This window comes from Paeniglutamicibacter sp., from assembly GCF_046714615.1.
In the GTDB taxonomy this organism is placed as follows: domain Bacteria; phylum Actinomycetota; class Actinomycetes; order Actinomycetales; family Micrococcaceae; genus Paeniglutamicibacter.
Genome location: NZ_JBKKAP010000188.1, coordinates 1 through 51,951, shown reverse-complemented (window position 1 = coordinate 51,951; position 51,951 = coordinate 1). Strand labels below are relative to the sequence as shown.

Genomic DNA, 51,951 nt, shown 5'->3' with positions numbered 1-51,951 from the left:
GCCGCGCCCAACGCGTCAGCGTCTCGCGCTCCCCATCCGTCAATTCCAGCGGTACCTTCGGCCTCCCGGTGCTTCCCATGACACCATTTTACAATTAGGAAGCGAATTTCTGGCGCAGGACACTAGGTGGATATTGCGGGCAAGGGACTGAGATCGGAAATGAACTTCGTCCCTTCCACCGGGTCGAGATCCAGGAAGCGGATGTCGAGCAGGCCGAGGGCACCCAGTGCCGTCCGCAGCTTCCCCTGGAAGACGGGCTGGTGCGTTCCCACTCCGCCGCCGATGATGACAGGTCCCCGGGTTTCCAGCAGGGCCGAGAGGTCCCCGAGCATCCGGCACACGTGCGCCACCGCCTCCTCAACGATCAGCGCGCTGTCGGGGTCCCCGGCCGCGAGGGCCTCGAAGACCAGCGGGGACTGCTGGGCCCAGTAGCGGCGGTCGGTGTCACCGTGGAACAGCGCAATCAGTTCGTCCGGCGATTCCACGTTGTTGGCAGCGAGCACGCGGCGGCCCAGCTCGCCCGGTTCCTGTCCCCGGTTGAACTCGCGCAGCGTGTGGCGCACCGCCTCGCGCCCCATCCAGTAGCCGCTGGCTTCGTCTCCCAGCAGGTACCCCCATCCCCCGGCCCGGCCTTCCCTGCCTTCGGCATTGACACCCCAGGCCGCCGAACCGGTTCCCAGGATGACAGCCAGGCCGGTGGAGGCCCGGCCCGCGGCCAGGATCAGCCGGGTGTCGTGGACCACGAGGATCTCGGCGCCCGGGGCATGGACGGCGATCATGGCCCGCAGGGACTCGGCGTCCGCCTCGGTGTCGATGCCGCCGGCACCTGCAACGACCCGGTCGATGTGCCCGGCCCCGAGTGCGGCGAACACCTCGGCGATGTTCGCCTTGGCCATCTGGGCACTGACGTTCTGCACGTTGGCGCTGCCGCTCTTGGCCTCGGCAAGCTGCACATCACCGCTCCAGCGCATGGCGTGCGTCTTGGTTCCGCCGATGTCCAGGCCCACCAGGGCCAGCGGTCTCTGCCGGGGATTGCTCATGAGGATTCCTGTCGTGCGTGATGCTAGCGCATCGCCTTGGTGATGATCTCTGCCCATTTCCAGGGCTTCTCGGTGCCGCCGGGCTGGGAGGTGAAGTACTCCCACCCCATGACCCCGCCGAACCCCGGGTACTTGTTGCTCAGCTCGTTGACCGTCTTGGCCAACGTGTCCACCTCCACGAACCCCCTGCACAGGCTCGGATCGGTGATCGTTCCGGCAACAACCTTGTCTGCCGGGTACACGCCGTACTCCATGATGGCGTCGTAGCCCGCGGTCGTTTCCAGGGTGCCCCAGCCGCAGTAGAACTGGGTGTTGAACCACTCGATGTCCGCCCCGCGTGCGGCGTACAGCTCATCGTAGTTGAACCCGGAGATGCTGGTCCCTCCCTTCAGGGCGGTGGCCACCGGGGCCAGGGTGATGATGAAGTCCTCGCCGAAGTCGGCCTTCAGCTGGTCGATGAGGTTGATGACCCCGGGAAGCGACATGTCTTCCTCGACGTCAAGGTCCAGGCCATCCAGCCCGTAGGTTTCCACCAGGTCGCGCAGGTGCGGGTAGTACGTGTCGAAGGTGTCCAGGTCCAGGCGGTCGAAGGTGCCGCGGGCGGCGCCTCCCAGCATGCCGATGACATCGACGCCGTGATCCTGCATGGTTCCGAGCTCGTCCCACATCGTGTCGAACTTGGCGTCGGCCGGAAGGTCGTCGTTCAGCCGGATCTCCCCGGGCGTCTCGTTGACGTGGATGGCCCCGACGATCAGGTCGGTCAGGCCGGTCTGGCGCTGGACCATCGGCAGCGGGGAAACGTACGCACCCTCGTGGTACTGCGTCTGGTAGTACAGGACCGTGCGGCGGTTTTCGGTGCCTTCGGCCGGTGCCGACTGCTGCGTGGCTGCTGCGGGGGCTTGGGCCGCTTGCCCGGCGTTGGCGGCCAGCGGGGCGGCCAGGGCCAGGGTTCCGGCGAGCAGTGCGGTGGAGGCGATGGCGGTGATCCGCCCGAGGCTTTGCTTCGGTGACATTTGTGGTCTAACTCCTTTGGTTGGAAAACGGGACCGCCACTTTGTGTGGCGGTCCCGGTTTGGAACGGAGAGCTACTTGCCTAGCCCTTGACTCCGCCTTCCTCGACGCCCTTGAAGAAGTGGCGCTGGAGGAGGGCAAAGACAATGGCGATCGGGATGAAGGCGATCATCGCACCGGCGGCAATGAGCCGCTGGTCGGTGGCGAAGGTTCCGGCCAGGTATTGCAGCCCGATGGTCAGGGTGAAGTTTTCCGGGGTGGTCAGCACGATCAGCGGCCACAGGAAGTCGTCCCACGCGCCGATGAAGGAGAAGATCGCCACCACGGCGATGGTTCCCTTCACCGAGGGGACGCCGATGTGCCACAACCGCTGCCAGGCGTTGGCGCCGTCGATGACCCCGGCCTGGTCCAGTTCCTCGGGCATGACGCGGAAGGCGTTGTACATCAGCAGCACGTTCAGCGGAGCGACCATGCCCGGCAGGGCCACACCCATCAGCGTGTCGGCCAAGCCGAGCTCGCTGACCAGCAGGAACTGGGAAACGATGGTTGCCTCGCCGGGCAGGATCAGCGAAGCCAGCAACAGGCCGAGCACGATCTTGGAGCCGCGGAACTTCAGGCGGGCCAGGGCGTAGCCGGCCAGCGTGGCGAAGACGATGTTGCCGGTGACGCCCACCGCGGCGACGAACAGGGAGTTTCCGATGAAGGAGAAGATCGGCACGGCCATGAAGGCCCGGATGTAGTTGTCGATCGTGGGGTTGGCCGGGAAGAACGAGGGGACATCGGTGTAGATGTCCTCGTCGGGGCCCTTGAGCGAGGTGGAGAACTCCCACAGGAACGGTCCGACGCAGATCAGCAGGACGACGACCAGCAGGACGTAGCGCATCCACTTCTCGGTCGGGGACATGGTCCCGATGCTGCTGAATCCGCGCCGGGGCTTGCGCCCCGGCTTCTTGCTTACGGGGGTGTCCGTGGCGGCCGGTGCGTTCCGGGTTTCTTCGAGGGTGCTGTTGGGGGCGCTCATTACTCGTTCACCTTCTTGTTGATTTTGCCCAGGATGAGCAACGGCACGAGGGTCACGGCAAAGAGCAGGAGGCTCAGGGCCGAGGCGTAGCCCAGGTCGCCGGCGAAGCCGCGGGCGTACTGCTGGATCAACATGACGATCGACATCGACTCGCCGCCGGGTCCTCCGGAGCCGCCGGTGAGGATGTAAAGCTCGGAGAAGACGCGCAGTGCCGATACACAGACCAACACGGCGATCAGGGCCATGGTGTTGCGCACCCCGGGAACCGTGACGGACCAGAATCGGCGGATCGGTCCGGCTCCGTCCATGGCGGCTGCCTCGTGCAGGTCCTTGCTGACGTTGGCCAGGGCTGCCAGGTAGATGATCATGTAGTAGCCAAGTCCCTTCCACACCGTCAGGCTGATGGCGCTGAAGATGACAAGCCAGCGGTCGGTCAGGAACGGGATGGGCTCGGTGATGATGCCCAGGGCCTGGGCCAGGTTGTTGACCATGCCCTGCTCGTCCAGCAGCCAGGTCCAGATCAGCGCCACGACAACGGCCGAGGCGATCACCGGGGTGTAGAAGGCCGTGCGGAAGAAGGCAATGCCCTTCATCTTCTTTTCCAGCAGCATGGCGATCAGCAGCGGCAGGATGGTCAGCAGGGGCAGGCAGACGAGCATGAAGACCAGGCTGTTGAGCAGCGCATTCATCAGCTGCGGGTCACGGAACATGTATGAGAAGTTGCTGAGCCCAACAAATTCCACATCCCCGCCGAGCGGCTTGGCGTTGGTGAACGCCAGAATAATGGTGTTGATGGACGGCCAGAAACTGAATACTCCGAGCCAAACCAATGCGGGGGCGACGAACAGCCAGGGGCTGATCCAGCTTTTAGTCTTCATGGTGTGCAGACTTTCTTATAGGGCAAGTGCTTCCGATGGCGGGCCCCGGGGTGCGGGCCCGCCATCGGGTGGACGCTGCTACTTCTGGCGTTCGAGCATTTCGTTGAGGCGTTTGACTGCCTTGTCCAGTGCTTCCTGGCTGGGGATGTCGCCGCGGATGGCCAGGGCGATCTGCTGTCCGGCGTAGTCGCTCATGGCGCTGTTCACCTCGTAGGGCTGCATGTTCTTCGCCGTCTCAAGTGCCTTGAAGGCAATGACCTTGGCATCGCTGGCGGCGGTTCCGTTGCTCTTGGAGAAGAACGGGTCCTTGGCCGATTCGATGGTGGAGGGGAAGACATTGACCAGGTGGGCAAACGCTGCCTGATTCTCGGCGTTGGTCATCCACTTCGCCAGCGCCACGGCGGTGGCCTGGTTCTTGGAGTTGGCGGAGACCGCCAGGCCCTGCGCGTAGAGCGGGGAGATGTCCAGGGCCGGGCTGGCAACAACCGAACCCTTCAGGCTGGGGTTGTCACGCTCAAAGTCCGGGATGGACGTGGCACCGCCGGTGGTCCAGGCGACTTCGCCCTTGGTGAAGAGCAAGGAGTTGCCCAGGTAGTCACTGGAGAGAACCGAGGAGGGCATCAGGCCCTTCTTGAAGGCCTGGGCGTACTGGTCGACCAGCGCCGCGGCTTCAGGGGTGTTGAACTCGAACTTGGTTCCGTCAGCGCTCAGGATCGGGGTACCGGACAGGGCCAGGTCGCCGAGGCCCGGCTTGCGGCTGAGCAGGTATTCCTTGGGGCAGGCCTCGTGCATGACCTCTGCCTGCTCGAAAAGCTCGGCGGTCGTCGCCGGAACCTTGGCCGGGTCCAGTCCGCACTTTTCGAACTTGTCGGTGTTCCAATAGTTCACATCGGTGTTCAGGTACCACGGGAAGGCGTAGGTGCCCTCGGAACCGCGGAACTGGTAGGCCGCCAGGGATCCGGGGACGTAGGTCTGTTCAAGGGTCGGATCGACCGTGGAGACGTCCAGCAGCATCTTCTGTCCGACAAGTGGCAACGTGAAGTCCGGCGGAAGGTTGACCACGTCGGGCATGGTGCCGGAAGCGGCCTGGGTGAGCACCTTGTCGGAATAGCCGTCGCCCGGCTGGTCAATGAGCTTGACCTTGGTTCCGGGATATTCCTTCTCGAATGCCGCGACCGTCTCGTTGAGGTAGTCGGTGAATTTCGGCGTCAGCGACCAGGTCTGGAGGCTGACTTCGCCGGTGATTTCGCCACCGCCGGTCTGTACCGGTGCGGCCTGCCCGCCGCCACCCGTGCAGGCGGTCAGGGCCAGCAATGCCGCGGATGTGGCCAGGGCCAGCGATATGCGTCGTCGCATGAGGGGGATCTCCTATTTAAACACGTCAGGCGACTGGCAAATGGCCAAGGACACCTAGAACACCTACGGTGGAATACTTCGTGGTAAATCGGTATAGCTCTTGAGTAAAGTTTCCACACCACACAGAGACTGTCAAGGCTTAATCCACACGCAATTCTATGGTTGGATAAGCAAACAAGCTAAAAAACCACTAAAACTCGGGGCCCACCGCTACTAATCGGTGAGAATGATTTTCGAAGGACGCGACAAACATGGCTAGACAGCGCACCACCATCAGCGATATCGCCCGCCAAGCCGGCGTTTCGAGTGGGGCCGTGTCATTTGCCCTGAACGGGCGACCCGGCGTCAGCGAGGAAACCCGCGCCCGGATCCTGCGCATCGCCGATGAGATGCAATGGCGTCCGAACAATGCAGCGCGCGCCCTTCGCGATGCCCGCAGCGACGTCGTAGGGTTCGTTATCGCCCGCCCCGCCCGGACCCTGGGCGTCGAACCGTTCTTCGCGCAATTGATTTCCGGCATCCAGGCCGGCCTCTCGCAGTCGGAGATCGCCCTGCACATGCTGATCGTCGAGGACACCGAGGCGGAAATCCGCACCTACAAGCACTGGTGGAACGAACACCGCGTCGATGGCTGGATCCTGATTGACCTCCAGGAGAACGACCCTCGAATTCCCGTGCTGGAGGCCCAGCAGATGCCTGCGATCCTGCTTGGGGGGCCCACCGAACACCGCAGCATCCCGGCCGTGTGGACCGATGACCGGGAGGCCATGATGACGATCATGTCGTACCTGGCCACCCTGGGCCATCGCCGGATCGCCCACGTTGCGGGCATTCCCGGCTTCCTGCACACCCAGCGCCGCATGGCCGCGGTGCAGGATTCGATCGAGGAATTCGGCCTGGAATCAGCCGTTTCCTACCCCACCGACTTCAGCGATTCACAGGGTGCCTCGATCACCCGGCGGATCCTGTCCCAGCGCAAGGACCGGCCCACGGCCATCGTCTACGACAGCGATGTCATGGCCGTCGCGGGTTCCGGGGTGACTCGGGAAATGGGCGTTTCCGTGCCGGAGGACGTCTCGATTGTCGCCTTTGACGACTCGGCGCTCACCAGCCTGGTCTACCCGGGAATCACGTCCCTGACCCGCGACACCTTCGCCCTCGGGGAGCAGGTGGCCCGCACGTTGCTGGAGATCATTTCCGGCAAGGACATGCCGCTGGACATTGCGGCGACCGCCCCCACGCTAACGGTTCGGGGCAGCACCGCCGGGCCCAACCGGCGCGACGGGTAAGGCTCCCTTTACAGATTCCTGATGGCCCGTGTACGGTTCTTACTAAATCGTATAAGTTTTTGGGTGGGGCATGACCATGCCCGGTGACGTGCCGCCGCTGCCGCTCCACCCTTGGAACCCGCGATGTCTCCACTTGACCGTCCTTCACCCAGAACAGGGCACCCATTGCGCAACAGGATTCTCCAGGATTTTTCTGCCGACACCCCGGCCATGCAGCGTGGCGGGGCTCCGCTACGCTTCGGCGTGAACTACACCCCCACCCGCGGCTGGTTCCACCACTGGCTCGACTTCGACATCGACCAGGTCTCCCGCGACCTGGACAGCATCGCGGAACTGGGCGTCGACCACATCCGCGCCTTTGCCCTGTGGCCGGTCTTCCAGCCCAACCGCAGCCTCATCCGCCCGCAGGCGCTGGCGGACCTGGCCTCCGTCGTCGACGCGGCCGCGGAACGCGGATTGGATGTCAGCGTCGACGGGCTGCAGGGCCATCTCTCCTCCTTTGACTACGTTCCTGCCTGGGCGCAGACCTGGCACCAGCAAAACCTCTTCACCTCGGAACTCGTGATCGAGGGGCAATCCGCCTACCTGGAAGCCATCGCTTCCACCCTGGCCGGTCGCCCCAACTTCCTGGGCATGAGCATCGGCAACGAGTTCAGCCAGTTCGCCTCGCCGCTGCACCCCGGACGCAACGAACTCACCGTGGCCCAGGCCGACACCTGGATCACCACCATGCTCGCGGCCTGCGAGGCTGGAGCCCCGGGACTGGAACACCACCACTCCGAATACGACATGTGCTGGTTCGGCGGGGACCACAGCTTCACCCCGGCCCTGGCCGCGCGCCGCGGCCACTCCACCACGGTGCATTCGTGGATCTTCAACGGCACCTCCAAGCTCTACGGTGGCATGAGCGAACAATCCCTGCGCCTGGCCGAGTACCTCATCGAGCTGGGCCGAGGCTGGTCGGATGACCCGAAACGCCCCATCTGGCTACAGGAAATCGGTGCGCCGGCGCCGCACGTCTTGGCCGAGGACGCCCCTGCGTTCCTCGAGGGATCGCTGAGGTACGCACTGGACACCGAGAACCTCTGGGGCGTTACCTGGTGGTCCTCCCACGACGTGGACACCGCGCTGGCGGACTTCCCGTCCCTGGAATACTCGCTGGGCCTGATCGGCAACGACCGCGGCGTCAAGCCGCAGGGGCACGCCTTTGCGGCCATGGCGGCGCAGGCGCGCATCGCGCCAGCTCCCGCGCGGCGCAGCACCGCCCTGGTGCTGGATGTCGGCGACGAGACCCTGGCCCCGGGACGTGCGACCTGCGAGCCCGGCGGGGCCTTCTTCGAGGCATGGATGGCCCTTGCCATGGATGGGGCACGCCCGTCGGTTATTCTTGCATCACAAGCAAGCGACGCCGCTTTCCTGGCGGCCCGCGGGATCACCACCGTGTTGAATCCCCGGGATGTCTCAGCCGGCAGCACCATCTGACCTGCGGCCCGTCGGGCCGTGCGACCCCCCAGCCTTCTTTTCACAACAGATCTATCCCCCTCCGGGCCGCGGTCCGGCGAAAGGCATTCATGCATGACGACATTCCCTTGACCCTCGGACGCGTCAAGCGGGTCCTCGAGGAACGCATCCGCCCGGCCATCCACCCCGTTTCCCTGCCGATGTCCGTGACGTGGAACGAACTGCCCGGCGAGCCGATCGCCCCGGCCGAGGCCATGGGCCTTGAATACACCGACTATTCGGTCGGTACCATTTGGGGCGCCGCCTGGGGCACCACCTGGTTCCGCCTGCGCGGCACCATCCCGGCCGACTGGGCCGGCAAGCGCGTGGAGGTCCTGGTCGATCTGGGCTTTGACAAGAACATGCCAGGCTTCCAGTGCGAGGGCCTGGTCTACGGCGCCGACGGCATCACGGTGAAGTCGATCAACCCGCGCAACCAGTGGATCCCGGCCGCAGACACCGCCGAAGGCGGCGAGGCGATCGATTACTTCATCGAGGCCGCCGCGAACCCGGTGCTGCTGGACTACCACCCGTTCCTGCCCACCACCGAGGGCGACATCCAGACCTCCTCCTCGCGCAAGCTCTACACCACCCGCCGCATGGACCTGGCGGTCTTCGAGCCCGAGGTCCACGAACTCTCGCTGGACCTCGAGGTCCTGCTCGAGCTCCAGGCCGAGCTGCCCGAGGGCCCGCGCCGCATGCGCATCCTGCAGGCCATGGACAACGCCCTGGACGTGCTGGACCTGCAGCGCATCACCGAGACCGCACCGGCGGCCCGCGCCGAACTCGTCGAGGTGCTGTCCAAGCGTGCCGACGAATCCGCGCACCGCATCTCCGCCGTGGGCCACGCCCACATCGATTCCGCCTGGCTCTGGCCGGTGCGCGAGACCATCCGCAAGGTCTCCCGCACCTCCTCCTCCATGGTCGAGCTGCTCGGCGTTGACGAGGACTTCCTCTACGGCATGTCCAGCGCCCAGCAATACGCCTGGATGAAGGAAAACCGCCCCGAGGTCTATGCCCGCGTCAAGGAGGCTGTGGCCTCCGGCCGCTTCCTGCCGCTGGGCGGCATGTGGGTCGAATCCGACACCGTGATGCCCTCGGGCGAATCCCTGGTCCGCCAGTTCTACTACGGCCAGAAGTTCTTCCGCGAGGAATTCGGCGTCACCTGCGCCGGGGTCTGGCTGCCCGACTCCTTCGGCTACTCCCCCGCGCTGCCGCAGCTGATGCGTCGTGCCGGCTTCGAATGGTTCTTCACGCAGAAGATTTCCTGGAACCAGCAGAACAAGTTCCCGCACCACACCTTCAACTGGGAGGGCATCGACGGCTCGCGCGTCTTCAGCCACTTCCCGTCGATGGACACCTACAACTCGCAGCTTTCGGGCGAAGAGGTGGCCCGCGCCTCGCGCCAGTTCCGCGAGTCCCGGCACGCCACCGGCTCCATCGCACCGGTGGGCTGGGGCGACGGCGGCGGCGGCACCACCCGCGAGATGACCGGTAAGGCGCGCCGCCTGGCCGATCTCGAGGGCAGCGCCAAAGTGAAGTGGGAACACCCTGACGAGTTCTTCAAGCGCGCTAAGACCGAGCTGGAGAACCCTCCGGTGTGGGTCGGCGAACTCTACCTGGAGCTGCACCGCGCCACGCTGACTTCCCAGCACCAGACCAAGCAGGGCAACCGCCGCACCGAGCACCTGCTGGTGGAGGCCGAGCTCTGGGCCGCCACGGCCGCGGTGTACACCGGCTTCGAGTACCCGCACGAGGAAATCGACGAGCTGTGGCAGCAGGTGCTGCTGCACCAGTTCCACGACATCCTGCCGGGCACCTCCATCGCCTGGGTGCACCGCGAAGTGGTCGTCCAGTACGCCCGGGTCACCGCCGCGGCCGAGGCCATCATCGCAGCGGCCCAGGCGCTGCTGGTCGGCGAGGGCACCACCCCGATCACGCTGAACGCCGCGCCGTTCACCCGTTCGGGCCTGCGCACCGGTTCAGCTGCCGCCGTGGCCGAGCTGGCCCCGGCCACCGACAAGGTCACCGCCACCGAATCGCCCGACGGCATCGTGCTGTCCAACGCCTTGGTCACGATCACCATCTCGGCCGAGGGCCTGGTCACCTCGGCACTGGATCACGCCACCGGGCGCGAGGCCATTGCCGACGGCGCCGAGGCCAACCTGTTGCAGCTGCACCAGGACTTCCCGAACATGTGGGATGCCTGGGACGTGGACAAGTACTACCGCAACCAGGTCACCGACCTGCGCGAACTGGACTCGCTCACGCTGTCCACCGATGAGGACGGCACCGCCCGCGTTCTCATCGAGCGCAGTTTCTCCGCCTCCGCGGTGCGCCAGGAACTGACCCTGGCCCCCGGCTCGAAGGTGCTTCACATCGAGCAGACCACCGATTGGCACGAGACCGAGAAGTTCCTGAAGGTCGCGTTCCCGCTGGACATCCGTGCCGAGCACGCGATTGCCGAGACCCAGTTCGGTTACCACAAGCGCGTGACGCACGTGAACACCAGCTGGGAGGCGGCGAAGTTCGAGACCTCGATGCACCGCTTTGTGCTGGCCGAGGAGCCGGGCTTCGGCGCCGCGCTGATCAACGATTCCATCTACGGTTTCGATGTCACCCGCGACTCCACCGAGGCCGGCGTGATGACCAACATGCGCCTGTCGCTGCTGCGCGCCCCGCGCTTCCCGGATCCGGAAACCGACCAGGGCATCCAGACGCACCGCTACGGCCTGGTCATCGGCGCTGACATCGCCGCGGCCACCGAGGCCGGTGCGCTGCTGAACAGCGACGCCCGCACCATCACCGGCGCCAACGGGTTCGACCCGCTGGTCACCGTCGAGGGCGAGGGCATCGTGTTGTCCAACGTCAAGCTGGCCGGGGACAAGAGCGGCGATCTTGTCGTGCGCGTCTACGAGTCCCTGGGCCGCCGCGCCAAGGGCACCGTGAACGTGCACCGTCCGGTGGAAGGTGCCGCGGCGATCTCCCTGCTGGAGGATCCCCTCGAGGGTGAAGGCGGCATTGCCGAGCTCACCGACGGCGCGGTGGCCCTTGCGTTGACCGCCTTCGAGGTGCGCACCCTGCGCTTCAAGTTCAAGGCCTAATAGCCAGGAAATAGCAACGGGCGCGTTGTCTTGCAGACCAAGAGGCCTGCAAGACAACGCGCCCTTCCCTTTAAGGGCGTTCTGGCAAGTTATGCCGTGCGAGGGTGGGGCTGTGCGCCTCAACCAGCAGTCCGCCGATTGATGGCAGATCTAGCCGACCCCGCCATTGTGCCCACCTGGCTCGATGAGAGCCCCAAACGACAGGTTCAGGCTGTCGCAACAGTCAGGGTCTCGTGTCACCGCCATCGGGGCGGACTCGATGGCGGTGCGTATGAAGTTGCCTCGATTTCCGGGCTTCTGCAATGCATGGAATGTCAGGGGCCGCTGCTCGGCGGGTAAACTTCGCATGATGATGGACTTGGAGAAGAATTGATCGGGAGCACACCCAAGACGTCCCCACTGGATTTGCAACTGAGCGCATTGCACGACACGTTTCTGGCTGAGCGTCCCCCGGGCGCCGACGAAGATGTGCACATGCTCGCAGCAATTGTGGATCACGTCATTGAACGGTGCAGCAAGCCGGGAGACTTGGTGTTCGACCCCTTCGCGGGGTTCGGCACGACCATCGAGCGGGCGGTCGCGCTGGGGCGGGAAGCACTCGGCATTGAGCTGCTGCCCGAGCGCGCGGAGTACCTTCAGCAACGGGTGCCCGGCGCGCGCATTGTCGAGGGCGACGCACGGGAGCTGTTAAGGATCATCCGCCGCATGACCCCGCCCCAACCCGACGCAAGCATCGACCTCATTCTCACCTCCCCGCCATACATGACCGCGGAAAACCACGAGGCCGACCCGCTCACCGCCTACGAGGAAGACAACGGAGACTACGGCCGTTACCTGGCCGAGCTCGGCCTCGTCGCTGCCCAGTGTGCGCGCGCGATTGTGCCCGGTGGCTTCGTGGTGTGGAACCTGGCCGACATCCACCACATGGGCCAGACCACTCCCTTGATCCGCGATTGCGCGCGCGTGCTCGAGCAGCACCTCACCTATGTGGGAGTCACCGGGATCGTGTGGGATCGATACCCCCACGATCTGGTGTCCGACGCGTTGCTCGTGTTTCAGCGGCCTTCTGTTGCGCGGCCCGTGTAGTCGAGCCCGGCTTTCCCCTGTGCCGAGCCAGAGCGACGGCCGGCCATGATCGAGGCGCGTTCCGGAGGCGGTGGCTAGGCTTCCGTAGCGAAGAACTCCAGCTGCCTCAGGGTCATCGCGTCGCTTGCAGTGAACCGCAAACCGGTCACCTGACCGGATGACTGGCCAAGATCCGCTGCAAGCCGGAACACGCGGGTCTGACCTGCCCAGCTGAATTCCTCGGCGGTGCGCCGCTCGGTGGCGATGGGCTTCCCGTCGACGCCGAACAGGTCGATGCGCCAGCCGAGGCTGCCCGGGACCGCTGCGGTGAGCGTGTACAAGTCCACGGCAGCGCCGGCAACGAAATCGATCTGAACGCCGTCCCCCGCCCCCAGCGCCACGGGTGTTGCCCCGGCGTCGTCAATCAGGGTGCCGGCTCCGGGCACGCCGGATACAACGCGCGCACCGGCCGTGGCATCGCGCAACAGCGAGCTGAACCCGTGCAGGGCGGAGGCCGAGGCCGGACGTGTTTCCGCCGCCCAGCCCGTGGGCTCCGCGGAAAGCGTGAACTCCAGGTGCGCGCCGGAAGCCAGCAGGGAGTGCGGGACCGAGATCTCGTTCCATTCCTGGCCGTTGATGCGCAGCGATTCGATGTAGCTGCCGTGCGCCTGGGGATTGGTGACCTCGATGGTGATCGCTTCTCCCCCTGTGGGGCGCAGCACCGCACGCTCAACCGACGGAGGGACCAACACGTAGCTGCCGGAGGCCGGCGCCAGCGGGTAGAGACCGAGGGTGGCGAAGATGTACCAGCCGCTCATTTCCCCGTTGTCCTCATCGCCCGGGTAGCCCTGGCCGATGTCCGAGCCGACGAAGAGCCGGGAAATGGCCTCACGCACGATCCGGTGCGCGTCGTCGTGCCTCCCTGCGAACATGTACATGAACGGGATGTGGTGGGCGGGCTGGTTGGACAGACCCAGCATCCCCATGCGCACGTCGCGGGCCTCGGTCATCTCGTGGATGGCGAACCCGTAGGACCCCGATTTGGCTTCCTCCCCGGTCTCGGGGGTGGCGAAGAACGTGTCCAGGGCACGCCCCAGGCCCGCTTCGCCGCCGTGGAGCTCGGCCAGCCCTGCCCCGTCGTGCGGGACCGTGAAGGCGGTGCCCCAGGCATTGGTCTCGGTGTAGTCGTGGCCCCATTCCGCGGGGTCGAATCCGGCTTCCACGCGCCAGGCCCCGTCGGGGTTCCTGCCGATGAAGAAGCCGCGCTCGGTGTCGAATACTTCCTGGTAGGTCAGGGAGCGGCGGGCGAAGTACTCGTGTTCGGCCCCGTACCGTGCGGAGGCCGCCGAGCCCGCGGGTGCCTTGGCGGCCAGCAGCGCTGCCATCTGGGCCAGGGCCCAGTCGTTGATGGCGTTGTCCAGCGTCCAGGACATGCCCTCGCCGGTGGCGGTGTCGATGTAGCCGCGGAAAATGCCGGGGTGGATGCCCTTGCGGCCGACCTTCTTGTTCGCGGCCGGCACCGTCGCGTTCTTCACCGCCGAGGCGTAGGCCTCTTCCAGGTTCAGTCCTGGCACGTTCTTGACCAGCAGGTCGGCGAAGACGGTGTCGCTGGTGGTGCCGGTCATGCAGTCCTCGGCGCTCGGGGCGCTCCAGCGCGGGGTCCAGCCGCCGTCGTGGAAGTGCTGGACGAAGCCCTGGGCCAGCTCGCCTGCCTCGGCCGGGGTGAGCAGTCCCAGCAGCGGCCAGGCCGTGCGGTAGGTATCCCAGAAGCCGTTGGTGGCCGAGAGCTCCCCGTCCATGATCTCGGCCCCCGGTTCCTCGCGGACCGGTTCGGTGAGCACTTCCCCGTAGGGCGAGCGGTAGCGCTTGGTGCCATCGGCTCCGGTTTCCCCTGCCCGGTTCGGGTAGAGGAAAAGCCGGTACAGACCCGAGTACAGCGAGGTCAGCTGGTCGGCGCTGGCGCCTGCAACCTCGAGGGTGGAAAGCTTGTCCTCCCACTGCGCGCGGCAGGACTGAAGCATGGCGTCAAAGCCGCCGGCGGCCCTGAGGTTGGCCGCGGCCTGGGCGTAGTCGACGGTCGAGATTCCCAGCAGCACATCCACGCGCCCGTGCGCATCCGGGGTTGCCCCCACGTAGCCGCGCAGCCGGCCGTCGACCAACTGCAGGTGGTTCCCGGCGGACCGGGGAATGCGCACATGCAGGTAGTGCGGGGGCGTGTTTTCGCGATCATCCAGGTGTGCCTCGAGGACCAGGTCTTCGCCCTCGGTTCGCGTGCGCATTTCGGTGACCGTGCCGTGGTGGTCGACGATGATGGAGGCGGTGTCGCCGGGGAAGGTGAAGCGCATGCCCAGTGCGAAGGCCGCGGCGGTCAGCTCGGCGCTGACCCCGCCCTCGAGGTCGACGGCGTAGCGGTGCGGGCCGGCCTGCTCCGCGTCGTGGGTGAATCCCAGGGTGCGGGCCTCGCGGGAGACTTCGGGGACCGCCCGGGGGCTCGGCATGATCTGGAAGACGCCGCGGTCCCCCATCCACGGGCTGGGGATGTGGGACGTCGCGAAGGCCTGGATGGTGGGCTTGTTGTCGGTTGCCCGGTTGTCGGCATGGTAGGCATAGGGCCAGTTGCCGCGCGCGGCGTTGGTCATCGGCAGGCCGAAGACCCCGCCGTGCGGAACGGCGACCAGCGGGGCGTTGTTGCCGCGGGAGAAGCGGTCCGAGGACTGGGTCCCGCGCGTGGTCACCACGGCGTCCAGCGCGGTGGCCGGCGCCGGGGCGGAGGCCCGGATGTCGATATCGTCGAAGAAGACGCGGATGTCGGTGCGCTCGGATCCCCGGATGACCGCCAGGACCCGGGCCACCTGCTTGCCGATCGCCGCGTCCAGCCCCACCGCGCGGCGGTTCCACTGGTCGACCCACATGGCCTTGGCCGCGGCCTGGGCATCGGGGCCGATCCCGGCACCGTACTGGTCTGTGGCCGCCAGCTCGCTGAGGCGGGTTCCGTCGGTGAACTCGATGTCGATGGCGGCCGCCGTGGCGTCCCAGCGCTGGGGCACGGGTCCCGCGCCCTCGGGGAAGAGAACCCACTGGAGTTCCTCCCCGGCCCGGATCACCCGGCCCTCCAGGGCGCCGGGTACCACCAGCAGACGGGTACCTGCCCCCTGCTCCACGTCCGTCCTGAAGGCCTCGAGCGAGGTGAAGCCGACCCCGTTCCTCGCTGCGACGGCAGTGCCGGGGCCCCCGAGGCGCTGAAGTTCGGTCAATACTCTCATCTGGGGTCCGTTCCCTTGTTTCCACCGCGAAGGCGACCAGCTGCGGAGCCTGTTGCGCGGACATTGCCTCGTCCCGACACGGCTTCACACGAAACTGATAAATCGATTTACCTACCCCCTCGTTCCGTACTCGCCGGGTCGGCGCAACCCCCTGCGGCCATGCATCTGCCCGGCCGCGCACCCCACCGATCCGGAACGGCCGGCCCACTCGGCTCAGCGGCCGATGCCCGGCCCCGGCGGCCAGAAGGGAAAGGCAGGGGATGCGGCCAGGACCATGCCCATGAAGACGCTGTAGGGATCCGCGCCATAGGAACCGAAGGGCGGGCACGGCGTGAAGCCGTGGCGCCGATACAGCCTGCGCGCGGGGGCAAAGAAGTCGTCGCTTCCCGTTTCCAGATACAGCCGCCCGTAGCCGCGGACGCGCGTCTCGTCCATGATTCGTCCCAGCAAGCGGGCGGCGATGCCTCGACCCCGCGCCGGCCGGGCGGTGCGCATCGACTTGATCTCCCCGTGCAAGGGGTCCAGCTCTTTCAGGGCGCCGCAGGCGAGCAAGGTCCCGCCGTCCCGCGCGGTCAAGAACGTGATCTCTGGCGCGGAGAGGGCGCTGTGGTCAAGGGCGTGGACGCTGTCCCTCGGGGAGGCGGCGAACATGTCCGCCAGGTGCTCGTCCAGCAGCCGCCGGACATCCGGGGCCGTCGGGTCGTCAAGGGCAAGGGTGGTCACGGGAGCATCCTATCCATGGGCGATAGTCTGGGGCCATGCCAATTCTTCCCCGGGAACGCGACCCGCGGCTGGTCACCTTCCGCCGCGGGGGCACGCTGAGCGATGAACACCACCGGCTGCTTGCCTGCTGGGCCCTGGAGTGCGCCGAGCACGTGTTGCCGCTCTTCGAGGACCGTCATCCGGGCGATACCCGGCCCCGGCACGCCATCGAGGTCGGCAGGGGCTGGATCCGCGGCGAGGTGCCGATGCGCGAGGCACACCGGGAGGCCTTCACGGCCAATGCCGCGGCACGCGGGATGCCAGATCCGGTGAAGTTCGCGGCGCTTGCGGCAGGCCAGGCCGTTGCCGTGGCCCACGTGGCAGCCCACGACCTGGGCGCCGCAGCCTACGCCATCAGGGCCGCAGGGGCGGCCGTCGATGGCCGGGACGCCGCAACGGCCCGTGCGGCGGAACGACAGTGGCAGCGCGCGCAGCTGCCCGCAGCGGTCCGTGAACTCGTGCTCGAGGACCAGAAGCTCCGCAACAGCATTTGCTGGAACGTCTTTACCGACTGACCTAACCGGTAGACATCGCTGTCTATGCCGGGCGGGCCTCCTGTTTTCGCAAAAGCGGGTGCTACTTCGAGGCCAGATCGGCCAGCGTGGCGATGAGCAGGCGGCGCTCGACGACCTTGATGCGCTCGTGCAGCGACTCCTCGGTGTCGTCGTCTTCAATGGCCACGGCTTCCTGGCGCAGGATCGGGCCGGTGTCCACGCCGGCGTCGGCGATGTGCACGGTGCAGCCGGTGACCTTGACCCCGTAGGCCATTGCGTCCCGAACGCCGTGGGCGCCCGGGAAGGAGGGCAGCAGGGCCGGGTGCGTGTTGATGTAGGTGCCGTCGAAGGCGTTGATGAATTCCGGACCGACGATGCGCATGAAGCCCGAGGAGACCACGTAGTCGGGCTCGTAGGACAGGCACTTTTCGGTCAGCGCGTGGTTCCAGTCCGCGCGCTGGTCGAAGTCCTTGAAGTTCACCACGAAGGTCTCGATGCCGGCCGCGGCGGAGCGCTCGACCCCGAAGGTGCCGTGCTTGTCGGCGCCCACGGCGGCGATCTGAACGTTTTTCAGCGACCCGTCGGCGACTGCGTCGATGACGGACTGGAGGTTGGACCCGGTGCCGGAGACAAGAACTACGATGCGCATGGGTACAAGTTTAGTGGGAGCTTCACTCGCCCTTGGCCAGCGGCAGGACCTCGGCACCGGGCAGGGAGGCCAGCACGGCGCCGGAACAAAGGATCTTGGAGCCGCGGATCCCGCTGCCGATGATCAGGTGCTCTGCCTCGGCCACCGCGGAATCGATAAGCAGCGGCCAGGATGCGGGCAGGCCGATCGGGGTGATTCCGCCGTATTCCATCCCGGTGAGTTCCACGGCCGTGTCCATGGGCGCGAAGGAAACCTTCTTGGCCCCCAATGCCTTGCGCACCGCGGAGTTCACATCCAGCTTCTGGCTGCCCAGCACCAGGGCGGCGGCCAGCCAGGTCTTCTCCCCGCGCTGGGCCTGGACGATGACGCAATTGGCCCCCTGCTCCGGGTCGATCCCGTATTGTTCGCAGAACGCCGCGGTGTCCGCCAGCTGAGGGTCGATCTCGCTGGCCAGCACCGACTCCGGCGCCAGGTGATCCAGCGCGGCGTGCACGGGCGCGGCAACCAGCTCCGGGTTCGAGCGGGCGGGGGCGAAGTCGAGCAGTCCAAATTCCATGGACACCACCCTACGGGCCCGGCGCCAGTTCCTCGGACAACTCCAGCGAGCTGGCGATGAGTTGCGCCGTGTAGGGGTGCGCGGGGTTGTTGTAGATCTGCTCGGTGTCCCCGGATTCGACGATGCGCCCGTCCTTCATCACGATGACCCGCTCGCAGAGGTGGCGCACCACCGAGAGGTCGTGCGAGACCAGCAGCAGCGTCAGCGCGTACTCGTCGACCAAATCCGCGATCAGGTTCAGCACCTGGGCGCGCACCGAGACATCCAGCGCGGAGACCGGCTCGTCGGCCACCAGGATCCGCGGGCGGTTCACCAGGGCGCGGGCGATGGAGATGCGCTGGCGCTGGCCGCCGGAGAACTGGTGCGGGTAGCGGTGGGCGGATTCCGCCTCCAGGCCCACGAGCCCGAGCATCCGGTGCACCTCGGCCAGCCGCCCGGCCGCGTCCAGCTTCCGCCCCGGCACCAGCAGCGGTTCGGCGATGATGTCGGCGACCTTCATCCGCGGGTCCAGCGAGCCCATCGGGTCCTGGAAGACGATCTGCAGCGCGCTGCGCAGCGGCGCCAGGTCGGCCTCGCGCGCCCCGGCAATCGAGGTGCCCGCGACGGTGGCCTGCCCGGTGGTGGGTTGGTCCAGCCCGGCGAGGATGCGCAGCAGCGTGGACTTGCCGGAGCCCGACTCCCCCACGATGCCCACCCGGTCCCCGGGTGCCACGGTGAAGCTGACATCGGCCAGGGCGTTGACGACGGGCCTCGGACCGAAGGCGGTGGTGCGGGCACGGTGGTAGGTGCGGCCCAGGTTCGTCGCGGTGATCAGCGCGGGCCCGGCGGCGGGGCGCGGGTTCTGAGGGGTTTCCTGCGGGGTTTGCGGCGGCGCCGCGCGCAGCGCCGGGGGCACGTAGCTTGCCGCGGTGTCAACGGTGAATAGGCGTCCGCGCCCGTCGGTGGCCGACAGGTCGCTGGCGGCCAGCAGCGCCCGGGTGTAGGGGTGTTCGGGGGCGGAGAAGATCCTATCGATCTCACCGGACTCGACCAGGCGCCCCTTGTTGAGCACCAGCACGCGGGTGCACACGTTCGCCACCACCGCCAGGTCGTGGGTGATGAACAGCAGCCCGGTGCCGCGCCCGGAAACCTGGGTCGAGATGAGCTCCAGCACCTGGGACTGCACCGTGACATCCAGCGCCGTGGTCGGCTCGTCGGCCAGCAACAGCTGCGGGTCGTTCGCCAGCGCCATGGCGACCATGACGCGTTGGCGCTGCCCGCCCGAGAGCTGGTGCGGGTAGGCGCCGGCGGCCTGGGCCGGATCGGGGATCTTCACCGAGGCCAGCAGCTCGACGGCGCGCCGGCGGGCGGCGGCGCGGGAGGGCACGGTGCGGTGCTGGAGCATCACCTCGGCGACCTGCGCGCCGATTTTCATCAGCGGGTTCAGCGCCGAAAGCGGCTCCTGGAAGACCATCGAGATCTCGTCCCCGCGCAGCGACTGCATCGACCTGTCGCTCGCGGTGAGCAGGTTGGGCCCGAAGCCGCGCAGGTGCGCGCTGCCGGAGACGGTGAGCTCATCGGGCAGCAGGCCCAGCAGCGCGGTGGCGGTCAGCGACTTGCCCGACCCGGATTCACCGATCAGCCCGATGCGCTCCCCCGCGGCCATGGAGAAGGAGAGCCCGGAAACCAGCGGCCTGGGCCCGGCGGAAATGTCCAGGTCCGTGACCTCCAGCAGGTTCCCGGTGCCCTCGTCGGCCGGGTCGATCCGTTCACTCATGACTTGCCCCGTGCCAGCTTGGGATCCAGCGCATCGCGCAGCCCGTCCCCGAGCAGGTTGAAGCCCATCACGGCCAGCGCGATCGCGGCCCCCGGCCACAGCGCCATGAGCGGGAAGGTGCCCCAGTATTGCTGGGACTCCTGCAGCATCCGCCCCCAGGAGGGCACCGGCGGGGGCGTGCCCAGGCCCAGGAAGGACAGCGCGGCCTCGGCCAGCACCGCCAGGGCGAAGGTCACCGAGCATTGGATCAGCAGCATCCCGGTGATGTTGGGCAGCACGTGGCGGGCGGCGATGCGCAACGGGCCCTGGGCGGCGGCGCGGGCGGCGAGCACGTATTCGGCGTTCATCACCTGCAGGGTCCCGGCGCGGGCCACGCGCGCGAAGCCGGGCACCGAGGCCAGGCCGATGGCGGCCATCGCCGAGGCAGTGGAGGCGCCGTAGATCGCGGCGAACATGATCGCCAACAGCAGCGCCGGGAAGGCCAGCAGGATGTCGGAGGCACGCATGGTGATTTCCTCCACGGCCCCGCGCCGCATGCCCGCCCAGATGCCCAGCGGGGTGCCGATGAGCACCGCGATGCCCACCGAGACCACGCCGACCAGCAGCGTGATCCGCGCCCCCACCAGGAGGCGGGAGAGCAGGTCGCGGCCCAGGTTGTCGGTGCCCAGCCAGTGCTGAAGGCTCGGGCCCTGCAGCCGCACCGGCGGGTTGGCCTGCAGCGGGTCAAAGGGCGTGAAGAACAGGGAGAGCAGCGCGGTGGCGGCAACCAGCGCCACGATCCCGGCGCCAATCAGCAGGGCGCCGGTGGGCTTCGGCTTCATGGCTCCTGGCCTCGTGTTGCTCATCGGACGGCGGCGCGAATGCGCGGGTCAAGGACGGTGTAGAGCACATCCACCAGCAGGTTGACGATCAGCGTGATGGCCACAAGAACCATGACCACCGACTGGACGGTGAGCAGGTCGCGGTTGCCCACCGCGGAAAGCAGCATCGATCCCAGCCCCGGGACCACGAAGACCCGCTCGATGACCACCGCGCCGATGATCAGGGCGGAGAACTGCACGCCGGTGACGGTCAGCACCGGGATCGCCGCGTTGCGCAGCCCGTGCCGTCCCAGCGCACGCAGCGGGGACAGGCCCTTGGCCCGGGCGGTGCGCAGGTAGTCCTCGTGCATCACCTCGAGCACCGCGGAGCGGACATAGCGCACCAGGATCGCGGACTGCACCCCGGCAAGCGCCATGACCGGCAGCACCAGCCGGGAGAGGAACCCGGCGAAGTCCCGGCCCGGGGCCACCCACCCGTTGGCCGGCAACCAGCCCAGGCGCAACGCAAAGAAGGAGACCAGCACGATGCCCAGCAGGAAACCCGGGATCGCGATGCCCAGCTGGCTCAGCGCGGAGATCAGCGCGCCGGAGGGCTTGTTGTGCCGCACCGCGGCAATGGTGCCGGCGGGGATCGCGATCGCCAACGCGAGCGCCATGGCCGCGCCCACCAGGATCAGGGAGACCTGCACCTTGTCGGCAACCAACGGGGAGATGTCGGTGCGGGTCACGTAGGACACGCCGAAGTCCCCGCGCCAGAGACCGGAGAACCAGTCCCAGTACTGCACGGGAAGCGGCCTGTCGGTGCCGAATTGGCGGGCCAGGCCGGCCACGACCTCGGGGGTCGCATTTTCCCCGGCGGCGATCACCGCCGGGTCCCCGGGCAGCACGCGCATCAGCGCGAAGACCAGAATCGTGGCTGCCAGCAGGGACAGCAGAAAGCGGGCCAGGTTCCCCGCAATGCGCACCAGCATCCGTTCCGCCCCCTGGGCCTAGGACCAGGCGATGGTGGAGAGGTTCAGCGCCTCGGTGACCGAGTTGGCGCCCAGGCCGGTGATCCCCGCCTTGGCCACCGAGATGTTCGGGAAGATGAACAGCGTGTCCACCGGCGCGTCATCCACGATGGTGCGCACCACGTTCTTCATGCCGGCCACGTAGTTCGCCGTATCCGCGGCATCCGCGGCGGCGGCCTCGGCCTTGATCCTGGAGTTGTCGTAGCCGATGTAGTAGTCCGGGTTGTTGAACATGGTCAGCACGTCGCGGGCCTCAACGGCCAGGACCACCGACATCTGGTAGTCGTGGCGGTTGAACACCGTATCCAGCCAGACCGCGGGGAACTCGGCGCTCTGGATGCGCGCATCGATCCCCACGTCGCGCAGCTGCGACTGGACGATCTCGGAGACGGCGGTGGCGTACGGGCGGGTGGGAACCGTGAAATTGATCTTCAGGTCCTGGGCCCCGGCCTCCTTCAGCAGGGCGCGCGCCTTGGCCGGGTCGAAGGGGTAGGCCTCGTTGAGGTCCTCGTAGTACGGGTCGGTGGGCGGCACCGGCCCGCCGACCAGGGCGCCCAGTCCGTTCCAGGCTGTGTCGCGCACCGACTTGCGGTCGATGGCGTAAAGCACCGCCTGGCGCACGCGCTTGTCGTTGAAGGGCTTGGCCTCGTTGTTCATCGACAGGATGATCTCGCCGTTGGAAGTGCCCTCGATGACCTGGTAGTCCGGGTTCGACTCGAAGGAGGAGAGCAGCTCGGGGGCCTGCATGTTGTAGATGACATCCACGTCCCCGGAGGACAGGGCGTTGGTGGTCGCGATCGCATCGGCGAAGTAGCGCAGGGTCACGTTGGGGATGCCCGGGGCTGCGCCCCGGTAGTCGGGGCGGGCGGCGAGGTTGATCGACTCCCCGCGGGCCCAGGACTCGAGCGCGTAGGGCCCGGTGCCCACCGGGGTGTTGGCCAGGTCGGCCACGCCGGAGGGGTCGAACATGGCACCCACCAGCGTGGTCATCGAATACAGCCACGCCTGCGAGGGCCGGGAGAGGTTCACCGTGACCGAGGTCGGGGAATTGACCACGACGTCCTTGACCACGTCCATCTTGGACTTCAGCCCGTTGAGCCAGGCGTCGGACTTGACCCGCTCGATGGAGAACTTTACGTCGGAGGCGTCGAAGGCGGCCCCGTTGGAGAACGTGGCGCCCTGAACCAGGGTGAAGGTGTAGGACTTGTTGTCGGCGCCGGTTTCCCAGCCGGTGGCCAGCAGCGGCTGGATCGCGCCGGTCTGGTCAACCGTCACCAACCCCTCGTACACGTTGGACATCATGGCCTGCGGGATCGCGGCCCCGGCGGTGGTGGTGAAGTCCAGGTTCACCGGTTCGCCGGTCAGCGCGACGACGAGCCTGCCCGGGTCCGTGGGACCGGTGCCGGAGCCGGCGTTGCAGGCGGAAAGCAGCAGGGTCGCGCCGAGCGCGGCGGCGAGCAGCGCGCCGGTTTTGCTGCGTCGGCTCTTTGGCGTTGCCTGCATCGTTGAATCAGTCCTTCGGTACCTGGGCGGGGGCGGGCCGTGGCGGGCGCAAAAGCACCCGTGACTAACCATTATCGTACGCAAGTGCACCGGGCGGCGACCTCATCCATGTAACGAACGCGGCTTCGGGTCTAGTGTGGGTGATATGGCCAGCAACACCCGCAGGGAGGCACCGGATGCGGCGCGCCCGCTGCTGCGCTGGGTGGGTGCCACCATCGCCGCCATGGCCTGCACGCTGGCGGGCTGGTACCTGCCGCTGCCGTTCAGGCTGGCGGCCCTGCCCTTCGCCGTGGCCGGATTCATCCTGGGCGCACTGACCTCCCTGAGGGCGTTCGGCAACCCGGCCGCCGGCGTGCTGAAGCTTGCGGCGCCCGTGGCGACGGCGGCCTGCGGGCTCATTGCCGTGCTGCTGGCCGGTCAGCTGGTGTTCCTCGGGCCCTCGCTGCAATACCAGCAATGCCGCACCGATGCGCTGACCCTGCGCTCCGAGGCCGCCTGCACCCAGGATTTCAGAAATCAGTTGGACCCGACGAACCAAGGAGCTTCCCGTGAATGAGCAGCCAACCCCCGACACCAAGGACTGGACGATCGTGCTCCGTGAGGTGTGCGGCGAATGCGGGATCGATGTGCGGGCGCTGAGCCCAGGGCAGGTAGCGGTGCTGCTGCGCGAATCCGTCCCGCTCTTCACCAAGGCGCTGGCGGCGCCCGATGCCCTGGTGCGCAAGGACCCCAAGGTGTGGAGCACCCATGAGTATTGCGCGCACGTGGGCGAAATGCTCCAGGTGATGAACGCCAGGCTGGCCCTGATGCTGGAGGTCGACGCCCCGACGTTCCCGGACTGGGACCAGGACGAGGCGGCGGTGCGCGGTGACTACGCGGCGATCCCCTCGGCCGAGGTGGCCCGGAGGCTGGACGAGTCAGCGTCCCTGTTCGCCGCGGCGCTTCAGTCGCTGGGCGATGAGCAGGCCCCGCGGATGGGGACCCGGTCCAACGGCGCGCTGTTTACCACCGCCACGCTGGCCCAATACGCCTGGCACGACGCGGCGCACCACCTGCACCACGACCTGGGCGTCGGCCGGCCGCTCTAGCCGTCGAGCACCGGGTCGTGCTCGAGCAGCGGGGACACCAGGTACCCGATCGCGGTGCCCAGGGCCACCTGCGCCGCCAGCAGCACGGCTGTCAGCAGCACGTCGGGCCCCACCTCGGTGAACCGCCCGATGCCGAGCGACCCTCCGGCCAGCCAGGAGCCGACCAGGGACAGGGCGCCGGCAAAGGTGCCGATGAACACGCCCAGGGCCACGGTGGACAGGCCCAGGGACAGCCAACGGGAGTGGATGCGCAGGGACACCCAGTCGTCCAGGTGGTTCTCCCCCACCCGCAGGAAATACCAGCCGGCCATGAACCCGGCAAACACCGGCAGCGCCATGAACATCCAGGCGTAGGACAGGTCCCCGGAGGGAAGGGCGGCGAGCACCGGGACCGCAGGCAGTGGGCCCACGGTGGTTTCCAGCGTGGACAGCGTGCTGCCCACGCCCAGGGTGATGCCGCCGCCGGTGATCCAGGCCAGGGTCCACAGCGCCAGGTTGGGCATGATCCCCAGCTGGCCCAGGGTCAGCACCGCCGAGCCGATGGAACCGGGGCGCAGCTGCGCGTAGACATTGGAGACATCCACCCAGTGCACCGCCAGGTTGATGGCCAGCAGCAGCGAGGACAGCGCGAAGGTGAGCAGGTAGGCCAGCGTGCCGCCGCAGAGCACCGCCCACACGTAGGACCCGGCCCAGCGCGAGTGCTGGGAGGTCTTGGAGATCCAGGCCGCGGCGTCGAAGCCGATCAGCCGCACCCAGGACCCGGCCTCGCGGCGGGCCCCGATGATCACGCCCGCCCCGGCGGGGATCAGCGGGATGAAGGTGGCCGCCAGCAACGAGACGCTGGCCTCCTCGTTGTTCACCAGGAACCCGGTGAACAGCCCGCAGAGCAGGTAGATGCCCAGGGCACCAAGGATGCCCTGCCACAACGAGTCGGTGTAGGAGGCCCGGGCAATGCGCCGCCCGGCCCGCCAGCACAGCAGGAACGGGATCAGCGTCAGCCCCAGAGGGATGAAGTCCAGCACGGACGAGCCCTGCGAGGGGTCCGTCCCGGTGCCCACCTGCAAGAGGTGCAGCGGGACCGCATGGATCAGCAGCCAGATCTGGCCGCCCATCTGCAGCACCGACTCGATGCCGCGGTTGGCGAAGCCGCCGCTGAACCACACGGCGAACCACGGGATGACCACCAGGAAGGCCGAGAACAGGGCGGCCTGCATGAACTCGAAGGCACCTTGCAGGAATAGCGGCATGGGCCAGCCGGTGCTCAGCCGCTGGCGCGCCGCGTTTAGTGCAGCCGCGGCGGGCGGCTGCTTTTTCTTCTCACTCATTGCTTCCAATCGTGCCACCGAAGTGGCCCGGGGCCCCTGATTGACGCGGTGATCGGGCCCGGCGTTACAGGGCGCGCAACCCGCTGACCAAGGCGGTGATGGCACCGAAGAAGGCGAAGCACAGCACGAAGAAGCGGGCGTGCCTGTCGGAGACCACGCGCTGGACCTGCTCGCCAATGAGCACGCCTGCCCCGATGAACACGGCGACCCCGATCCAGGCCCACACCGGAAGCGCCGGCAGGGCATCGGGGGTGGTGATGAACTTCATTCCGATGGTGACGGCCCCGGTCACCACGAAGAAGGGCTGCAGGGTGGCGGCGAAGGGGCGTTGCGGCCAGCGGGCCAGCACCGCGTAGGCGCTCACCGCCGGTCCCCCGACCCCCGCCAGCGAGTTGGTGAGCCCGGAGAGGAACCCTGCACTGACCTTGGGGATCTGGCCGGAAACGGTGACGTTGGCGCGCACCAGGATCAGCGAAAGCAACAGCGCGGCCAGCACCACGGCGCCGACCACAATCGACAGCGGAGCGGAGGGCAGGCCTCCGGCCAGCAGCGCGCCGGCCACGGACCCGAAGACGCTGAAGGAGCACAGCCAGCGGAACATCGACCAGTCGATGTCCTTCCACACCCGCGGCATGATGATCGCAGAGGAGACCACCCCGCAGATGTTCACCAGGAACACCCCCTGGTGCGCGCCCAGGGCGATGACCAGGAACGGGGCAACAAGCATCGCGAACCCGAGTCCCGCCACGCGCTGCGCGATGGCACCGATGACGACCATGCCAAGCACGAGAAGAATGAGGGAAAGGTCCATTCAAGCGAGCCTATCTCTAATTGGCCCCCCGCCGGCGACACCGCGTGCCCGAGGCGTCACCGACAAGGAAACCAAAATGTCGGATCGGAGATTTGAAAATGTTTCGATTGGGCTAACCCGCAAGAACCCGGGATTTACGCGCCTGGATGGATGCCGATCTAAAATGTTGGTTTTGTGGTTCTAAACTGTTGCGGCCATTCAACGGCTTCGCAAGACGCTCGCGGGCACCCATGCGGGGACAAAAGCAAGCGGTCTTGCAGGATGGGTGAACATCCCGCAAGACCGCTTGTCTTGTCTTCCGGGCCGAGGCCCGGGACCGTCAGTAACTGGCGGGTGTCCCGGCTTCGCTTCCGGCGCTGGGGCGGAATTTTGCTGCCAGCGCCTCGGTGCCGCGGGCCAGCAGTGCCACGTCGGCACCGACACCCACGTAGTGGGCCCCGAGCTCGATGTAGCGCTTGGCAGGCGCTTCCGCGAAGGCGTTGACGCCGACGTACTTTCCTGCCGCCTTGCCCGCGGCCATGGCGGTTTCCACCGCGGCGACGACGTCGGGGTGGTCCTGCTGCCCGATCACGCCCATGGAGGCAGCCAGGTCGGACGGGCCGATGAAGATGCCGTCCACGCCCTGCGTGGCCACGATCTCCTCGACGTTGGCAACAGCCTCTGCCGATTCGATCTGCACCATCAGCGTCAGGGTTTCCCCTGCACGGGTCAGGTAGTCGGGGATGCGGTTCCAGCGGGCCGAGCGTGCCAGTGCCGAACCGACGCCGCGCACGCCCATCGGCGGGTAGTGGCAGGCGGCGACCGCGGCGCGGGCCTGCTCGGCGTTGTTGACCATGGGGATGATCAGCGACTGGACGCCCAGATCGAGGTACTGCTTGATGAGAACGGTGTCGTTGACCGGCGGGCGGACCACCGGGATGACCGGGTAGCCGCGCACGGCCTGCAGCTGGCCCAGGATCGATTCGAGTCCGTTGGGCGAGTGCTCGGCGTCGATGAAGATCCAGTCGAATCCGGCACCGGCGCAGATCTCGGCGACCAGCGGGGAACCCGAGCACACCCAGATCCCCGACAGCGCGTGGTCGGCGTGGTGCAGCGCGTCCTTGAAGGACGGATCCGGTTCTATGAGAAATGGCATGTCACGGTACCCATTCGTCCGTAGTCGGCAAAGACGGTGTCGCCCTTGTCCACCCACATGGGGCGGGTGAAGGACCCGGCCAGGATGATTTCCCCGGCGTTGAGCTTGTCGCCGTGGGCGGCGATCTTGTTCGCCAGCCAGTAGACACCGGCCGCCGGATGGTTCAGCACGCCGGCGGCGACGCCGGTTTCCTCGACGACCTGGTTCTTGAACAGGATGCCCGAGACCCAGCGCAGGTCGATGTCCGAGGGCTTCATCGGGTTGCCGCCAATGACCATGGCGCCCATCGCCGCATTGTCGGAGATGGTGTCGACGATGGTGCGACCTTCCATCTCGATGCGCGAGTCGAGGATTTCCAGGGCGGGGATGACGTATTCGGTGGCGTTGAGGACATCGAAGATATTGGCGTTGGGGCCCTCGACGTCCTTGTTGAGCTTGAATGCCAGTTCCATCTCCACGCGCGGGTGGGTGTACTTGTCCCATTCGATGCTGCACCCCGAGTCGAGCACCATGTCATCGAAGATGATGCCGTAGTCGGGTTCGGTGATGCCGGTGGCCATTTGCATGGCGCGGGAGGTCAGCCCGATCTTGCGGCCGGCCAGGATGCGGCCGTTGGCCTCGGAGCGCTGGCGCCAGAGGTTCTGGACCCTGTAGGAGTCCTCCACCGTCATCTCGGGGAAGCGGGCGGTCAGGCGCTTGACCGGCACGCGGTCGTGGCCCGCCTGCACGAGCTCGTCGGCTATCTGGGTGATGGTCTCATCGTTGAGCATGCTGGCCTGGGCCCCTTCTGAAGTTCTGGATGCACGTCCCGTGGGTCCCCGGCCAAAGCTGGCGGGCGCGGGGTCACACCCTGAACATGTTAGCCAATGCGTCACCGGGGTCACACTCGGGCAGCTTTTGTGTCTGCGCCGCTCGGCGGAGCCGACTGCACCCAGATCGCTAGCGGCATGCGGCCAAGGCCGCGGCGGCCGCGGAGACCAGCTCCGGACTGGTCGCGTCGAAGGCCGATTCCCCGCCGCCGGGACCGGAGGCTCCCTGCGTCGTTTGGGTGCGCGCCGACAGGTGGATGCCATCCAGGCCGGCAAGGGCGCGGATGTCTTCGATTTTCACGCCGCCGCCGGCCTGGATCTGCGGGCTTCCCGCGGCTTCGGTCCGCAACCGGTGCAGGACCTCCGCACCGTCCGCCGAGGCGGGGACGCCTCCCGAGGTCAAGATGCGATGCACCCCCAGGACACGCAATTGGGCGATGAGTTTCGGGATGGACATGCCCCTTTCCAGCAACACGTCCACACAGCGGTGCACGGTGACCTCGATGGCCGGGTTGACAGCGTGAGCCGCCGCCGCCAGTCCCGAGAGCACCGGGATGTCCAGGCCGCCGTCATCCTCGGTCAACACACCGACGACGATGCCGGCAACCCCGGCGCGGGCGGCATGGGTGATGTCGGCGGACATCAGGTCGACCTCTTCGGCGGCGTAGATGTATCCGCCACCGCGCGGGCGGATCAGCACGTGCACGCCGATTCCCACGGCCACCACCTGCTCGATGGTGGCCAACGTGGGGCTCAGCCCTCCCATGCCCAGTGCGTTGCACAGCTCGACGCGGTCGGCACCGTTTTCCAGGGCAATCCTCGCCCCGGCTGCGTCCTGCACGGCGATTTCCAGCTTGGTCTTCGGGTTCCGTGTTGCCCGAGCCGAACCATCGGCGGCTCCGTCGGTTCGGGCAGATGCGTCAGGGGGAATCACTTCGGTGCCCATGGACGAGGTAGCTCGATTCTGTTGTCGGTGTTTTCGGCCAAACGGTCGGCAGTGCCGGGGAAGGGCGGCATGGCCATGACGCCGGCGGTGAGGACGGACTCGGGTTTCCCTTCCGAGGCGTGTGCGTCACTACGCTACGCGGCCCCGTGGGTCGGCAGACCCGGGACCGAGGACTTGGGCTTGATGATCCGCGGCAGGACCACCAACAGGAAAACCGCCGCCAGCATCACGAGCCCGCCAATGAGTGCGCCCAGCGCCCAGCCGTAAAGGACCTGGACCACGAACCACACGCACCCTGCCACCAGCACCCCCACGCCGATGATCACCACCTTGGAAATGACGTGACCCATGTGCACGGTTGTGATCTTGACGCGTTGGCCGAAGAAGTGCCGGTGCACGGCGACGGGCGTGACCAGCAGGACGATCAGCAGTGCGGAGAACACCAGCAGGACCAAATAGAAGGTCTTCTCCGCCTGGTCCAGCGACGTGAACCCGGCTTGGAAGGGCAGGACCACCAGGAATGCGGCAAGGATCTGCGCACCGGTCTGCATGACCCGCAGCTCCTGCATGAGCTCGTTCCAGTTCCGGTCCAGCCGCTCCTCGACACTTTCATTGCGCCCGTCCATTGCGTTCCCTCCCGGCAACCACCCATTGACCGAGGCTTGGATTGAATCCAGGCAAATCGGGTCGGATCTTTCATTCATGCTGCTTCACTAGCCAACCTACCGAAGAAGCGGCGCATTGGGCAGAATTAAAGAAAATCGGCAGGGTCTTTCGTTCCCGAACGAGTCTAAGCTGGCTAAATGAGTGTCCACCCCTTCGACCTGCTGACGGTCGATCAATTGCGCCAGACCGGATCGCTGAAGTGGTCCGAATACCAGGGTTCGCTTGGCGCATGGGTGGCGGAAATGGATTTCGGGACGGCTCCGGGAGTCATCGCGGCGGCACAGGAAACCCTTGTCAATGGCCTGATCGGATACGCGCCAACCCAATTGGTCCACGACATGCAGCAGGCCACCGCGGCGTGGCTGGACAACAGGTTCGAGTGGAAGATCGACCCGGAGCAGGTCAGGCCCATGGGGTCGGTGGCGGCGGCGCTTGACTCCGCCATCATGCACTTTTCCCCGGGGCACCGTCCCGACGCGCCACTGGTCCTGCTCACCCCCACCTACATGCCCTTCATCTCCACGGCGGCACGTTTTGGGCGGGACTCCATCCAGGTGGCCATGGTCCAGTCCGACACCGGATGGGAGGTCAACTGGAACGCCCTGGAACAGGCATTGGCAGGCGGTGCCCTGCTGGCCCTGGTGAATCCGCACAACCCCATCGGCAAGGTCTATGGGCGCGAGGAACTCCTGGCGATTTCCGAGTTGGTCGAGGCCACCGGCTCGAGGGTCTTCGTCGACGAGATCCATTCGCCACTGGTTTTCGCCGGCGCCTCGCACATTCCCTACGCCACGGTTTCGCCCGCGGCCGCGGCGCACTCCGTGACGGCGGTTGCCGCCACCAAGGCATTCAACCTGCCGGGACTTAAATGCGCCCAGCTCATCCTGACCAATGACGCGGATCGAACCGTGTGGGAGCGCGTGGGCGGGGTTCCCGAACACGGGGCGGCCAATGTGGGGTTGGCGGCGACCACCGCCGCGTACCGCACGGGCACGGGCTGGCTCGACGGGGTCATCGGCTACCTCGACGAATCCCGGATGCTGCTCTCCGACATCATCAAGGAACACCTGCCACAGGTGCGCTACAGTCCCCCGCAGGGGACGTACCTCGCTTGGCTGGATGTCTCCCGGCTGGCCCTGGACCCGGGCCCCGCCCAGTTCTTCCTCAAGGAGGCCCAGGTCGCGCTGATCAACGGCAGCGCCTGCGGCAGCGGCGGGAAGGGCTTCGTGCGACTGAACTTTGCCACCCCGCATCCGGTCCTGGGCGGGATGATCCACCGCATGGGGGCGGCGGTCGATGGCTGCGACAACAAGGACGTCACCGACCCGGAGTTTGCCCAATGACGACGGGCACCTCCGACTAGCCCTGCTGGATGTTGGCCAGCAGCTGCTCGAACGGCAGCGAGGTCATGTTGTCCCGCGGGTTTGCGGTTTCGCTCACGCGCGGGGCAATGGAGCGGGTATCGCCCAGGTCCTGGGCCTGTGCGGCGGCCCCGTTGGGTCCGGCGATGGCCTGGGCCAGTTCGGCTCCGGCACGGCGCTCGCGTTCGGCCAACGCCCCGTGGCCCTGGTCGGCGCCCCAGTCCTCGGGTGAGGCAAAGATCGACGTGGGCATGATTCGCGCGCGCAGGTAGGCGAAGATCGGACGCATCGCGTAGTCAACGACCAGGTTGTGCCGTGCGCTTCCGCCCGTGGCTGCCAGGATCATCGGCTTGTCATCGAGCGAGGTGGGGTCAAGGACGTCGATGAAGGACTTGAAAAGCCCGGAGACCGATGCGGTGAAGACCGGCGAGACCGCGATCAGTCCGCCGGCGTTGCGAACCGCTTCGATGGCTTCGGCCAGGCGCGGCGGCGCGTAGCCGGCGAGCAGGTTGTTGGTGATGTCTGCGGCGTAGTCGCGCAGCTCCAGCACTGTCAGGTCGGCCTGGATGCCCATGGCGGCAAGTTCCTTGACGGCGGATTCGCCGAGCTGGCGGCCAAGCAGGCCGGAGGTCGATGGTGTGCCCAGTCCGCCGGAGATGACTACGATGTTTTGGCTCATGGTGTGTATGGCTCCCTGTCGTGGAATATATGTGTTTGCATGTAAAATCACGAAGGTTGCGAATTCATTCCCGGCCGGTTTCTTATTTCTTTCGGTCGTCGGCTTCGCCCGCCGCCGCCGGCAGCATGCACGCTCCGCCAAGGCAGCGGCCGCGAATGGACGCAACCACGGAATAAGCGGCCGCCGCACCCGCTCCCAGCGCAGCAACAGGCGCGTCGGACCAGAGCGAAATACCCATGCCGGCAAGAACCACTGCCACCACCACCCAGATCAACCGATCCCGCATTCCGTTCCTCTCGACATCCCCGGCCACAACCACCGGAATCCCGGGGTTGCCCTGACCCCAAGGGTATCGCGGGCCGCGGTTCCTGTATTACGCGTTGCGGCGCCGACCGCGGCTGAGCCACAAGACCCCGGCACCGACAACCCCGATGACCATGGCAATGAGCGCCACGTAGAAGCCGACGGAGAAATATCCGTTTGCGCTCGTGTTCGGGTCAAGGAAGGGATAGGGATACCAGGGCTTGTCGGTTCGCGGATCCAGCACCATGACGCCGCGGGCCAGGGTGTAGCCGGCCCAGAGGATGGGGAAGGCCACGATCCCCCACAGCACCTTGGCGTGCAGCGGCCGACGTCCCGGCGCTATGAGCCAATCCAGCACCAGGATCGCCGGGGCGATGACATGAAGGATCTCATTCGACCAGGGAACGGTGGTGCCCTGCGGCAGCTCAATGCCGCGCAAAAGCAGGTTGTAGACCACGCCGGTGGTGGCCATGTAGGTGGTCATCGCGGCCCGGATCATGCTCCAGCCGCGGGGTTCGCTCCTTGAGGACAGCGTAAAGATGCCCACAAACAAGACGATCGCGGCCAGGACATTGGATTCAATGGTGAAGAACGAGAAGAAATTCTGGATGACGAATTCGACTTCGCCCTGGCCCGAAACTTCGTTTTTGATGCTTTGTTGCAATTGGGCGACCACGGCCGCAACGATGGCGATGGATCCGCCGATACGCAGTAGGTATGCCAAGACGCGTCTCATATCAGGTGCAGGTCCCTTTCTTGGTACTCTTCCACAGCCTAATCGGCTGCGGACCTACACCATGGCCAAGACACTTTGGCGATCCAGCGAATATTGCCTCGTCCGTTGTGCACACGAAGGCCACCGTCTGCCTTGGGGGCGGCGAGACGATGGCCTCCGTGATTCCACCCGTGTTTGTTTTACGCGGCCGGGTGTTTGTGTTCCGTGTCGCCCAGGCCGAACGCTTCGGGGCCACGCATGATGCGGAAGGCTCCAAGGAGCGCGACGAGGACGCCGATGATGAATCCAATCCACAGCGGGCTGATCACTGTTCCCAGTGTGATTCCGCCGGTGATGATAAACAGCAAGAAGAGCAGTGCCGTGAGTCCGCCGCCGATCAACAACCCGTTGGCGTGGTACTTCCTCGGCACTCTCAGCCTTGTCTTGGGTTCCTCGCGTGGTGCTGGAATGTGTGCGTCCTGTGTCATGACATTTCACTCCTGTCATTTTCTCTGGAACAGGCAATATGTTGTACGCGCATTGAAAGGCTCACCGATCATGCTGTTAATTGTTAATGGGCTCGTCGAGGCGCACGGCATCGGCTTCGATGCCCGCTGCTAGCCTGCGTCGAAGCGACCCTCGTCACCGGGCGCCGGCCGCTTCTGCGAGTCGTTGCCGGAACCATCGGGCAGCTCCTCCGGGGACCGCTTCCCCGGTCTGGTTGCTGCAGGTGATTCTTCGGCCTTGCCACCGGCTTCGGGCACCGGATTGGCGATGGTTTCCTTGCTCATCATGTGCTCCTCAGTTCCTGAAACAAGAACATGGATCTTGGATTGGCATTTGCGGCACCCAAACGGGGGGCTCCGACTCAAGTCGGCAAGATAGGCATTGCGGAGGTTCCCGGTTCGCCGTGAAAGACGTGCACGTCGGCTGGTCCCAATCCGCGCTTCGACCGCAAAGGCGGCATGCGCCGTAAACGGAATAGTCGGACCATTGGCTGAATCGGCCTACGGCGTTTTCGCCACCGGCACCGATTTCTCCGCCTTATTCATGCGCTCACCCAGTTTCGATTGACCATCGGTTTTCCTGTTTCCAGCCAACCGACCTACCTTGAGAATACGCCGAGCAGCTATGGATTTCTAGGCTTCCAAGTGGTATGCGGGCGGGTGTGGATTGGGCAAAAAGTACGCCATCAACAACGTCCCTCGTCGAACCACCGGGCCGCCGGCGATGTCGCGCGGGGGACCTATTCTGCATGGCAATTTCCGTGGAATGTCTCCGGGTTGCGCGGAAAGAATCCTCCGTCACCACCCGCCCGGCCGGCCGGAGAAAACCTGTCTACCCTGTTGCCATGGAGAAGATCTACGAGTTCTACATGAAGACCACCCCCGCCCCCGGAAGCTTTGGGCGGCATTGACCGATCCGCAACAAACAGCCGTCTTCTGCTTCGGCAACACGTTCACCAGCGAATGGAGTCCCGGGTCAAGTTACGCCACCCATAACCCCAACGCGCAGGGACAGTTGGGCGAGGGCAAGGTCTTGGAGATCGATGCTCCGCGCAAGCCCGTGATGACCGTGACCGCACTGTGGGATGACGAGGTGAAGGCCGAGGGCGAGTCCCGGGTGGGCTACGAGATCAGGGAGGTTGGGGATTCATACCTGTTGACAGTCTCCCACGACGAGCTCCGGGAAGGCTCAAACCATCAACTATATGGCGGCTGGCCCACGGTCCTCTCCGGTATGAAGTCCTGGCTGGAGACCGGCGAGTGCCTGACCACCCCTGGCTCACTCATGTACACGCTAGGCAGGTGAGCCTGGAGATCTACTCAATCGAGAACTGGACGCGCTGCCAGCCGCTGGCCCCGTCAGGTACCGGGTCGGCTTTCTCGCTCGTTTGCATTTCACCTTGCCCGTCAAAGGCCCGGACGCTGACCGTGTGGTTTCCCGAAGAACCACCGTCCCATTCGTAACGCCACTGTCTCCAGGTGTCCACGGAAGCCTCGGAACCGAGTTCCGCGTCCTTCCAGTCGCCATCATCGATTTGCACCTGCACCTTGGAGATGCCGCGGGTCTGTGCCCAGGCGGTTCCGCCCATGACGACTTTTCCCGCCGGAACGCTCGCGAAGGACCGCGGCACATCCACCCGGGAGGACAGCTTGATGGGCCCGCGATCCGACCAGCCACGCGTGGTCCAGTAGGCAACCTTGTCTTCGAAACGGGTGACTTCCAGGTCAACGACCCACTTGGTGGCTGAGACATATCCATAGAGACCTGGAACCACCATGCGGACCGGGAACCCGTGCTCGAGTGGCAACGGCTCGCCGTTCATGCCGATCGCCAGCAGTGCCATGCGGTCGTCGGTGAGGACCTCAAGCGGTGTGGAGGCACTGAATCCGTCAATCGAGGTCGACAGGACCATGTCAGCTCCGTCTTTGGGAACCGCTCGCTCGAGGAGAAGGCGCAAGGGATAGCCCAACCACTTGGCGTTGCCCACCAGCTGTCCACCGACAGGGTTCGAAACACAGGTCAGCGTCAGATAGCTTTCCACCAGGTCCTCGGCCAATAACTCCTCGAAGCCCATGGTGAATTCCTTTTCCACCATGCCGTGAACCCGGAGCGACCATTCGGACGGGTTGATGCGCGGTACCGAGAGCGCGGTGTCGATCCGGTAAAAATCCTTGTTCGGCGTGATGAACTTCGGCATGCCAGACAGCTCGATCTGCGCGTTCGCTGGTGGGGCCTGCGCCAAGACCTTCGCCGCGGGCAGCCCGAGGGCCGAACGGGCGGAATCCGCAACGTTTCGTGCGGTGGCCAGGGACTTGCCGACTCCCGCGGCCACGGCCGCACCAACCAAGGAAAGTGCGGAGCCCAACAGAAAGTTCCTGCGCGAGGCGCCCGAGACCGGAACGGTATCCGAGACGGTGGGCCGGCTTTTGGCCGCCAGCGTCGTGAGCCACCGCAGCGTGGCCAGGCCAACCACTGCGCCCAGGATGATGGGTGTCAGGTCGACAAGTCCGGTGGCGGGCCGGGAAAGCACCGCCCCTCCGATGGCCACTGCCAGTACCACGATGCAAGCGGCGGCCATGGCAAAACTGCGCCTGGCCAAAATGCCCAACAGGACCGCGGCTATTGCGACGATCACTCCGATGGAGATGAATAGCGCCAATTTGTCGTTGGTCCCGAAGGTGGCAATGGCGAAGTCCTTGAGCCACGGCGGGGTCAGGTCGATGAATACCGACCCCATGGCCACCAAGGGCGCCGACGAGGTGGCGAAGAAAGCCGACACCAATTGAGCCACGGAAAAAAGCACTGCAGCCGACGCGAAGCCCGCGAGCCCGAAGGCGCCCAGGTCCCGCAGCCTCGTTGCTGGTAACTTGTTCATGAATTCACCCACCCGTACGTTGTGATACTTCCTCCCCCGCATTTGCGGGGAACTACTAACCACTTCGTATTCGGAACGCTACCACCGACGGATTGGGACCAGGGCTTCTTTTTCCCGACCTAACTCAAAGCGCCTGGACCAGGATGGGGTCGGTGGTTGGTGCCGGAGATCCGGAGGCCGGTTCCACGGTAATGCCGAAGTGCGTCACGCCCTCCATCGCCCCGGAAACCATCACCATGCCATCGGCCTTGGCGCCATCGACCATTCCCGCCGACACCGCCCCGGTGCCGGAGATCAGCCAGAGCTCGTACCCCTTGTCGCTGGGCAAGGCAGGCAAGCCGGCAGTGGTCACCGCCATCATGCCCTCGGTGGCCGAGTAGGCCAGGGTGACCCTGGCCCCGTCATCCAGTTTCTGGGTCTTGGACTGGACATCGGCGGCGGTCAAGATGCGGGTCAGCTCGGATTGCTGGGTGCTCAGGGCAGCCAGCTGTTGCTCGAGCTCTTGCTGCTGCGCATTTTGGTTGACCACCACTCCGCTCAGGACGCCTGCGGCTACCAGCAGCACTCCGGCCGCCAGGGCAAACATCCGTTGGTTTGTCTTGGCAGCGGCGGTGGCCGGACGCTGCGGGGCGGAAACCGGGGCAGGCTCCTGCGATGGCACCGATGCGCGGTCATCCGCGTCTTCGGGAGCAGCTGCTTCGTGCGCGAGGCCGGCAGGAACGTCTCGCTCCGATTCGACGGGCGGCAACTGCGGGGTGTTGCGGATGGCGGCCATGATGTTGGCCTTGACCCTGGCCGGAGGCGCGATGGGTTCTGCGGACAGGCCAAGAAGCGCCGCGGTTTCCTGCAGGGCGTCCAGTTCCCCCCGGACCTCCTCCGAGGTCTCGGCATGGCGAAGCAATTCGTCGCGTTCCTTGTCCCCCAGAGCGTTCAGGGCGAAGCTGCCGGTCAGCTCGTTCTTGTGCTTGTCCATCACGCCACTCCCATCAGGTCTCGAAGTTTGTTCATTCCGTCGCGTATTCGTGTCTTCGCGGTTCCCACCGGGATCTTCAGCAATTCAGCCACCTCAAGATGGGTGTAACCGCCGAAATAGGCCAATTGGATGGCATCGCGCTGGTTCTCGCTGAGCCGCTCCAGGGCCTGGATCACGCGGCGGCTTTCATCGTGCACGATGGCCGTTTCCTCAACGTCATCGTAGCTGGCCTGGAACTCCTTGATGCCTTCGCGCAGGTCACGGTCCTTGCTGGCCTGGCTGGCCCGGACCCGGTCAACGGCCCGGCGGTGCGCCAGCGTCAGCAGCCACGTGATCGCCTTGCCGCGGGCAGCGTCAAAGCGTGCTGCCTGCTGCCAGGCTTCGACAAACACCTCTTGCGCCACTTCTTCGCTTTGCGCCTGGTCCTTCAAGATGCGTCGGACCAGACCGAAGACCTGGGGCGAGAGGCGGTCGTAGAGTTCCTCAAAGGCGTTCTCGTTGCCTGCCGCGATCCGGAGCATCAGTTCTTCGGTGGTGGGGGCGGAGGTTTGGTCCGTTCCACCGGGTAGATGTGAGCTCATGCGATAAAGCGTCTCATGCATTCCAAACCCCGTCCCTCATCCTCTCTGGTGCGGCGGGCAGGAAATCAATATTTTGGGCCCGCCGGAGCAACCGGTCGACGCCAATCGAGCACAGGGGGCCGGTGCGTGATGGAGGAGACCATCAGGCACCAACCCCCTGGTGGGTTGCCTTGCCGTTGCGTACCGTGCAGCTGTTACTTCTTGGCCGGCGGCATCAGCACGGTATCGACCAGGTAGACGGTGGCGTTGGCGGTCTGGACGCCGCCGCAAATCACCGAGGCGCCGTTGACCATAAGCTTGTCGCCGCTGCCGGTGACCTTCACTTCCTGGCCTTCGACGGTCTTGTGGGATCCTGCGATATCACTCGGGGCGATCTGGCCGGGGATCACGTGGTAGGTCAGGACGCTGCTGAGCATGTCTGCATCGGCGACGACTGCATTGAGGTCCTTTTCCGGAATGGCGGCGAAGGCCTCGTCAACCGGGGCGAAGACCGTGAACTCGGCGCCGTTGAGCGTGTCAACCAGGTCTACCTTGGGGTTGAGCTTGCCCGACACCGCAGCGGTGAGGGTCTTCAGCAGCGGGTTGTTGGAGGCCGCCACTGCGACGGGGTCCTTGGCCATGCCGGCAACCGAGCCGTCTCCGCTGGGCACTGCCTTGGCGTAGGCCTCGCAGCCGGAGCCAACGAGGTTGGCGGCCGGGTCCATGGCCGATTCGCTGGCCATTGCCGAGCTGCTCGGCGCCGCCGCTGAGCTCGAGGGTGCAGCCGATGAGGACGGTGCCATCGATTCGCTGCCGGAACCCCCGGTGCCCGCCGAGCAAGCGGTCAGGCCCACGCTGGCAACTGCAATCAGTCCGAGTGCTGCGGCAAACTTGCTGTTCATGCGCTTCATGTCATGCTCCTTGCTTGGCGTCGACCCCTTGGTCTCCGCGCCTTCCCGACCACTGTTGGTTCGGGCTGTCATGGAGCATTCGGCGCCGTGCGGCAAACGGATTGGAATCATGCCAAGAAAGTTTTTGCGCCCCTCGGCCACGGAACGAACAGGTATCCCATCGTCCTGTGGACATGGAAGAAGCGGAGAAGATGTCTGTTCTTCTCCGCTTCCCTGAAGATATCTCCAATCATCAAGTTGCTCAGTGTTTCTTGATGTGGGTTACCTGCTCGGTCTCTGTCTCAGGTGCGTTCTTCGAGCGCTTCTCCGCGCGTCGCGCCTTGATCGACTTGCCGGCAGGCTTCTTGTGTTCGTGTCTATGTGGTGATTTGTCTGGCATCAATTACCTCTCACCCTGGGGCGGGGATCACTTATGACCGCGGCTGGTCTCCCAAAAATCACGATACTCCTGAGTCTGCGCGGAATCCAGCACTTTTTTGGAATGCCCCGAATCCCACCGGCAGCCCCGGTATGTGCCGGGCACGGAGCGAACTGCACCCTTTACCACATCGGCATCGGGCCATAGGCTCGGCTCTATGCCGGTGATGATGAGAACCATCCAAACAGCCGTTCCGCCCACCATCCTGTACCAGGACAAGGCCCGGGACGTTTTTGGCGCCCAACCCGGTCTGACCCGGTTGGGCCAACGCCTGATCAATACGTCGTTTGATTCGGCCCGGATTTCGACCCGCCACACAGCGGTCACCGAGTTCACCACCGAGACGGTGGCCGAGAACCCGCTCTTCTTTGACGCGGAGTCCGGGCTCCTGTTGCGGCCCAGCACTAAGGAACGCAACCAGGTCTTTGCCGCCACGGCCCCGGGGCTCTACATTGAATCCGCACAGAAGGCCATGGATGCCTGCCCCGATCTCGGACCCGGCGACATCACCCACGTGATCACGGTGTCCTGCACAGGCTTCTACAACCCCGGGCCCGACTACCAGTTGGTCAGGGCGCTGGGCCTGAGCCCGGCAACCCAGCGCTACCACCTGGGATTCATGGGATGCTACGCCGCGTTCCCCGCCCTGCGCGCAGCCAAGAGCTTTTGCGAGGCGGACCCGGACGCGGTGGTCTTGGTGGTCTGCGCCGAACTGTGTTCCATCCACGTGCGCAGCTCGAACGACCCCGACACCATCATGGGCTCTGCCCTCTTCGCCGACGGGGCCGCAGCTGCCATCGTCACCGCCCGCCCGTATCCCGGGCCCGGCCTGCAGCTGGACCACTTCGAGACCGTGCTGACCCCGGTGGGCGAGGAAGCCATGGCCTGGAACATCGGCGACGAGGGATTTGAAATGGTCCTGGGAACCTATGTCCCGCACATCATCGACGAGCACATCGTCGGTGCGCTGGAACCACTGCTGGCCCGCGATGAAACCCTGGGCGACCAGTATGCCGACATCCCGCACTGGGGCATCCACCCCGGGGGCCGGGCCATCCTCGACCGCGTGCAGAAGCGCCTGCAGCTTGGCGACGACCAGTTGATGCCCGCGCGCCGGATCCTGAACGACTACGGCAACATGTCCAGCGCCACGGTGATGTTCGTGCTCAAGGACATCATGGACGAGAACCTCGGACGGGCATCGGCCACCGGCGAGCGCGTGTGCTCCATGGCCTTCGGCCCCGGCCTCACCGTCGAGACGTCCCTGATGACCCTGGTTTCCGGGCGGCAGGGCTAAGCGCCCGGCGGATGCAACGGGACATTGCCGCGGTCGAGGAAATGGACGGGCCCGGGGCCGACCCCGTGCTGCTGGAGCGGACCTACGCGCAGTTCTCCCTGGTGAACCGCTGCGTCTCCGGGTGGCGGGGCATGTATGTGGGCCTGGTTCGTCCCGCACTGCCCCGCAACGCCACGGCCACGATCCTGGACATCGGGTGCGGCGGCGGGGACATTGCCCTTGCGCTGTTGCGCTGGGCGCTGGCCGACGGCTACGACGTCAAGGTGACGGGCATCGACCCGGACCCGCGCGCCCACGACTTTGCCTCCCGCGCGGGCGCCGCCGCCGGGTTCGGGCCCGGGGAACTGGAATTCCGGCGGGCAGCCAGTGCGGACCTGGTGGCCGAGGGAATGGTGTTCGACGTGGTCATCTCCAACCACGTCCTGCACCACCTGGATCCACCGGCGCTTGCAGGCGTCCTTGCCGATAGCCAGGAGCTGGCCGGGGCGCTGGCCATCCACAGCGACCTCCGGCGCCGGCGCAGCGCGCTGCTGCTCTTCGGGCTGGCCACCCTGCCGCTGGCCGGCACCTCGTTCATCAGGCGCGACGGGCTCACCTCCATCAGGCGCAGCTACACCCGCGACGAGCTCGCCCGGGTGCTGCCGCCCGGTTGGCACGCGCACGCCGCAGGGTTGTACCGGAACCTGGCCATCTGGCATGCGCCGCGACGGACCGGCCGATGATCGACGTACTCATTGTCGGGGGCGGCCCCAGCGGGATCGCGCTGGCGATCCTGCTGCGCCAGGGAGGGCGCAGCGTGCGGGTCCTCGAGTCCCGCACCGCCATCGGCGAGCATTCGCGGGCGATCGGGATCCATCCCCCGGGACTTGCGGTGCTGGACCGTCTCGGGGTCGGCGGGGCGGCGGTCGAGGCAGGGGTGCGGATCAGCCGCGGGGTCGGCATTTCCCGCGGGCGGATCGTGGCGGAACTGGGGTTCGGTTCCATCCCGGCGGAGCACCGCTTCGTGTTGTCGCTGCCGCAAAACCAGACCGTCGGGCTGCTCCGCGAACGGTTGCACGCGCTGGATCCCGCGGTGCTGCTTGCCGGCCACGAGTTCGCCTCCTTCACCACGCACGCGGGGTTCCACACCGTCGAGGCAGTCGTCGGGGGCGGGAGCACGCGGCTTCAGTGCCGCTTTCTCATCGGGGCCGACGGCACGCGCTCGGCAGTGCGGCGGGCAGCCCTGGTCCCGTTCCGCGGCCGGGACCTGCCGGATCGCTACCTCATGGGCGACTACCCGGACGGCACCGACTTCGGATCAATTGCCGCGTTGTTCCTGCACGGGCACGGGATCACCGAGTCGTTTCCGCTTCCGGGGAACCAGCGGCGTTGGGTTTCCTGGATCCGGGAAACCGAGACCGCGTCACTGCCCGAACTCATCGCGCAGCGGACCGGGCACCGGGTGGAGGCAGGCGAAGACTCCATGCTCAGCCGGTTCGGGACCGGGAATTTTGCCGTGGGATCCATGAACCACGGGAACCTCGTACTGATCGGGGATGCCGCCCACGAGGTCAGCCCCATCGGTGGCCAGGGCATGACGCTGGGCCTGCTCGATGCCGCTGAGCTGGCCCCCATCCTGGATGCGGCACTGGGCGGGGCGTTGACCCGGGACCGGATCGAGGAGCAACTCGCGGACTTCTCCCACCGGCGGTTGGCCGCGGCCCGGCGCGCCGCCCGGCAGGCGCACGTGAACATGGCACTGGGGCGCCCGCTGTGGGGCCCAGCCGCTGTGCCGCGAGATGGGCTGGCACAGGTGCTCTTTGCCTCGGACAGGTTTTCCGCCGCCGTTGCCGCCGCGTTCACCATGACCCGCAAGGGCGGCGAAGGGTAGCGGGGAGCCGGAAGGCTCGGGCTGGAACACGGGCGGGGCGTGCGGGAAGAAAGTTCCTTCCCCCCGTGCCCCGCCCGTGGTCGATCTGTGCCGCGGCTATCCGTTGAAGGCGAACCGGGTCTGCAGCCGCTCCGCGGTGCGGTCCGGGTTCAGCAGCAGGACGCAAATGACACCGACGACGACCAGGTAGATCCCGATCATGGAGAATGACGAGTTCATCCCCTGGGCCAGCAACGAGGCCATTTCCATGCTGTCGCGCACGCCCTTGGGACCAGGAACATAGCCCGCGCGGTCCATGAGCGATCCCACCATGGCGGGGGCAATGACACCGCCGATCGAGGCAAGGCCGGTCAATGTGGCCATGATGGCTGCACGCTGCTTGGAGGCCACGCAGAAAGCGATGGCGGTCGGGGCCAGCGGGTAGATCATCGCCAGTCCTGCACCCAGCGTCAGCGCCGTCACCGCGGCATAGCCGTGCAGGTGCGGCAGCACCGTGAAGCAGATTCCGGAGACCAGCAGCGTGGCGCCGAACAAGGCGCCCAATGCCCAGCGCACCGTGACGCCGCGGCGCATCAGGTACCGCGAGGTGAATCCCAGCACCAGCAGTGCCAGGGCCCCGATGACCCAGGGGAAGGTCGAGACCAGCCCGATCATCTCGGGCGAGAGGGCAACGACTGAGCCGAGGTACTTCGGCGACCAGGTGGTCAGGAAGCCCTGGGCCCAGAAACAGCCGGCTCCGGCCAGGACAGCGGCCAGGAACATCCTCGAGCCCAGGACCTTGCGGATGGGCACAAGCTTGAGGAGGTCAGCGCGTTCGGTGATGCTTGCGGTTGGCCTGCCTGCGGCAGGCTTCGCCTCGGGCACGACGGCAACCACCGGCACCGCTTCCGCGGTGGCCTGTTTCCCGGCGGTGTGGCTATAGGGCCCGTCGCGTCCCACCAGGAACCATACGGCGCTCCACAACAGGCCGGCGATTCCCAGGAATCCGAAGGCCCAGCGCCAGCCGAGGTCCGGGTTGGCAATGATCCAGGCGAGGATGGGTGCGGCAATGATGGGCCCGAGTGTCGAGCCAATGGCAATGATGCTGGAAGGGAAGCCGCGCTCCTTGGCCGGGAACCAGCCGTGGACGTGCTGCAGGGAGATGGGCGTTGCCGGGCCCTCGGCCCCGCCGAGGAGGATGCGGGTGACGAGCAGTACCGCGGCGCCGCCCCCGAAAAGCATGGGGAACTGCAGGATGGCCCAGCTCACTCCCATGGTCAGCAGGATCCAGCGGGTCGGGACCTTGCCGGCCAGGAATCCCACGCCGATCGCCGCGATGGCGAAGAGGAAGAAGAACGCGCTGCCGATCAGGCCGAATTCGCCGGCGGTGAGGCCGAGTTCCTTGATGGCCGAGTCGGCGACAAGTCCCAGCACCGCCTTGTCGGCGAAGTTGATGACCTGGAAGATGACCAGCAGGGACGTGACGGTCCAGGCCCGGCGGTTCATCTTTCCGTACTTGACGGCCGCCCGAAGGGTGTGCGGCTGGACGTGCTCTGAGGTGCTCATGCGCTGGCTCCGATGTTTTCCAGTCCTGCGGTTTCAAGGTTATTGGTTCCGGGGTCCCCGGGGAAGAAGACGTCGTTGTCTGCGGCGATGTGCACGGTGCCGTCGAAATCCCGGCGCACTGCCGTCTCCATGGCCTGAAGGTCTGCGGTGCCCGGGGTATTGGGCACGATGTGGTGAAGCACCAGGGCCTTGACGCCGGCAGCGCGGGCCACCTTGCCCACCTCGGCAAAGGGAGTGTGCGATTCTCGCAGGTGCACCTCGATCCCCTCGCGGGTGGGACCGTCGGGGAAGGTCGCCAGGATGGAGGGCAGGTCGATGACCTCGTGCAGCAGCAGGTCCGCGCCACGGGCGAGCCTGATGCAGTTTTCCGAGTAGGCGGTGTCCCCGGAGATGACCACCGAGCCGTGGCGCGAGTCGATGCGGAAGCCGAAGGCCGGGAAGCACAGGCGGTGGTCGACGAGGATCGCGGAGATGACCACGAGCTCGTCGCGGTAGATCTCGAACGGTTCCATGACCGGGTGCCGGTTGGCCACCGGATCGGCGTCCGCCGCTTCGGGGATCTCGATGTCGTGTCCGCGCACCCATTCGTGCGGCTCGCCGCGGCCCTCGTCTGCCATGCGGATGGCGATGTCGGAAGCGAAGACCGTATCGAGCAAGGCGTCGACGATCTCGGTGGTTGAGGTCATCTTGCGATTCCCCACGCGGGCGTCGATGTCCCGTGCATGCTCTTCATCGAGTGCCGGGATGCGGGCGGGCTTGCCGGGTCCGAAGACCTCGATGGGTGCGGCGAAGGACTCGCCCGGAACCTGCCAGCCGGTAACCAGGAAGGAACCCAGGTCGTAGATGTGGTCTGAGTGGTGGTGGGTGAGGAAGATGCCGCGCAGTTGGCCCCACTCGCAATGTGACCGGTAGTTGCGGATGCTGCCCATGCCGCAGTCGAAGACGTAGGTGGCATCGTCGACCCGGACCGCGGTACTGGTGCCGGCTCGGGAACTTGAAACGATCGGACCACCTCCCGTTCCAAGGGTATGCACACTCATGCCGCTGAACTTCTTGGTACTCACGCTGGCGCCTCGCTTCATCGGGAAGGGCTGTCGGTTCATTGCCCCGGTCATTGGTTGGTTCAAGCACACCGCGGCATTTTGGCCTTGCAGCAGCGCACGCCCCCAAGCGTGATCCACATCATATGCACTAGAACTGGCGATCGCAATACCTATTGCATACGGATGGGGTTCTCTGCCATGCTGGGTCAACCAAGGAAACACCCGACAAGGAGCTGCAATGGAAATCCAACAGGGCCAGGAAATCATTCTCGGCGATCTGCCCAAGGGCATCACCCTCGCGAGCGAGGCCATGGGAAACAAGACCTGGAACGTGCTGGGGCACACCTATCTGTCCAAGGTGGAAAGCTCATCGTCCTTCGCCTGGCTGTCCCTGGACCCGGTCGGAACCGGCGTTCCCCCGCACGTTCACCCCACGCAGGACGAGCACATCTACATCATGGAGGGCGTCTACACGCTCTACCTCGACGGCGAGTGGACCACCGCCGGCCCAGGCGACACCGTGCGCATGCCCATGGGCTTGCCCCACGCCTACTACAACAAGCATGAAACACCGGGAAAGTCCCTTTTCTGGGTCAGCCCGTCCGGCCAGCTCTCCACCCTCTTCGACGAGCTGCACAACGTGTCCGACCCCGAGGAAGTGGTCCGCCTGTCGGCCCTGCGCGACGTCAACTTCCTGCCGCCGGGAGCCGTTCCCGGCGCCTAGGGAGCGCTACAGTCGAGGGCAGTGCGGGCCGCGCCGACGACCCGCACTGCCCATCCATCGTTTCCGCCAAGGAGCCACCGCCATGACCAGCACCGCCCCGCCAGCCGGGATCCTTTCCTACGGCCCCGACGAGGCCCAGCACCTCGCGCTCTCGTGGCCCGCACCCGGAACGGTGCCGCGCGGCATCGCGGCCCTCGTCCATGGGGGCTATTGGCGTTCGCACCTCTTCGCCTCGCTCATGGAGCCGCTCGCCGCATCGCTGCGGGCCGAAGGCTGGATCACCGCCAACATCGAATACCGCCGTGGCGCCACCGGTCGGTGGCCGGCCCCGCTGGAAGACACGGCAGAGGCGTTGGGGCGCATCAACTCGTTGAGGCAGACCGAGGGCATCGGCGGGCCGCTGCTCACGGTGGGTCATTCGGTGGGCGGGCAACTCGCGCTGCTCACCGCCCGCCTCTGCGACGGTGTCGTGGCCTTGGCGCCGGTCACCGACGTGGAGCGGACCCATTGCGAAAATCTGGGCGACAACGCGGCCGCCGAATACTTCGGCGCCTCCCCTGCCCAGGCACCGGACACCTACCGCACGGCCTCGCCTGTGCAACAGGCGCTCGGCACCACGCCAATGCTGATCCTGCATGGGATAAATGACGATCGCGTGCCGATCGCGCATTCGCGTGCCTTCCTGGCCGCCGCCGGGTCGCAGTCCTCACCGGTGGAGCTACGCGAGTTCACCGCACTGAGCCACCTGGAAGCCATCGATCCCTTGGCCGTTCACTGGGCCGAAGCACTGTCCTGGATGGCCGAGGCACCAGGCCCCGCACCCCGACGAGAGCCCAAGAGCGAGAACGCGTAGGCCTTCGCGATCGGGGCAAGCAGCGCATCGATGGCCCAGAACGCATGCTTGGCCGCTGGCGCCTTCCATCCGTCGGGAAGGAATTCCAGTGGCAGGTTCGGGTCCCGGTAGGGGAAGCGTCGCCACAGCGTGAGCATGGGAACGTAAAAGGCGAAAGCCTCCCTGGCCAGCTCACCGGCGGGCTCGATGGTGCCACCGGCGGTTTCGAGCCGCGCCGACCACTCCCCTTCTGCGGCACCGTAGTATCCGAGGAATTCCCGATACTGCTCGTCCAGCCCCTGCAGGTCCCACCACTGGGGCACCTTGGACCTGATGTCCTGTTGGCTCAGATAATCGGCGTTGAAAAACTCGACGTACTGGTCAAGTCCCCGGTCCTTGAGCCGCCGCATGGCCTGCGACAGGACGTTGCTTGGCGCGATGGCGACTCCTGCGCCCACCGCCCCGAAGCCGAGGCTGTTCAATTCGGTCCGCAGCTCGTACCGGCGGTTGCGTTCGGCTTCCGGCACGGAAAAGATGACCAAGGACCACGGGTCGTTGGGGTGGGAGCGTTCCGGCGCGTAAATGCGCTGGTCACCCTCTTCAAAGGCGTCGAGCACGTCCGCCGAGAGGCAATAGCTGGCGGCATGTGCGTCCCGGCGGCTCACCAGCACGCCGTTGCGCTTGAGCCTGGACACCGTCGAACGCACCGCCGGCGGCTCGATTCCCAGGGCACCGAGCATGTCAACCAGCACGGCCACCGGGAAGGTGCCATCTGTCGATCTGCCATAGAGCCCATACAGGGTGACGATCAGCTGCTGGTGCTGCAGCTTGGACGGATGTGTTTCCATGCCTGTGCTGACCCGCTTTATCTAGAATGCCTCGTTATTACATCCATCCTAGACACACTGGGGTCCACCACCCGGCGACCTGGCAGGCAGCGGGCCACGGTGAGCACCTCCACGTCCCCTGTGTCCGGTGTGGCCGGTGGGCGAGATGGCGTTTTGCGATTCCCCATGGCCGGCGCAGGTCTGATCCAAATTAGGACGGAGCTCGGTCCCGAAGCGGAATTTTCCGAACGCCATCGGCATCTTTCGGGTGTGCGGGCCCGGTTTCCTATCCCCACGGGCCGGTATTTTAGGTAGCTTTGGGGAATCGGGTATTCCGTAAGCCGAACCATCCGAGCGCCGAATCGAGGAGGAGACCATGCAGGCACCACGCCCCTCTCCTCCGTCCGCGCGGTTCATTCCTGCGGTCCAGACGGTCACCGAACGCTCGGGGGTCACAGTTGAGGTGCGGCACCACAACCAGATCCTTTTTTGGGCAGTGGTTCGCACCACCGCGTTCCAGGTCATTGGGCAACGGTGCGGCGTCCTGCCCGTCCACGAATCCGGGCACAAGCTCGGCGTCCTGATGGCGCACCTCGACAAGGCCATTCGCGCGGTGCGCTGCAACGCATCCGAATCCGTGTATTGCGACAACATATTGCTGGAGGGACATATCCGCCTGCCCGAGGCACTGGCCCAGCTGGGGTTCGTGGTTTCGGAGCAGTTCCGCCCGCTTGCCGGGGCTCGGGCCGCCATGGCCCTGCTCCAGGAACGCATAGAGGACTTCTACTCCGAGCTGACGATCACCACCGATGCCTCACGCAGTTGGCACAGCCCATTGATGGGCCATGGATGGATTCTGGATTACGGGCGGGGTTCGGTGCCCATGATCAACGCCTTCGCAGCCACCGGCAAGGAAATCCTGCAGGGCGAACTCAATTCCATCTATTACGCCCTGCTGGACGCCAGCAGGTACCGCGACGAGCTGTTCGCCGGAACGGTAAGTTTCCTCATCCGTTCGGATTCGCTCATGGCCATTGACCTGCTCAACAATCCCAAGAGCCATGCACGCATCAGGTCCACGGAGGCCCGGTCCATCGTGCACAAGATCCATGAGCTGCTCTCCCGTTCCGAGGTCAGCTACGACTGGGTCAAGGCACATTCGGGTGATCCCATGAATGAGCTTGCCGACAGGTTGGCCTTGGTGGCCAGGCGATGCTCCGCGGCGAACATTTCCTCCGGTGAACGGCAACGCCTGATACTGCAGATCGCCGACGAGGGCGTCGACCTGGGCAAGATGCTGCCTTTGCGCACGGGGCGGTTCTTTCAAGCCCAATAGCATGGCCCGATTGAGCCAGATAGCCGATTCAGCCTTGTTCCATGACCGGCAGCTGTCCGGGAGCTGCGTGCCGGGCTAGAGCCAACGGAGGCGTGTGTCGGAGTTGCTGGTCTTGCAGGTGTAGCTCTTGCCGTTCTTTTTGCCAATGCTTTTTGTTCCCTTGTCGGTCTTGGCGCAGTATGCGCCCGGCGATACCTGTTTGGGCTTGGGCGAGGTAGCCGAAGGCTTCTTCGTTGGCGCGGTGGGAGTCTTGGCAAGCGGCTTGAGGGGAGTCACGGCGGCGGCTTTTTGCTTCGGGCACGTCGTGAGCACGCGCTTCATGGCGTTCTTTTCGGCCGCTGTCACCGACAGTGCGTACTTTTTCTTGACGCTGATCTGCGTTGCCACGTACTGGCAGCGGAAGGATTTGTTGGTTGGCAGCCATTCGGCCGCATTGGCGTCGCCCTTGGAGCGGTTGGCCGAGGCTTGCGAAGCCATCAGGTTCAACGGGTCGTTGGCGATGGACTGGCGCTGGGACTGGGATAGCTGTTGGCCCCGGGATATCCACACGTTCTTCAGCGCAACCACATGGTCGATGTCAACGGAACCGCTGTTCACCTTCCATTTGATCCGGGTCCCGGTGTAAGCGTCGGCCAGAGTGCCCGAGACGAGTTGGCACCTCTTCGCGTCCTTGTACTTCACGGCCGACAAGTCGCGCTTGAGCGTGTCCTGGCGCTCGTCGCACTTGTTTCCGTTGGAATCCTTCCAGCCGTTGCCGAAGTTCTTGTTCCTGTCATAGCCGGTGGCCGGCGCTTTTCCCTTGACGGGCAGGGCGTTCAGGACGGAAACCGCGAGCGGACCATCGAGCTTGGCACCGGGTGCGATCTTGGCACCGCCCACGGACGCGGCGATGTTGCTGGACGCCATGGGGGCGCCGGTCGAGGGCACCCCCTCACCGCGGGTGCCAGAGCCCCCGACCAAGGCCCCGGTCACGATCACGATAAGGACGGTGATAACAAAGGAAATCAGGTGTTTCAAAGGGCTCTCTCAGGATGAATCAACAAGGCACGACGCCAAGAGTACATACAAACACCTGTGGCCCACAGTTTGCCTGCGGGCCACGCGTGTCAATCGACGGCTGGAACGGACTTAGCGCTTCGAGGCGCGGTATCCGGCCTTCCTCGCGTCGGACGTGTTCTTGAAGCACTGTTCCGGGGCGGTTCGTTTGTAGAACTGGCCGCCTGGAACGTGGTACTTCCATTCCTTGTTGCTGCCGGTCTGATTGCCCTTGACGGGGAAGCCCGCGGGGCAGCTCTTGCCCTTGGGTGCTGCCCACGACTTCTTTGCCGCGGCCTTCTTGATGACCAGGGTTTGCGTCTTGGATGCCGTGAACTTCTTCTTGCCGACCTTGTAGGTCACCTTGGTTGTCACCTTGTAGGTCCCGGCCTTCAGGGCAACCGACGCCTTGTTCTTGGCAACGGTCTTCTTCCCTTGCTTCACGGTCAATACCTTTGAGGTGACCTTGACGCCCTTGGCCGCCTTGACCGACGGCTTGATGGTGGCCTTGTTCGACCCCTTGACCGTCTTGTTGGCGATCTTGTTGATCGTGATTGCCGGTGCCTTCTTGGCGGCAACGACAGCGATCGCCTGTGCCGGTGCCACGGGCGCGGCAACTGCCACGGCTGCACCGGAAAACGCGATCGAAGCCGCGGCGGCCAAGGCTGTGAGCGTGCGAGTTAATGACTTCATATGTCCCCCATTGTCCGGATGGCACCCCTGACCATCTACGTCCTGCATCTGCAACTTCCAATCCAACCACAGACAGGCACAAAGACTTGAACTTAATGGGTCGAGTTGAGCGGCGCACATGGGACGGGGCAGTAACATCTTTGAGGCTCTTAGACACACGGCAGCGACAGTAGTCATGTATGCAGTGGCTTCTTCAACACTATTGGCTCTCCGACTTTAAGCGTGGTGACTGGGTGTTCAGCACGGCCAGAGGCGTGCCGTGTACAACAATATCCGCCATCGGTAGTTGTGGTGGTTGACGTAGCCTCGGCCGATCCTTTTGATGTTCTTGGCGGTGAGGTTGGCGGCCTCGCTGCGGGCGTTGGTGAGTCGGGTGAGGCAGAAGGTTTCCAGTTCCGTTTTCCAGGCGGTGAAGGTCCGGAACAGGGACTTGGCCTCGTGCATGCCGGTGGCCTTGACGGAGGCTTCGAGCTTCGCCCAGGCGGCTGCGAATGATTCCCGGTCACGTGTTTTCAGCAGTTCCCGGACGTGTTCCTTGATGGCGTAGACGACTCCGAGTTCGACATCCGATGCCAGGACTTCCCGGAGCCGCTCCGTCTGCTTGTTGGAGAGCTTCTCGATGTTGCAGGTCAGTAACTTGCGGTATTTGTAGGCCGGGTCGGTGATCCGCCCGCGGCGGCCGTGGGTGTCGTGGGAGCGGCGCCGGCGCACGGCGGTGATCATCTGGTTGGCCCGCTGGATGATGTGGAAATGGTCAACCGAGATCCGGGCGGCGGGCAGGGATTCGCGGATGGCCTTGCGGAATTCCGCGGACATGTCCATGGCGACGTACTCGATGTTCCGTTTCCAGTGTTCGGGGCGCTGGGACATCCAGCTGGTCACGGCCTTGCCGCGGCGCCCGTCCACGATGTCAAGGATCGTGCCGGTGTCCAGGTCCGTGAACACGATCGACCACGGCTCGACCCGTATCATTTTTCCCGTGGTTCCCAGCACGAAACGGACGCGTCGGAAGCGGTGCTCGTCCACGCCGAGCCGGCGCACCAGGCGTTGGTCCACGTCCAGGACGATCTGCTCGGTGACCAGGAGCTTGCGCATGACGGTGGGCCAGGAGACGCCGTGGGCCTTGGCGATGCCGGTGACCGCGCGCAGCTCGTGGACGGCGTCCTCGACGATTTCCCCGACCAGCCTGGTGGTCAGCCTGGAGCGCAAGGGGATCTGGTCGGTGACCTGCACATAGGTCCGCTTCGGGCAGGCGGCCTCCTGGCAGACCAGGCGCCGTTTCCTGACCAGGACCTCCAGGCCCTTGCCGCCGCAGGCCACGTCCTTGACCCGGTGCACGGGCCGGGCCCGGATCCGCCGGGAGAACACCCCGCATGCAGGGCACGGCGCCTCGGGATTGCGGGGCTCCACCAGCACCGAGCGGGAATCACCGGATCCCTCAACGCCCAGCACCGCATAGTCATCAAGATTGAACAGGGTCGACGCAGCATCGCCTGCGCCCGTAGTATTTAACACGGCTCGTGGTCCTTGGAATTATGAATGTCTTAGTCAACACCCATAATTCCGTAGGGCTGCGGGCCCTACTTATT

49 protein-coding genes are annotated in these 51,951 nt (G+C 65.8%); 15 read left to right on the top strand and 34 right to left on the bottom strand.

Annotated features, from left to right (window positions below; all coding sequences use genetic code 11):
- Positions 1–122 precede the first annotated feature (122 nt).
- From ACLQ7E_RS22300 to ACLQ7E_RS22280, 5 genes are all read right to left on the bottom strand, one after another.
- Positions 123–1,040 (bottom strand): N-acetylglucosamine kinase, encoded by a 918-nt coding sequence (locus ACLQ7E_RS22300; RefSeq protein ID WP_411734776.1) that lies wholly within the window; start codon positions 1,038–1,040, stop codon positions 123–125.
- A gap of 23 nt (positions 1,041–1,063) precedes the next feature.
- Entirely contained in the window at positions 1,064–2,053 is a 990-nt protein-coding gene (locus ACLQ7E_RS22295; protein ID WP_411734775.1) for a glycosyl hydrolase family 18 protein, read from the bottom strand.
- An 80-nt stretch (positions 2,054–2,133) separates the two neighbouring features.
- Positions 2,134–3,072, bottom strand: a complete 939-nt coding sequence (locus ACLQ7E_RS22290; protein WP_411734774.1) for a carbohydrate ABC transporter permease — start codon at positions 3,070–3,072, stop codon at positions 2,134–2,136.
- Positions 3,072–3,950: a carbohydrate ABC transporter permease gene (locus ACLQ7E_RS22285; protein ID WP_411734773.1), complete on the bottom strand. Its 879-nt coding sequence runs from the start codon at positions 3,948–3,950 to the stop codon at positions 3,072–3,074. Before ACLQ7E_RS22285 ends, ACLQ7E_RS22290 begins: the two co-directional genes overlap by 1 nt.
- A 78-nt stretch (positions 3,951–4,028) precedes the next feature.
- Complete coding sequence (locus ACLQ7E_RS22280; RefSeq protein WP_411734772.1) at positions 4,029–5,306, bottom strand: ABC transporter substrate-binding protein; 1,278 nt, start codon at positions 5,304–5,306, stop codon at positions 4,029–4,031.
- A gap of 251 nt (positions 5,307–5,557) precedes the next feature.
- Between ACLQ7E_RS22280 and ACLQ7E_RS22275 the strand changes: the two genes are divergently transcribed.
- The 4 genes from ACLQ7E_RS22275 (at position 5,558) to ACLQ7E_RS22260 (ending at position 12,285) form a co-directional block, all read left to right on the top strand.
- Positions 5,558–6,595 (top strand): LacI family DNA-binding transcriptional regulator, encoded by a 1,038-nt coding sequence (locus ACLQ7E_RS22275; RefSeq protein ID WP_411734771.1) that lies wholly within the window; start codon positions 5,558–5,560, stop codon positions 6,593–6,595.
- Between the two features lie 165 nt (positions 6,596–6,760).
- Positions 6,761–8,077 carry a glycoside hydrolase 5 family protein gene (locus ACLQ7E_RS22270; protein ID WP_411734770.1) on the top strand — a complete coding sequence of 439 codons (1,317 nt, stop codon included), beginning with the start codon at positions 6,761–6,763 and terminating at the stop codon, positions 8,075–8,077.
- An 89-nt stretch (positions 8,078–8,166) separates the two neighbouring features.
- Complete coding sequence (locus tag ACLQ7E_RS22265; protein WP_411734769.1) at positions 8,167–11,199, top strand: alpha-mannosidase; 3,033 nt, start codon at positions 8,167–8,169, stop codon at positions 11,197–11,199.
- Between the two features lie 369 nt (positions 11,200–11,568).
- Positions 11,569–12,285 carry a DNA methyltransferase gene (locus ACLQ7E_RS22260; protein WP_411734768.1) on the top strand — a complete coding sequence of 239 codons (717 nt, stop codon included), beginning with the start codon at positions 11,569–11,571 and terminating at the stop codon, positions 12,283–12,285.
- Positions 12,286–12,359: 74 nt separating this feature from the next.
- Here the strand turns inward: ACLQ7E_RS22260 and ACLQ7E_RS22255 are convergent, their stop codons facing one another.
- Both ACLQ7E_RS22255 and ACLQ7E_RS22250 read right to left on the bottom strand, forming a co-directional pair.
- Positions 12,360–15,527 carry a GH92 family glycosyl hydrolase gene (locus ACLQ7E_RS22255; RefSeq protein ID WP_411734767.1) on the bottom strand — a complete coding sequence of 1,056 codons (3,168 nt, stop codon included), beginning with the start codon at positions 15,525–15,527 and terminating at the stop codon, positions 12,360–12,362.
- A gap of 213 nt (positions 15,528–15,740) precedes the next feature.
- A complete protein-coding gene (locus ACLQ7E_RS22250; protein WP_411734766.1) occupies positions 15,741–16,250 on the bottom strand; it encodes a GNAT family N-acetyltransferase in 510 nt (169 codons plus the stop codon).
- A 35-nt stretch (positions 16,251–16,285) separates the two neighbouring features.
- Here ACLQ7E_RS22250 and ACLQ7E_RS22245 point away from each other — a divergent pair, with 35 nt between their 5' ends.
- Positions 16,286–16,804 (top strand): putative immunity protein, encoded by a 519-nt coding sequence (locus ACLQ7E_RS22245; RefSeq protein ID WP_411734765.1) that lies wholly within the window; start codon positions 16,286–16,288, stop codon positions 16,802–16,804.
- Positions 16,805–16,865: 61 nt separating this feature from the next.
- On the opposite strand, the gene purN is transcribed toward ACLQ7E_RS22245, so the two are convergent.
- From purN to ACLQ7E_RS22215, 6 genes are read right to left on the bottom strand one after another with little or no spacing between them, the layout of a single operon-like run.
- A complete protein-coding gene (gene purN / locus ACLQ7E_RS22240) occupies positions 16,866–17,432 on the bottom strand; it encodes a phosphoribosylglycinamide formyltransferase (RefSeq protein ID WP_411734764.1) in 567 nt (188 codons plus the stop codon).
- 22 nt (positions 17,433–17,454) lie between these two features.
- Positions 17,455–17,988 (bottom strand): YbaK/EbsC family protein, encoded by a 534-nt coding sequence (locus ACLQ7E_RS22235; protein WP_411734763.1) that lies wholly within the window; start codon positions 17,986–17,988, stop codon positions 17,455–17,457.
- 10 nt (positions 17,989–17,998) lie between these two features.
- Positions 17,999–19,744 carry a dipeptide ABC transporter ATP-binding protein gene (locus tag ACLQ7E_RS22230; protein ID WP_411734762.1) on the bottom strand — a complete coding sequence of 582 codons (1,746 nt, stop codon included), beginning with the start codon at positions 19,742–19,744 and terminating at the stop codon, positions 17,999–18,001.
- Positions 19,741–20,565 carry an ABC transporter permease gene (locus tag ACLQ7E_RS22225; RefSeq protein WP_411734761.1) on the bottom strand — a complete coding sequence of 275 codons (825 nt, stop codon included), beginning with the start codon at positions 20,563–20,565 and terminating at the stop codon, positions 19,741–19,743. The genes ACLQ7E_RS22230 and ACLQ7E_RS22225 overlap by 4 nt, the downstream gene beginning before the upstream one ends.
- Positions 20,566–20,585: 20 nt before the next feature.
- The gene (locus tag ACLQ7E_RS22220) at positions 20,586–21,536 is read right to left on the bottom strand and encodes an ABC transporter permease (protein WP_411734760.1); all 951 of its coding nucleotides are present in this window, start codon (positions 21,534–21,536) and stop codon (positions 20,586–20,588) included.
- Between the two features lie 18 nt (positions 21,537–21,554).
- Entirely contained in the window at positions 21,555–23,078 is a 1,524-nt protein-coding gene (locus ACLQ7E_RS22215) for an ABC transporter substrate-binding protein (protein WP_411734759.1), read from the bottom strand.
- A 145-nt stretch (positions 23,079–23,223) separates the two neighbouring features.
- On the opposite strand from ACLQ7E_RS22215, the gene ACLQ7E_RS22210 reads away from it, so the two are divergent.
- Together ACLQ7E_RS22210 and ACLQ7E_RS22205 are read left to right on the top strand one after the other, a co-directional pair.
- Complete coding sequence (locus tag ACLQ7E_RS22210) at positions 23,224–23,634, top strand: hypothetical protein (protein WP_411734758.1); 411 nt, start codon at positions 23,224–23,226, stop codon at positions 23,632–23,634.
- Positions 23,627–24,166 (top strand): DinB family protein, encoded by a 540-nt coding sequence (locus tag ACLQ7E_RS22205; RefSeq protein WP_411734757.1) that lies wholly within the window; start codon positions 23,627–23,629, stop codon positions 24,164–24,166. The genes ACLQ7E_RS22210 and ACLQ7E_RS22205 overlap by 8 nt, the downstream gene beginning before the upstream one ends.
- On the opposite strand, the gene ACLQ7E_RS22200 is transcribed toward ACLQ7E_RS22205, so the two are convergent.
- The 6 genes from ACLQ7E_RS22200 to ACLQ7E_RS22175 all read right to left on the bottom strand — a co-directional run bounded on the left by ACLQ7E_RS22200 (position 24,163) and on the right by ACLQ7E_RS22175 (position 29,818).
- Positions 24,163–25,491: a DUF6350 family protein gene (locus tag ACLQ7E_RS22200; protein ID WP_411734756.1), complete on the bottom strand. Its 1,329-nt coding sequence runs from the start codon at positions 25,489–25,491 to the stop codon at positions 24,163–24,165. The two genes, ACLQ7E_RS22205 and ACLQ7E_RS22200, sit on opposite strands and share 4 nt — an antisense overlap.
- 64 nt (positions 25,492–25,555) lie before the next feature.
- A complete protein-coding gene (locus ACLQ7E_RS22195; RefSeq protein WP_411734755.1) occupies positions 25,556–26,302 on the bottom strand; it encodes a TSUP family transporter in 747 nt (248 codons plus the stop codon).
- Positions 26,303–26,621: 319 nt separating this feature from the next.
- Positions 26,622–27,437, bottom strand: coding sequence for an aldolase/citrate lyase family protein (locus tag ACLQ7E_RS22190; protein WP_411734754.1), 816 nt, complete (start codon positions 27,435–27,437; stop codon positions 26,622–26,624).
- Positions 27,422–28,207, bottom strand: a complete 786-nt coding sequence (gene hpaH, locus ACLQ7E_RS22185) for a 2-oxo-hept-4-ene-1,7-dioate hydratase (protein WP_411734753.1) — start codon at positions 28,205–28,207, stop codon at positions 27,422–27,424. Before hpaH ends, ACLQ7E_RS22190 begins: the two co-directional genes overlap by 16 nt.
- A 169-nt stretch (positions 28,208–28,376) precedes the next feature.
- A complete protein-coding gene (locus ACLQ7E_RS22180; protein WP_411734752.1) occupies positions 28,377–29,192 on the bottom strand; it encodes a copper homeostasis protein CutC in 816 nt (271 codons plus the stop codon).
- 134 nt (positions 29,193–29,326) lie between these two features.
- The gene (locus tag ACLQ7E_RS22175) at positions 29,327–29,818 is read right to left on the bottom strand and encodes a DUF6328 family protein (protein ID WP_411734751.1); all 492 of its coding nucleotides are present in this window, start codon (positions 29,816–29,818) and stop codon (positions 29,327–29,329) included.
- Positions 29,819–29,995: 177 nt separating this feature from the next.
- Between ACLQ7E_RS22175 and ACLQ7E_RS22170 the strand changes: the two genes are divergently transcribed.
- Complete coding sequence (locus ACLQ7E_RS22170; RefSeq protein ID WP_411734750.1) at positions 29,996–31,201, top strand: MalY/PatB family protein; 1,206 nt, start codon at positions 29,996–29,998, stop codon at positions 31,199–31,201.
- Between the two features lie 16 nt (positions 31,202–31,217).
- Here the strand turns inward: ACLQ7E_RS22170 and ACLQ7E_RS22165 are convergent, their stop codons facing one another.
- From ACLQ7E_RS22165 to ACLQ7E_RS22145, 5 genes are all read right to left on the bottom strand, one after another.
- Positions 31,218–31,898, bottom strand: coding sequence for a CE1759 family FMN reductase (locus tag ACLQ7E_RS22165; RefSeq protein WP_411734749.1), 681 nt, complete (start codon positions 31,896–31,898; stop codon positions 31,218–31,220).
- A gap of 82 nt (positions 31,899–31,980) precedes the next feature.
- Positions 31,981–32,184 (bottom strand): hypothetical protein, encoded by a 204-nt coding sequence (locus ACLQ7E_RS22160; protein ID WP_411734748.1) that lies wholly within the window; start codon positions 32,182–32,184, stop codon positions 31,981–31,983.
- Between the two features lie 87 nt (positions 32,185–32,271).
- A complete protein-coding gene (locus ACLQ7E_RS22155) occupies positions 32,272–32,925 on the bottom strand; it encodes a Pr6Pr family membrane protein (protein WP_411734747.1) in 654 nt (217 codons plus the stop codon).
- 191 nt (positions 32,926–33,116) lie between these two features.
- The gene (locus ACLQ7E_RS22150; RefSeq protein WP_411734746.1) at positions 33,117–33,404 is read right to left on the bottom strand and encodes a hypothetical protein; all 288 of its coding nucleotides are present in this window, start codon (positions 33,402–33,404) and stop codon (positions 33,117–33,119) included.
- A gap of 129 nt (positions 33,405–33,533) precedes the next feature.
- Entirely contained in the window at positions 33,534–33,707 is a 174-nt protein-coding gene (locus ACLQ7E_RS22145; RefSeq protein ID WP_411734745.1) for a hypothetical protein, read from the bottom strand.
- Between the two features lie 622 nt (positions 33,708–34,329).
- On the opposite strand from ACLQ7E_RS22145, the gene ACLQ7E_RS22140 reads away from it, so the two are divergent.
- Positions 34,330–34,728 (top strand): SRPBCC domain-containing protein, encoded by a 399-nt coding sequence (locus ACLQ7E_RS22140; RefSeq protein WP_411734744.1) that lies wholly within the window; start codon positions 34,330–34,332, stop codon positions 34,726–34,728.
- A gap of 10 nt (positions 34,729–34,738) precedes the next feature.
- Here ACLQ7E_RS22140 and ACLQ7E_RS22135 read toward each other — a convergent pair whose 3' ends face one another.
- From ACLQ7E_RS22135 to ACLQ7E_RS22120, 4 genes are all read right to left on the bottom strand, one after another.
- Positions 34,739–36,298, bottom strand: a complete 1,560-nt coding sequence (locus tag ACLQ7E_RS22135; protein ID WP_411734743.1) for a molybdopterin-dependent oxidoreductase — start codon at positions 36,296–36,298, stop codon at positions 34,739–34,741.
- A gap of 124 nt (positions 36,299–36,422) precedes the next feature.
- A complete protein-coding gene (locus ACLQ7E_RS22130; protein ID WP_411734742.1) occupies positions 36,423–37,271 on the bottom strand; it encodes an anti-sigma factor domain-containing protein in 849 nt (282 codons plus the stop codon).
- A complete protein-coding gene (sigK, locus tag ACLQ7E_RS22125) occupies positions 37,271–37,852 on the bottom strand; it encodes an ECF RNA polymerase sigma factor SigK (protein ID WP_411734741.1) in 582 nt (193 codons plus the stop codon). Before sigK ends, ACLQ7E_RS22130 begins: the two co-directional genes overlap by 1 nt.
- 194 nt (positions 37,853–38,046) lie before the next feature.
- Positions 38,047–38,742, bottom strand: coding sequence for a fasciclin domain-containing protein (locus tag ACLQ7E_RS22120; RefSeq protein ID WP_411734740.1), 696 nt, complete (start codon positions 38,740–38,742; stop codon positions 38,047–38,049).
- A 575-nt stretch (positions 38,743–39,317) separates the two neighbouring features.
- Between ACLQ7E_RS22120 and ACLQ7E_RS22115 the strand changes: the two genes are divergently transcribed.
- Genes ACLQ7E_RS22115 through ACLQ7E_RS22105 form a run of 3 tightly spaced genes read left to right on the top strand, consistent with a single transcriptional unit; the run spans position 39,318 to position 42,327 of the window.
- Positions 39,318–40,457 (top strand): type III polyketide synthase, encoded by a 1,140-nt coding sequence (locus tag ACLQ7E_RS22115; protein WP_411734739.1) that lies wholly within the window; start codon positions 39,318–39,320, stop codon positions 40,455–40,457.
- A gap of 11 nt (positions 40,458–40,468) precedes the next feature.
- Complete coding sequence (locus ACLQ7E_RS22110; RefSeq protein WP_411734738.1) at positions 40,469–41,179, top strand: methyltransferase domain-containing protein; 711 nt, start codon at positions 40,469–40,471, stop codon at positions 41,177–41,179.
- Positions 41,176–42,327 (top strand): FAD-dependent oxidoreductase, encoded by a 1,152-nt coding sequence (locus ACLQ7E_RS22105; protein ID WP_411734737.1) that lies wholly within the window; start codon positions 41,176–41,178, stop codon positions 42,325–42,327. Before ACLQ7E_RS22110 ends, ACLQ7E_RS22105 begins: the two co-directional genes overlap by 4 nt.
- Positions 42,328–42,423: 96 nt before the next feature.
- Here ACLQ7E_RS22105 and ACLQ7E_RS22100 read toward each other — a convergent pair whose 3' ends face one another.
- On the bottom strand, positions 42,424–43,872 hold the full coding sequence (locus tag ACLQ7E_RS22100; protein ID WP_411734736.1) for an MFS transporter: 1,449 nt from the start codon (positions 43,870–43,872) through the stop codon (positions 42,424–42,426).
- The gene (locus ACLQ7E_RS22095) at positions 43,869–44,912 is read right to left on the bottom strand and encodes an MBL fold metallo-hydrolase (protein WP_411734735.1); all 1,044 of its coding nucleotides are present in this window, start codon (positions 44,910–44,912) and stop codon (positions 43,869–43,871) included. Before ACLQ7E_RS22095 ends, ACLQ7E_RS22100 begins: the two co-directional genes overlap by 4 nt.
- 241 nt (positions 44,913–45,153) lie before the next feature.
- On the opposite strand from ACLQ7E_RS22095, the gene ACLQ7E_RS22090 reads away from it, so the two are divergent.
- On the top strand, positions 45,154–45,639 hold the full coding sequence (locus tag ACLQ7E_RS22090; RefSeq protein ID WP_411734734.1) for a cupin domain-containing protein: 486 nt from the start codon (positions 45,154–45,156) through the stop codon (positions 45,637–45,639).
- A gap of 82 nt (positions 45,640–45,721) precedes the next feature.
- Positions 45,722–46,492, top strand: coding sequence for an alpha/beta hydrolase family protein (locus ACLQ7E_RS22085; protein WP_411734733.1), 771 nt, complete (start codon positions 45,722–45,724; stop codon positions 46,490–46,492).
- Here the strand turns inward: ACLQ7E_RS22085 and ACLQ7E_RS22080 are convergent.
- Entirely contained in the window at positions 46,411–47,319 is a 909-nt protein-coding gene (locus ACLQ7E_RS22080; protein WP_411734732.1) for a PaaX family transcriptional regulator C-terminal domain-containing protein, read from the bottom strand. The genes ACLQ7E_RS22085 and ACLQ7E_RS22080 overlap by 82 nt on opposite strands.
- Positions 47,320–47,674: 355 nt before the next feature.
- On the opposite strand from ACLQ7E_RS22080, the gene ACLQ7E_RS22075 reads away from it, so the two are divergent.
- Entirely contained in the window at positions 47,675–48,634 is a 960-nt protein-coding gene (locus ACLQ7E_RS22075) for a ribonuclease HI (RefSeq protein WP_411734731.1), read from the top strand.
- Positions 48,635–48,709: 75 nt separating this feature from the next.
- Here the strand turns inward: ACLQ7E_RS22075 and ACLQ7E_RS22070 are convergent, their stop codons facing one another.
- The 3 genes from ACLQ7E_RS22070 to ACLQ7E_RS22060 all read right to left on the bottom strand — a co-directional run bounded on the left by ACLQ7E_RS22070 (position 48,710) and on the right by ACLQ7E_RS22060 (position 51,877).
- The gene (locus ACLQ7E_RS22070; protein ID WP_411734730.1) at positions 48,710–49,651 is read right to left on the bottom strand and encodes an HNH endonuclease family protein; all 942 of its coding nucleotides are present in this window, start codon (positions 49,649–49,651) and stop codon (positions 48,710–48,712) included.
- A 111-nt stretch (positions 49,652–49,762) separates the two neighbouring features.
- Entirely contained in the window at positions 49,763–50,362 is a 600-nt protein-coding gene (locus ACLQ7E_RS22065) for a hypothetical protein (protein ID WP_411734729.1), read from the bottom strand.
- 237 nt (positions 50,363–50,599) lie between these two features.
- A complete protein-coding gene (locus ACLQ7E_RS22060) occupies positions 50,600–51,877 on the bottom strand; it encodes an ISL3 family transposase (protein WP_411734728.1) in 1,278 nt (425 codons plus the stop codon).
- Positions 51,878–51,951 lie beyond the last annotated feature (74 nt).

Excerpts from the sequence above, each read along its gene's own strand:
- ACLQ7E_RS22225 (WP_411734761.1), bottom strand. The coding sequence starts at position 20,565 with ATGAAGCCGAAGCCCACCGGCGCCCTGCTGATTGGCGCCGGGATCGTG.
- ACLQ7E_RS22115 (WP_411734739.1), top strand. The coding sequence starts at position 39,318 with ATGCCGGTGATGATGAGAACCATCCAAACAGCCGTTCCGCCCACCATC.
- ACLQ7E_RS22235 (WP_411734763.1), bottom strand. The coding sequence starts at position 17,988 with ATGGAATTTGGACTGCTCGACTTCGCCCCCGCCCGCTCGAACCCGGAG.
- ACLQ7E_RS22220 (WP_411734760.1), bottom strand. The coding sequence starts at position 21,536 with ATGCTGGTGCGCATTGCGGGGAACCTGGCCCGCTTTCTGCTGTCCCTG.
- ACLQ7E_RS22265 (WP_411734769.1), top strand. The coding sequence starts at position 8,167 with ATGCATGACGACATTCCCTTGACCCTCGGACGCGTCAAGCGGGTCCTC.
- ACLQ7E_RS22290 (WP_411734774.1), bottom strand. The coding sequence starts at position 3,072 with ATGAGCGCCCCCAACAGCACCCTCGAAGAAACCCGGAACGCACCGGCC.
- ACLQ7E_RS22300 (WP_411734776.1), bottom strand. The coding sequence starts at position 1,040 with ATGAGCAATCCCCGGCAGAGACCGCTGGCCCTGGTGGGCCTGGACATC.
- ACLQ7E_RS22130 (WP_411734742.1), bottom strand. The coding sequence starts at position 37,271 with ATGGACAAGCACAAGAACGAGCTGACCGGCAGCTTCGCCCTGAACGCT.
- ACLQ7E_RS22135 (WP_411734743.1), bottom strand. The coding sequence starts at position 36,298 with ATGAACAAGTTACCAGCAACGAGGCTGCGGGACCTGGGCGCCTTCGGG.
- purN (WP_411734764.1), bottom strand. The coding sequence starts at position 17,432 with ATGCGCATCGTAGTTCTTGTCTCCGGCACCGGGTCCAACCTCCAGTCC.
- ACLQ7E_RS22170 (WP_411734750.1), top strand. The coding sequence starts at position 29,996 with ATGAGTGTCCACCCCTTCGACCTGCTGACGGTCGATCAATTGCGCCAG.
- sigK (WP_411734741.1), bottom strand. The coding sequence starts at position 37,852 with ATGAGCTCACATCTACCCGGTGGAACGGACCAAACCTCCGCCCCCACC.
- ACLQ7E_RS22285 (WP_411734773.1), bottom strand. The coding sequence starts at position 3,950 with ATGAAGACTAAAAGCTGGATCAGCCCCTGGCTGTTCGTCGCCCCCGCA.
- ACLQ7E_RS22190 (WP_411734754.1), bottom strand. The coding sequence starts at position 27,437 with ATGCCATTTCTCATAGAACCGGATCCGTCCTTCAAGGACGCGCTGCAC.
- ACLQ7E_RS22080 (WP_411734732.1), bottom strand. The coding sequence starts at position 47,319 with ATGGAAACACATCCGTCCAAGCTGCAGCACCAGCAGCTGATCGTCACC.
- ACLQ7E_RS22150 (WP_411734746.1), bottom strand. The coding sequence starts at position 33,404 with ATGACACAGGACGCACACATTCCAGCACCACGCGAGGAACCCAAGACA.
- ACLQ7E_RS22120 (WP_411734740.1), bottom strand. The coding sequence starts at position 38,742 with ATGAAGCGCATGAACAGCAAGTTTGCCGCAGCACTCGGACTGATTGCA.
- ACLQ7E_RS22075 (WP_411734731.1), top strand. The coding sequence starts at position 47,675 with ATGCAGGCACCACGCCCCTCTCCTCCGTCCGCGCGGTTCATTCCTGCG.
- ACLQ7E_RS22065 (WP_411734729.1), bottom strand. The coding sequence starts at position 50,362 with ATGAAGTCATTAACTCGCACGCTCACAGCCTTGGCCGCCGCGGCTTCG.
- ACLQ7E_RS22215 (WP_411734759.1), bottom strand. The coding sequence starts at position 23,078 with ATGCAGGCAACGCCAAAGAGCCGACGCAGCAAAACCGGCGCGCTGCTC.
- ACLQ7E_RS22210 (WP_411734758.1), top strand. The coding sequence starts at position 23,224 with ATGGCCAGCAACACCCGCAGGGAGGCACCGGATGCGGCGCGCCCGCTG.
- ACLQ7E_RS22145 (WP_411734745.1), bottom strand. The coding sequence starts at position 33,707 with ATGAGCAAGGAAACCATCGCCAATCCGGTGCCCGAAGCCGGTGGCAAG.
- ACLQ7E_RS22280 (WP_411734772.1), bottom strand. The coding sequence starts at position 5,306 with ATGCGACGACGCATATCGCTGGCCCTGGCCACATCCGCGGCATTGCTG.
- ACLQ7E_RS22180 (WP_411734752.1), bottom strand. The coding sequence starts at position 29,192 with ATGGGCACCGAAGTGATTCCCCCTGACGCATCTGCCCGAACCGACGGA.
- ACLQ7E_RS22295 (WP_411734775.1), bottom strand. The coding sequence starts at position 2,053 with ATGTCACCGAAGCAAAGCCTCGGGCGGATCACCGCCATCGCCTCCACC.
- ACLQ7E_RS22100 (WP_411734736.1), bottom strand. The coding sequence starts at position 43,872 with ATGAGCACCTCAGAGCACGTCCAGCCGCACACCCTTCGGGCGGCCGTC.
- ACLQ7E_RS22160 (WP_411734748.1), bottom strand. The coding sequence starts at position 32,184 with ATGCGGGATCGGTTGATCTGGGTGGTGGTGGCAGTGGTTCTTGCCGGC.
- ACLQ7E_RS22275 (WP_411734771.1), top strand. The coding sequence starts at position 5,558 with ATGGCTAGACAGCGCACCACCATCAGCGATATCGCCCGCCAAGCCGGC.
- ACLQ7E_RS22175 (WP_411734751.1), bottom strand. The coding sequence starts at position 29,818 with ATGGACGGGCGCAATGAAAGTGTCGAGGAGCGGCTGGACCGGAACTGG.
- ACLQ7E_RS22230 (WP_411734762.1), bottom strand. The coding sequence starts at position 19,744 with ATGAGTGAACGGATCGACCCGGCCGACGAGGGCACCGGGAACCTGCTG.
- ACLQ7E_RS22165 (WP_411734749.1), bottom strand. The coding sequence starts at position 31,898 with ATGAGCCAAAACATCGTAGTCATCTCCGGCGGACTGGGCACACCATCG.
- ACLQ7E_RS22085 (WP_411734733.1), top strand. The coding sequence starts at position 45,722 with ATGACCAGCACCGCCCCGCCAGCCGGGATCCTTTCCTACGGCCCCGAC.
- ACLQ7E_RS22110 (WP_411734738.1), top strand. The coding sequence starts at position 40,469 with ATGCAACGGGACATTGCCGCGGTCGAGGAAATGGACGGGCCCGGGGCC.
- ACLQ7E_RS22090 (WP_411734734.1), top strand. The coding sequence starts at position 45,154 with ATGGAAATCCAACAGGGCCAGGAAATCATTCTCGGCGATCTGCCCAAG.
- hpaH (WP_411734753.1), bottom strand. The coding sequence starts at position 28,207 with ATGCTCAACGATGAGACCATCACCCAGATAGCCGACGAGCTCGTGCAG.
- ACLQ7E_RS22105 (WP_411734737.1), top strand. The coding sequence starts at position 41,176 with ATGATCGACGTACTCATTGTCGGGGGCGGCCCCAGCGGGATCGCGCTG.
- ACLQ7E_RS22255 (WP_411734767.1), bottom strand. The coding sequence starts at position 15,527 with ATGAGAGTATTGACCGAACTTCAGCGCCTCGGGGGCCCCGGCACTGCC.
- ACLQ7E_RS22195 (WP_411734755.1), bottom strand. The coding sequence starts at position 26,302 with ATGGACCTTTCCCTCATTCTTCTCGTGCTTGGCATGGTCGTCATCGGT.
- ACLQ7E_RS22095 (WP_411734735.1), bottom strand. The coding sequence starts at position 44,912 with ATGAGTGTGCATACCCTTGGAACGGGAGGTGGTCCGATCGTTTCAAGT.
- ACLQ7E_RS22200 (WP_411734756.1), bottom strand. The coding sequence starts at position 25,491 with ATGAGTGAGAAGAAAAAGCAGCCGCCCGCCGCGGCTGCACTAAACGCG.
- ACLQ7E_RS22245 (WP_411734765.1), top strand. The coding sequence starts at position 16,286 with ATGCCAATTCTTCCCCGGGAACGCGACCCGCGGCTGGTCACCTTCCGC.